The following is a 57671-nucleotide window of genomic DNA, read 5'->3' as shown; positions in this document are numbered from 1 at the left end:
TAAGTCCAGAACTATCACGATTTGTATGGGCTGATGATATTCGTTTGAAACAGGTGATAACCAATTTGCTCGGTAATGCAGCTAAATTTACTGAACGTGGTGAGATAGAATTGAAAGTAGAAATTTTAGAAGAAGAAGCTAAAAAGTGCATGTTTCGATTCAGTATTCGCGATACTGGAATTGGTATTCAGGCCGATAAGCAAGATAAAATATTCGAAGCTTTTGCTCAAGAAGATTCTTCAACCACGAAAAAATATGGCGGAACCGGATTAGGGCTAACCATATCAAACAAGTTGTTAAGGATGATGGGAAGCAGATTAGAGCTTTTAAGCGAGGCAGGAAAAGGAAGTACATTTTATTTTGATATCTGGCTTGAATGCGAAAAGGGTGATGCAATTGAGTGGAAAGAAATTGATGCAGTTAAAAACGTTCTGATTGTAGACGATAATGATAACAACAGGAATTTCCTTAGAGATATGCTCAACTTAAAAGGCATTAACACCGACTTGGCTAAAAGTGGCTTTGAGGCATTGCAGTATTTAGCCGAAGGCAGGTTGTATGATGCTGTTTTAATGGATTACCACATGCCATTTATGGATGGTTTGGAAACGATAGATAAAATCAGAAAAAGCTTCTTTGAATCGCATGAAAGCTTGCCAATACTTTTACTACACAGTTCGGCCGATGATAACACTTTAATTACATCAAGCAAAAGTTTACAAGTTAACCGCAGACTTGTTAAGCCAATTAAAATGCCTGATTTGTACGATGCCTTGTCTAAATTACACATTAAACAGGATGTTGAAACAAACGTCGCCGCAAATAAAAAAGAACCGAAAGCGGTGATAAGAACTGATACTGGAAAAGTTAAAATATTAATAGTTGAAGATAACGAAGTAAACCGATTTTTAACCAGAAGCTTAATTTCAAATATGTTGGATGGAATAGAAATTATTGAAGCAAATAATGGCAAAGATGGTTTAGAGTGTTTTATCAAACATGCGCCCAATCTTATTTTAATGGATGTGCAAATGCCACTAATGAATGGTTTACAGGCTACCAAAGCTATCCGTGAGTTGGAAAAGGGAAAACATACACCGATTATTGCGGTAACAGCTGGTAATGTTTCTGGAGAGCGTGAAAAATGTTTAGAGGCCGGTATGGATGATTTTATTACGAAACCAATCTTTCAAGGCGCTCTAGAATTGGTAATAAATAAATGGATTGGAAAACTTGCCGATGATAAACCTACAACAATCGAATCGGATGCTGAAGGCGATGAGCATTTCGATTCATCAAGACTAAGCATGTATTATGGAGAAAATAAAGAAAAGCTTGCAAAAATTGCATCGTTAACCATTATGCAATTGGAAAAGGTTGCAGAACAGCTAAAAGAATTGGCTAAAATAGGCGATATAGAAAATATCAAATTGCTTGGGCATAAAATTTATGGAACTTCCTCATCTGCCGGATTGATGCTGCTGCAAAAATATTCTTCTAAACTGGAAGCCATTACTCAAGTTGATTTCCTGATGTTGAATGAACTTACAAATGATTTTATAAACGAAGTGTCAATCCTTAAAAAAATCTTAACCGAAAAATATTTATAATCCTAGGCAACCAATTTTTTTATAATGTAAATTAACAGCTCATGTTTTTTTTATCTTACTGTGTTTGAATTTGAAAAGACTAATTTTTTGCGATTGTCAAATAGTTAAGGAAGAGGAAAGCATGTATATCTTATAACTCCAGTTTTCCAAATCCATACAGCAGCAGAATTTATCCTTTTTCTTTTGCCGTACTTAACATTAAAATCAACAGCTAAAAGAAGAATAGGGTAGGGATACCTTCGTTTTGAGAGACTAATAACATCTAATGAAATTCCTTAATCTTATTAAAAAATCTGCATTTTATTGATAATAACAAATATAGCAAGTTGCGAATTTGAGCACTGGAATTACTTTTTGCTAAATGAGAATACTAATCATAAGTAAAAATTATAGTCTATATTTTGATTTATTATGTAGGCAATAATCTACATTCGCTCATCCATACAAACTATATTAAACTTATGTCCATCCGGATCGGAAAATACACAAACATAAAAACCGTTTTCATCAATTTTAGGACCCATGTTAAGGGTTCCTCTAGACGACTTTACCAGTTCAGCCCATTGATCAACTTCTTCATTACTCTTGGCTGCCATTGAAAAGATCACTTCATTACCATCTCTGGTTGAGCTGACATTGCCATTCATACTAGAGGCAAGGCGATCTGACTTAAAAAAATTAATTACGAACTGATTATCTCCAAACTTGAAACTAGCGAGGTTTTCGACTTCATCATATCCATTGCTTTTAAATCCTAATTGCTCATAAAAAGATTTTGTTCTTTTTAGATCTTCAACAGCTAGGTTACCCCATATCATTGACGTTTGCATGGTGAATTTGTTTAAGTATGTTTATTATACAATTAATAACGTTACTATGACGCAAATCCTATACGTTATCAATAACATATGAAATCATGCGAATAATCTTATCATTTGAAAAATGATATATATCACAAGATGATCCCTGATAAGGACTTCCATTAGGTCTTTCTCCAGTAGTGGTACACTCTACAGATGCCATTTCTCCATCGATGATTATTGTTCCGAATTTGAAATACATTCTTTTGGGCATATCCTCTCCAGCATCCATGTTTTTAATCTCATCTTTACCCCTCAATGTAGTATGCCCAGTTGATGAGCTATACATTTCCCATATGATTTCGTCCGAAAGGAATTCTATAAATTCCTCCATTTTGTTTTCTTCGAAGATCTTATTGACCTTGGTTATAAGTTCTCTTGTTGTAGCCATAGAAATTAAACAAATTGAGAAAAGAAAAGTTTGTTCAATATCCTTCGCAGTAGGTCTTTAATAAAAATAACATGTTGTATTTGACTTCTCAAGACTTGCGATTTTCGCTTTCCACGCTTACAGCTATCCAGTAAATTAAAATAATAATATTATCTTGCTATCGCTACCTGTCTGGGCATCCTATTTATTATGCCCGTGAGTTGCAATGATTAATGGCGACATATGAGATTTTATATCACTATATTCTTGGTATTAGGCATTTTTGCTAACGGATTTGGGCAAAAGGTGAAGATTCTTCTTATTGGAGCTTCTCATGACTACAGAAAATCTAAGGACCAAAATTTTTCAAATATTCATCAAAGAATACGGGCATTTAAACCAAGTGCTTTTTTCGGAGAGTTTGTTAGTCCAGAAGATGAAGCAACCCTGATGGACTATTGGTGTAAAACTGATAATCTCAAAAGATTGAAAAAATTACGTTCTAACAGGCATATTCCATTAGACAAGATCACTAGGGTTATCGATAGTTTAAAAGTAATTTCAGAACGAGACAATGATAATTTCTATCTTAAATCAGATCTTGCTCATGCCTATTACCTGGCTCAGGATGCTGCCAATGGCCATTATTTATATTGGCAGGTATATGACCATTTAAATAAGTCAGCAGATAGTAAGCTGGAGAAATACGTTGACAGTCTACTTTGTCCAAAGCAAGATGTTTCCGGAAGGAGTATGAAAAGACTGGCTACTTCAGAGTATGCTTTTATAGCATTTCCTATGATGAAGGAGTTTGGGCTAACGGAAATGTTGTCGATGGATTGCCAGGATTATGATTTGAACTGGACCGCTTCTGCAATAGCTTTTCATAATAAATTCGAAGTATTTCAAAAAGATTCGCTGGCAACAGCTTATAAAGCTATAGCTGCTTTATTAGAGAAAAGAGATAAAGGTTTTAAGAAATACCAGGAAATGGAAAGGTCATCAAATGTTTTTACAGAATGGTTAAACACTGATGAGGCCGCAGATATATTAGCATCTGGTGATTTTTACTTTAATGAACTTTATAATTTTAAAAACTTTCCAAAAGAAGAGATATTATCTCAAATTCATTGGTGGAAAAAGCGGAATGAAGGAATGTGTATGAATATTGTGAATAGAGCTAATGAAATTCATGCTAAACGTGTAGTCGTCATGGTGGGAGCCAACCATAGAAAGTTTATGCAAGAAATATTCCAAAAAATACCGGATATTGAGGTACTAACACTATAATGCCTCAATGAGTAAAAAGTCATCATTTAACAAATGTAGTATCAAATGTTTCTGATTTTTATAGATAGTTTTTTCTTTGTTGAATTGGTGCTTGGGCAATTATAGGTTAAATAAAGATATTCATTATGGGATGTATACCTACGTATTATTTTATAAAAAGCAAATTTTCAAATAACTAGCCTAAGTTCCTTACGATTAACCGCAAAGCAACATTTCGCAAGGCTTCTGTATGAGTCTCAAATATTTATGTTTGCTTTGGGCATAAAGCAGGTTCAGCTTTAATTTAGCAGCTAGGAGGGTTAAACTTGGCTTGATATGGTAAATAACAAATCCCGAACAGCTATGCTGCCCGCCCAACAAAAAACAAAATATTGATATGTTAAGATAATTAGAGTTTTCCCGCTCATTATCCTGATCAAATGCATAAACTTGAGACAAACAAAAGAAAACACAAAAAAAATTGGGCTGGCGAATCACCAATCCATTATCACAAAACTAAAATTTTCAAAAAAGGCCTTCTACGCCTATAATAAATTCTGCGGCCAGTATAAGCTATGCCGATATCTTCCAACAGCGGCCATGCCCGGAACCCTTTTATGTCAATGTGGATGAGAACCTTATTGAGCCCCAGGCTTTGGCTAAACATAGCAGAACTCATCGTAAGGAACACTGATTATTTATAAATGTCTAACTGAAATAAAGATAAATTTAAATTCTTCGTTTTTTGAGAATTTATTTCTCTTTGCTAAAGCTATTTTCCTATATACAGAAATAAAGGAATCTGGTAAGTTTAGGTTGCTGAAAAGTACCGTGGTGCAGTTTTGTAGCCAGATTAAAATAGTTCATCAACCATCAAATAAATTTCTCCGAGCTGTAAATTTTGTGTAAATTTCCCAAGTCTTATTTATGGAATTCCAACACCGCTCCAGTCTTGATTACCGCCTGATTAATGGTATAGCAAAAAGCTATAGCACACTTGATTACACGCAGAAGTTACGCGGGATGCTGGATCACCTGTTCCCATGCGATAATTTTGACAAATATTGCAAATACGACCTTCATAGGAAGATTAATGAGGTTATCTTTGATGGTTATGAGGGTGAACAGGTTCTAAAGTACCGTTTGTTTGATGCTTTCCGGCAGTCAGATCTTGTTGCTGCCTATGAAATTAAAGTTAGGAACAGCAGGGTGGATTTTCTTACCATCAACGGTCATACAACCAGTTTTGAGATTAAGTCCAATCTGGATAACCTTTACAAACTCGAAAAGCAAGCCAATGACTACATGCAAGCTTTTGAGCTCAACAATGTAGTTATCCATGAACGTCACTTAGAGAAGTGTATCGGTCTGATCCCAGGGAATTTCGGCATTATTACCACTGACAAAGAAGGGCATGCTTTTTACCGCAAACCAGTATTAAATAGGAACCTTGATCCCCAGGCCCAGCTCAGCCTTTTGACTAAGCGGGAGCTGAAGAAGTATATGGCTTCGCCGGATACCACTGCTATAATGGATTCCATTTCACCTGAGGAGGTCAATTCATCCTTCAAACTGGCACTAAAGGAAAGGTATAGAAGCAGATGGGACTTTGTTGTCCGTCATTCAAAAGATATCCTGCCCATTGATCTGCAGTTTTTTTTCAATAAGAACATTATGCCCGAATATATCTATAGCTAACGGTTAAAATAACCGGCATTGAGTTTGGTCCGGATGCAATAAAGATAGTGTTCCATTGAAATGCGTTTAAGCTTAGCTTGGCTTCTCCAGGCTTCGTTTTCATCCCACATGTCATTAACCATTTTCCAGCCTCTGTTCCCTGACCCTAAGTATTCCAAATGGGAGCCGTTCATATGTGTGACGATATCAGAAATAAGCAGATCTTTCAAAATTTTATGTTTAATGTCGTCCAGATGGCGTTTCTCATCCTTCTTCCATGTTCTGCCACGGTAACCATAAAAATCATTCCCGATCGCGTCGTAGAATATAAGTCCGGGACTTATACCACCACCTTCCTCAACAAGATCCTTTTTTACGCCTGCATAATCAGCAAAGCACTGGGCATAAAACCCTTCAAAACTATCCATGAGTATATTGCTGATCCCGCTGATACGCTGTGCATGTTCCAGTTTGGAATTGCTAAGAGTATGGGCAATAGGGCTGTTAATGATGATGACGCTACAGATGTTGAAATCTTTTATCTTGCCAGTTATATAAAGCGCCTCGTCAATATCGTCAGGATCTGAAAGACAAAGCTCTCCCAAATCGATAAAAAGAAAGTCCTGTGGCTTTGCAACCGTGCGGATCTGGGCGATGTCGCTGATAATGGAATTTCCCGAAGTTCGGTAAGCAATTGAATCAAATTCTGGCCGCAGGTCAGCCTCCTGAAGTAAAATAGATTGTTTTTCCCCGTCACCAATGTGTGCATAGGTACTGATCACGGGTATGATTTTTTTGCAGCTGCTCAGGCTCAACATACGCTCGGTTCTCACCGCCCTTTTTTCAACCACACTAAGCATAAATTCTATTACCGGTTCAGGCATATTACGGCTACGTACCAGATGCACTGGAAGGTCGACGAAAATACGTTCACTGTTGATCGCCTGAAGAATAGGCAGATAGATTTGATGGAAGGGCTTCAGCGGTTTTGCGGAAGTTCTATCGCTGGCCCTAGGCACTGCTGCTTTCTGGGGCTGAGCCTTGAAAATTTCGACATATGGAAAAATATCCTTTCCGAAATCGAATGTAATCAATACGCCTTTTTCTTGCTGGCGTAATCTGAATATAGGTACGTAAACTGGTGTATTCATGAGTGTTAATTTAGATGATTGGATAAACCAGAATGGACTGACCCCATGTCACCGGAAATATAATTGTTGTTAATTTTTGATTGCCAGTATATTATTGAATTGGCGAGAATGGGTCAAGCATTTTGGTTTATCCATATCTCCCATTTTATCATTTTTTTTGTAGTTTTTTTATTTCGTCATTCGTGTGGGTGTCGAGAATTTTAGCATAACGATAAAATGTCGCTCGTGTTAATTGAAGCCCTTTATAAATTTGTTCCGGTGTTTTATCCATATCTCTATATACAGACCGCATAACCAATAGTTTAGAAATCGTATCTTTAGTAAAGCCTCTTGGTCTACCTCCGGTACGGCCTCTGGCTCTTGCTGATTCTAACCCTGCCTTTGTTCTTTCTCTTATTAATTCTCTTTCATATTCAGCTAATGAAGCCATTATATTTAAAAAAAGTCTGCCATTAATCGTTGCGGTATCTACTCCATCGGTTAACCCTTTTATTATAATTCCTTGGTCACTTAAATTTAAAACTAAATCAATAATATGTTTTAAGCTTCTTCCCAAACGGTCTAATCTCCAGACAAGTAATTCATCCCCTTTACGAAGTTGAGTAGTCATCTTATCAAGTTCGGGGCGAATCTTGGTTGCTCCGGAAATTGTTTCCTTAAATATGATTTCGCACCCCGCTTTTTCGAGTGCTTCAATTTGCAGATTTAGATTTTGTTCTTTAGTAGAAACCCTGGCGTATCCTATCTTCATTATTGTATCAATAAAACGTTCTTCTGTAAATTTAATAAACTTTGTTTTGTGATACAAGTTTTTGGGAAACTAGCCATGTTAGGTTTGAATCTGTCTCATAAAATTTCAGAATCTCATAATACCACCGTTTCTGAAAAATCTAATAATGGTTGAATAGTTGATATGATCTATTGATATTATTTTAACTGAAACATTTTTCAATGCTTTTAAATCCTTCGAATCATACAATTTGCGTCAGGGGTTTGCTGTATAACAAGCAAGTTCAGATGAAAAAAAATAATAACCAATTAAAACTTTGATATATCTTTTCAAAACAGACGCAGATTTTGGGATCTTCGCAATGTGACCATGGTTTCATCCAGACCTTTCCATTGTCACGCCTTGTAATTTCTGCTGAAAGGTAAAGCCCAAGACCGAACTTGTAATGATATTTGTATAGCTGTTGTCTATCCAGTAATAGCGCTCGAAGAGTCTCGCCTGATTCCTGGTATCTTCCCAATACCATGATCAGTTACGCCTACGGCCAAGTCCTTTTCCGTACAGTTGATTTCAATCTCTACTGCCTCACCGGATCCACTGTGCTTAATCGCATTGCTGATATAATTGGTAATGACCTGCCCGATTTCTTCCCTACCTCCGTTCTTGCTGATTCGGATTTTAGTATAGTTACGATTTAGATTAACATTTGTATACCTATTATAAACATTTGAATAATCAGTAATCTTCTGTCTTTATTATTTTTGGCCTATCAATAACCAAATATTTATTAATCGCCATGCTGCGGTTTACGATAAGCTTTATGAGAAAAATTTCTACCCTTTTAAATACGATAGTATTTTTATTTGCCCTTCCTATTATTTGTTTTTCACAGAACACTCATTATCAAAAAACCGATAATGGTATTATTGTTAAGCCAACCATAAATAATTCTATTATTGGTAAACAAATCAAATTAGAAGTAGTTACAGAAAAAATTATCCACGTTGTAGTTACCGTTGCCGATAAATTTTCTTTAGAGCCTAGTTTAATGGTTATTCCGGTAAAATCTAAACCCGAGTTTACTATTTCTGAAAGTGGCGATAATATAGAACTGAAAACCAGGGCACTTAATGTAAAGGTAAATGTTAATACAGGGCAAATTGTTTATCAAGATGTTAACAGTAAAAGCATTTTAGAAGAGAAATCCTTTTCTGCCAGAACTTTTAAAGCAGTTTCTAACGATGGCGAAGCAAGCTATCAAATTGAGCAGGTTTTTAACTCACCTGATGATGAAGCTCTATATGGATTAGGGCAGCATCAAGACGATATGATGGACTATAAAGGCAAGCAGGTTTTATTGCTTCAAAACAATACCGATGTTGCCATTCCTTTTCTGCTAAGCAATAAAAATTATGGTATCCTCTGGGATAATTATTCCATTACGAAGGTTGGCGATACCAGAGATTATCAACCGCTTTCTAGTTTTAAATTGTTTTCTAAAGATGGCGACCAAGGTTGGTTAACTGCAAGTTATGCAGATAAGAAAACGGGTGTGGTGGCAATTACCAGAGCCGAATCGGATATTGATTATTCTTTCTTAAGTGATATGAAAAAATTTCCCGATAGCTTTAAAATGGCTAACGGAAAAGTAACTTATGAAGGTAAAATATCTTCAGGATATACTGGTCTTCAACATTTTAATGTTAAGTATGCTGGTTATATAAAAATCTGGATTGATGGCAAAATGTTGGTTGATAAATGGCGTCAGGCATGGAATCCTGGTTCTGCAGTTGTAGAAACAGAAATGTTGAAAGACAAAAAATATGATATCAAAATAGAATGGATCCCTGATGGTAATGAATCCTACCTCTCGATTAAAGCACTAACACCAATACCCGAAGCTGATGAAAATCAGTATGCTTTCGCATCTGAATCGGGCGATGAAATTAATTATTATTTCGTTTCAGGAGCAAATGCCGATGATGTAATTAGCGGCTATAGAACATTAACTGGTAAAGCTGTTTTAATGCCAAAATGGGCTATGGGTTTTTGGCAAAGTCGCGAAAGATATAAAACCCAGGAAGAACTTTTGGGTGTGGTAAAAGAATTTAGAAACCGTAAAATTCCTATAGATAATATTGTACTCGATTGGCAGTACTGGAAGCCAGATAGCTGGGGGACACATGAGTTTGAAAAAAGCCGTTTTCCTGATGCTGATGGCATGATCAAAACACTTCATGATACCTATCACACCAAATTAATGATTTCTGTTTGGCCAAAATTTTACTCTGGCAATGCCAATTACAATCTGATGAATAAAAATGGCTTTTTGTATAAACGCAATATTGCTGATGGAAGAAAAGATTGGTTGGGATATCCTTCTACTTTTTACGATGCTTTTAATCCTGAAGCTCGAAACCTTTTTTGGGATTTAATGAACAAATCTTTATATAAAAAAGGAATTGACGCCTGGTGGATGGATGCAACAGAACCAGATATACATTCTAACCTGCCAATTTGGGAAAGAAAACAAAATATGACACCAACTTATCTTGGTTCGGGTACAAAATATTTTAATGCTTTTCCATTACAAAATTCAAAAGGAGTTTATGAAGGTCAACGTAAGGAAAACCCAAACAGCCGTGTATTTATTTTAACGCGTTCGGCTTATGGCGGCTTGCAAAGATATGCTGCTGCCACTTGGAGTGGTGATATTGTATCAAGATGGGAAGATATGAAATCGCAAATTTCTGCAGGAATTAATTTTTCGTTATCTGGCTTACCATATTGGACAATGGATATTGGTGGTTTCTCAGTAGAACGCAGGTATGAAGATCCAAATACCGAACCATTTATGAGACAATTTTAATCAGGGTTTAACATGTTAACTCCGTAAAATAGCCAGCAAAATGTCATTACTTTGTTGCTAATTAAACTTTTGTTTAGAATAACAGGTGATTAGGTAGCATAGATTAAAATTCCATTAGCATTAACAATTTCATTAAAAATCTCTATCAATGTTAAATCAAATATTATTAATTATAAAATAAAATGTATAAAAAAGCTATTAAAATATTTATGCTATTGAATTGCATAACTGCATTTGTTTATGCACAGGATAAAGTTTTTACACTTAAATCACCTAATGGAAACAATGAAATTTTGGTTGAAATTGGAACTGAAATTAACTGGTCTGTTAAAAACCAAGGTGATGCAGTATTGGCGCCATCATCCATATCTTTAGCATTATCTACCGGAGAAGTTTTTGGCAATAATCCAAAAGTCACAAAAACAAATAAGACATCAGTAAATACCAGTTTTGAAACACCTATTTATAAAAGAAGTTCGGTTCTGGATAAATACAATCAATTAATTATTGATTTTAAAGGCGATTATAGTCTTACTTTCAGGGCTTACAATGATGGTGTTGCTTATCGGTTTTCTACGGCTAAAAAAGGCGAAATTACGGTAAACAGCGAGGAGGCAAATTTTAATCTATCTGAAGATAAAGCTTCATTAATCCCTTATGTTAGAGACTTAAGGGGAGAGGAACAATTTATTTCCTCTTTCGAATCGTTATATACTGAAACCCGAGTATCGGCAATGTTTAATGATTCATTGGCTTTTTTACCTTTAATGTTCAACATCAATTCTGCCAAGAAAGCGGTTATTTTAGAAGCAGATTTGGAAGATTATCCGGGTATGTTTATCAGCAAAAACCCAAAAAACAGTAATTCGTTAAAAGGTTTGTTTGCGCCATATCCGCTGGCAGAAAAGGCTGGTGGTTTTAACAATATGAATTATATGGTTACCCAAAGGGCTGATTATATTGCGAAAACTAAAGGTACAAGAAGCTTTCCATGGCGGGCTGTTGTAATAAGTGAGAACGATAAAGATCTGATTGATAACGATATGGTGCAGAAGTTGGCTTCACCATCGCGAATTACTGATATGGATTGGATAAAACCCGGTAAGGTAGCCTGGGATTGGTGGAATGACTGGAACATTAGTGGTGTGGATTTCAAAGCTGGAATAAATACACAAACTTATAAGTATTACATAGATTTTGCAGCAGCAAATAAGGTTGAATATGTGATTTTAGATGAAGGGTGGAGCGATGAAACCGATATGACTAAAGTATCCGACAAGATTAACCTTCCTGAAATCATTACTTACGCAAAACAAAAAAATGTAGGAATAATTCTGTGGGCAAGTTGGTTTGCAGTTTCTAAAGTAATGGATAATGCCTTCGAACAATATTCCAGAATGGGTGTGAAGGGTTTTAAAATAGATTTTTTAGACCGTGATGATCAAAAAATGGTTTCATCAGTTTATCAAATTGCAAAAAATGCTGCTGCTCATAAACTTCTAATTGATTTTCATGGCATGTATAAACCAACTGGCTTACAACGAACTTATCCAAATGTTTTAAACTTTGAAGGCGTTAAAGGCTTAGAAAATGTAAAATGGACACCAAATGATGATGTTCCCAAATATGATGTAACTATTCCATTTATCAGAATGCTTGCCGGCCCAATGGATTACACGCCAGGAGCAATGCGCAATGCCACTAAAGCGGAATTTAAACCTAGTAACTCAAAACCAATGAGCCAAGGAACACGTTCACATCAATTGGCAACATTTATTGTGTTCGAAGCCCCGTTGCAAATGATGGCCGACAGTCCAACTGCTTATATGAAAGAGCAGGAAAGTACCGATTTTATTGCATCAATTCCTACAGTTTTTATCGAATCGGTGGCGCTGAATGCTGAAGTTGGTGCTTATGCGGCTATTGCCCGAAAACATAATAGCGATTGGTTTATTGGCGCATTAAATAATTGGAATCAAAGAGAAATAACAATAGATTTTTCTTTTTTAGGGAAAGGGAAATTCCAGGCAATTGTGTTTAAGGATGGCTTAAATGCAGATAAAGATGCAACCGACTACAAAAGAGAAATTATTGAAGTAAATTCGAATACAAAACTAAAAGTAAATATGTTTGGTGGTGGTGGCTGGGCTGCAAAAGTATATCCGATAAATTAAATTGTTAACGTTTACAGTCAAAAATACAAATATGATTATGAAGCTATTTTTTATGTGCGCAACTGTGTTTCTTACACTAAATTTAAATGCCCAGGAAACTCAATATCAATATTTATCCGGAAAAGATAAAGACCATACTGTTACCTGGGATTTCTTTGTAAATACCGGGATGAAAAGTGGAACTTGGGATAAAATACAAGTGCCATCAAATTGGGAACAACAAGGTTTTGGTACTTACAACTATTATAAAGATACCCAAAATCCTGAAGAAACTGGGCAATACAAATACAAGTTTAAGGTTGCTAAAAGTAATGCCGATAAAGAGATTTTCATCGTTTTTGAGGCAGCAATGACAGAGGCTGAAGTAAAAATTAACGGAAAGTCAGCTGGTGCGATACACCAGGGCGGGTTTTATACTTTTCAATACAACATTACACCCCTATTAAATTTTGATGGTGAAAACCTGCTGGAAGTAAAAGTAAGTAAGCAGTCTGCAGATAAATCGGTAAACAATGCAGAAAGGAAAGCAGATTTCTGGCTTTTTGGAGGCCTTTTCAGACCGGTGTATTTAAAAATTTTGCCAAAAGCACATGTAGATAGAATTGCTATCGATGCCAAAGCAAATGGTTCATTTAACCTCGATGCCTACACCGAAAATGCACCATTAGGTTCAGTTTTAAAAGCTCAGGTTCAAAAAATAAGCGGCGAAAAGGTCGGATTAGAAATATCTTCTAAAATTACATCTGTTGAAAATGCTACAAAACTTAAAGGCCAGTTTAAAGATATCAACTTATGGAACCCGGAATCACCAAATCTTTATCAGGTTGTTGTTTCTTTAAGCGATGCCAACGGCCGACTAATCCACCGGATGAAACAAAAATTTGGTTTCAGGACAGCAGAACTCCGTCCGCACGATGGTTTTTATGTAAACAATAAAAAAGTGATTTTCAAAGGTGTTAACAGGCACAGCGAATGGCCAGAATCTGGAAGGACGTTAAGCAAAACCTTAAATGTTGCCGATGTAAAATTAATTAAGGAGATGAATATGAATGCGGTTCGTATGTCCCATTACCCTCCAGATCCAAGTTTTTTAGAAGCCTGCGATTCATTAGGATTATTCGTAATAAATGAATTAACCGGCTGGCAGGCTAAATACGATACCGAAGTTGGCACAAAACTCGTAAAGGAACTCGTTGTTCGGGATGTTAACCACCCATCAATTGTAATGTGGGCAAATGGAAACGAAGGTGGCTTCAATTACGATTTAGATTACCTGTATGCAAAATACGATAACCAGAAACGTTTGGTTATTCATCCTTGGGAGCGCTTCAATGGCACCGATACCAAACACTACCCGGATTACAATTATGTAGTAAATACCACCTTGTATGGCAATGATGTTTTTTTTCCAACAGAATTTATGCATGGTTTGCATGATGGCGGGCACGGTGCTGGTTTAGATGATTTTTGGTCTATGATGATGAAGCATCCTTACGCAGCAGGTGGATTTTTATGGTCATTTGCTGATGAAGGTGTAACCCGTTTAGACAGAAATGGCCAAATGGATATCCAAGGCAATGCCGCACCAGATGGAATTTTAGGGCCACACCGTGAAAAAGAAGGAAGTTTTTATACCATTAAAGAAATTTGGTCGCCCGTTCAAATTGCTATGAAAGATTTGCCTGCTAATTTTGATGGAAAGGTTTTAGTCGAAAATCAATATAGCTTCACAAACTTAAATCAATGTAGTTTCGAGTGGAAATTATCAAACCTGCCAAATCCGGCAGCAAATAATCAGCAAAGTCTGGGAGCCTCAGGTAAAATTAAGGGCATTACTTTATCTCCTGGCGAGAAGGGTTTTTTAAGCATCCCACTTCCTGCAAACTGGAAAAGCAGTGATGTTTTATATTTAACAGCTTTTGATGCTTTTAAACAAGAACTTTTTACCTGGAGTTGGGCAATCAAAATGCCTGCTGCTCCAATAACAAATACTGCGAATTCAAAATCCAAAATAAATGTTTCAGAAACTGGTAAGGCTTTAACCCTTGTTGTTGATGGCATTTCTTATCAATTCGATAAAAAAACAGGCTACATCCAGAATGTTAAAAATATAAAATCAGAAATTTCAATTTCTGGCGGACCAGCTTTGGCGGGTGTTAAATGCGAGCTTAAAGAGTTTAAGCATTATGCCTCGGGCGATGATTACATTATTGAGCCTATTTATAATAACGAAGCGAAATTTAAAGTGAAATGGATTTTCTCATCAGGAAAGACTGTTAAACTCGATTATGAATATAGCGTAAGCGGCGAAGTTGATTTTATGGGCATAACTTTTAACTATCCTGAAGAAAACATCACCGGTATGAAATGGGAAGGAAATGGTCCTTATCGCGTTTGGAAAAATAGATTGAAAGGCACAACTTTTGGCGTTTGGAATAATGATTTTAACAACACCATAACCGGAGAAAGTTGGAAATACCCAGAGTTTAAGGGCTATTATTCAAATGTGTATTGGGTAACGGTAAAGAATAAACAATCACCATTTACAATTTACACCTCAAAAAAGGGCACATTTTTTCAAATGCTAAAACCTCAAAAAGCAGCTGGTGCGACTAATAATAATACCACTCCTGCATTCCCTGATGGCGATTTAGGTTTTTTAGATGGAATTAGTGCAATAGGAACTAAGTTTCAAGCTGCTGAAAAACTTGGTCCGCAGAGCCAAAAAAATATGCAGCTAAATTATTCCTGGAATAAAGGTAGCCTTTGGTTCGATTTTAAATAAAAGGTTTGCTACGAATATATTAACTAGCCTGACGTGTTGACAAACTAATAAAGCACAAGCTGTAATGTAAATTTGGTTAATACTTAGACCGGGTAACATGTCTCTTACAGGGAATTGTTCTGATTAAACCAAGTGTCGAATGCTGATTCTCCTATCTCATATGACTTTAGGTAATATTTTAAAATAATAATGGCCGCACTAATACTTGCCAGGTACACGCTTTTTTGATATACTATGAAAGCTGATTTGTGGATTATAATGAAACGTAAAATAAACAAAACTAAACAATTCATATCCTAAAATAGAATAGATCTATTCTCATTAATAATTAAATAAATTCCCCCTTGCCCGTTAGCGATCTAAATGCGATGATAGGTGGAAAAAAATACTCCGTTATTAATTTATAAATGCAAAATGGCATCAATTGTAAATATCAGAAGGAGTCAAATTATTTTGCATAAAACATTCAATAAGTACTTGATTATTAGATAATTGTCGAAGAGTTAACATTTGTGCTATAATGATTATCAATCCTATCGTAAACTAGCTTCAAGCTGTACTACTTTTAAATTCAATTTTGTAGGCCACTGCAAAATGTAAATAACCAAATGTATATCCTGCTTTTTTGATGGCAATCAAACCGCTGTCGAAAAGTAGCTGTCAACTAAATAATAACTAACCAAATTAACCAAACATCATGAACAATTTTACTACAGTAACCCAACTGTTTCTTTCTCATCGATTGCAGCTTTTTTATCCCAAGGAAACGCAGTCTGCTATTTGATCTCTTTTAACTAATAATTTTTTAAATAACATGAGAAAGAAAATTACAATTAAGCTTATAGGGATTTTTACGTGCTTTTTTAGCGTTGCACTAATGAAAGTTTCTGCACAAGAAAAGCCCTTAAACAACATCAATAAGAAAGATAGCGTTATTGCCTTCGGCGATTCTTTATCTTCTAAAACAAGGATTTATCTTCCTTTTAGCATCCCATTATTTGCAAACTTATCTACTGTTTCCACTCAAACGGTAGATAATTCAGATTTATTAAAGCACCCTGTTAATAGTGTTACGAATGCTTTAACAGGTAGAATAGCAGGGTTAAACACTCAGCAAAACTCTGGGCAGCCAGGTTTTGATGCCGTCAGCTTATCATTAAGGGGTAGAACGCCACTGATTTTAATTGATGGAATACCTCGTCTGATTTCAACCATCACTTTAGAAGAAATAGAGTCGGTAACAATTTTGAAAGATGCCATGTCTACCGCTTTATTGGGCGTTAGAGGAGCAAATGGTGCACTATCTATAACTACTAAACAAGGCTATAATGGTAGAGAGCGCATTTCATTTAGCATACAATCGGCATCTCAAAGGCCGCTGAAAATGCCCCAAGCATTAAACGCATTTGATTATGCAACACTAAGAAATGAAGCAATTCGTAATGAGCTTTCTGTAAATCCATTTTACAATACAGCATTACTCTACACCACAGCCGACCTTCAGGCATTTAAAGATGGCTCAGATCCATTCGGGCGTCCTGACGTAGATTATCGTAATGAGGTTTTAAAGAGCAGTGCGCCTTTAAACCGATACTCGCTTAATATGAGTGGTGGAAATAGTACAGTTACCTATTTTGCTGGTGTAGAACACCTTAAACAAGATGGGCTTTTTAAAAGCACTGATATTTATGATACCAATAACTATCTGGCAAGTTATTTACTTCGTTCAAATATTAACATTCAAATCAATCCAAAACTTTCAGGTGGTATTCATTTATTTGGAAGAATAGGCAATACAAATGAACCAGGAGCCACTACAAGTGCCATTTACAGTTCGCTGCTAACCACACCGAGTAACTCCTATCCAATATTTAATCCAAACCGAAGCCTTGCTGGTACAACAAGATTTACAAATAATATTTACGGAATGGCTGTTCAATCTGGTTATCGCCAAACCTTTAGACGTGATATCATCTCTGATTTTTATGTCAAAAGAACGCTTGATGATATTACCCCCGGCTTATACATAAAGGGTATGGTTTCATTTGCTTCTTACTTAATTGAGGAGACGAATAGAAGCAAACCCGTTGTTGCATTTCAAAGAAACGTTTCTGCTTCAGGTGTAGAAACATACTCAAACGCATTAACACAACCATCGCCTCAAACAAATGTTTCTATCATAAATACCACTAGCGGACAACCGAACGTAGGGCAGGGACGACAAACCTATCTTGAATTTTCTGCAGGTTACAACCGTACTTTTAAAGATCTTCATAATATTAATGCGGCCTTAGTCGCTAATTATGATAGTAATGTTTACGGTTCTAATATTCCTTACAGTATAAAAGGCCTCTCTGGGAATGCATCATATGTGTACAATGAAAAATATATCGGTGAATTTGCAGCATCTTATAGTGGGTCCAATTACTATCCGGGTGAGAGCCACTATAAAATGGGATTTTTTCCTGTTGCAGGATTGGGATGGATAATTTCGAAGGAGGATTTTTTAAAAGATAGTAAAGCATTGAATTTCTTAAAACTATCTGCTAATTACGGTAGAGTGGGTAATGATAATCCTGGTTATTTCTCCTACATACAACGGATATTTGGTGGTGCTGTAGCCTATTTTGGAACGGGGGCAGGAGCAGTAACTACATTAAATGAAAGTACGTTGGCTAATGCAGACATAACTTATGAATATGCAAATAAGTTAAATATAAATCTTCAAGGCAAGTTCTTTAATAATCAATTAGGCTTTTCATTAGATTATTACAATAACAAGTTTAAAGATTTATTAACGCAAAGAGGGCGGAATACTTCGCTACTAGGTAATTTTTATCCAAATGAAAATATTGGAAGGAATAAATATAATGGAGTTGAATTTCAATTATCATGGCAACAGCAAAAGGCAGGCGATTTTAACTACTACGCAGCACTAAATGTTGGTTTTCAACAATCTGTTGTTGAATTTTTCGATGAAGTTGAACAGCCTTTTCCCTGGATGCAAAGAACCGGTCAGCGGGTTGGTCAGTCTTTCGGTTACGTAGCTGATGGACTTTACCAATCTCAGGCAGATATTGCAAACTCTTCTCAAAATGGCATAGCAACATTTATAGGTTACACGCCACAGCCTGGAGATATCAAATACAAAGATTTAAATGGTGATGGCATTTTAAATCAATTCGACCAAACCGTAATAGGCAGTAAAAGCCCGTTAGCTATTTTTGGTGCCAATTTTGGATTTAGCTATAAATTCTTCGATTTTAGTGCTTTAGTTCAGGGAGTTGCTAATTACACCATTAACCTAAGCAGCAACAATTATTTTGAGTTTCAAAATGGTGGACTAGGCAATGCATTCTCTCAACATCTCGATCGGTTTACACCGGCAACTGCAGCTACTGCAAGCTATCCTCGTTTGAGTGTCGGATTCAATCAAAACAACCATACTTTCTCCAGTTACTGGCTCAGGCGGGCAGATTACATCAGGCTCAAAAATGTTGAAGTTGGCATAACCATTCCTTCACGCCTGGCAAGTATTCTAAAAATAAGCTCGATTAGGGTTTTTGCAAACGGTACAAATTTATTTACGGCAACCAAACTAAAAGGCAATCTAGATCCTGAGGTTCCTGTTGATGCGTATCCTTTGCAAAAGCTTTACAACCTGGGTGTTAACGTTAAATTCTAATCACAAAAATCATGAGAAAATCTTTTTCAATATATTTATTTTTTGTCTGCTTGATGGCTCTTCAATCTTGTAAAAAATTCGAAGACGAGCCAAAGGATTTAGATACGTATGATATCATTTTTGACCCGGCAGATTTAAATGCGGTTAGGGCGCAAGAATTTCTTAATAATATTTACACATTTTTACCAACTGGCTTTGCCCGTGTTGGAGGAGATTTTTTGGATGCAGCAACTGATGATGCGGTTTCAATTGTCCCTATTTCATCCATTACTTATTATACCAATGGAATTGTAAGTGTTGTTAATAATCCCGACCAATATTTCAGCAATGCTTATTTTGGAATAAGGCAGGCAAATATTTTTCTTGCAAATAGTGCGAAAATACCTGTGCCTGCCGGTAATCCAATCCGTACAAAACGTTTTAATGCCGAAGCCAGATTTATAAGGGCTTTCTTATATTTTCAACTTTTACAGCGTTACGGTGGTGTTCCATTAATTTCAGACAATGTATTTACTTTAAATGATAACCTTCAACTCAAAAGAAATACTTTTGAAGAATGCGTAAATTACATTGCAAGCGAATGTGATGCGATAAAACCAGATCTGTATCCGGATAACGATTCTAATGCAAATAACTTTGGCCGCATTGTCCAGGGTGCAGCCGTCGCTTTAAAATGCAGGCTTTATCTTTATGCTGCTAGTCCGCTTTTTAATGGAGGAGGAGTAGAGGCAGATTCAGAACTTAAAAAACTTACAGGATACTTAACCACGGACATTACTCGCTGGCAGAAAGTTGTTGATGCTGTAGCAGAGTTTAAAGCATTAGGGAATTATTACTCCTTACAAACAGGAGCTGCTGCATCTGGTTACAGAAATATTTTCATCAATAAAAAAAATTCGGAAGTAATTTTTGCAAAGCAAAGTGTAAATAATTTTGATATTGAGAACAACAATGCACCCGTTGGATATGTAGGATTTGCCGCTATTGCTGGTGGAGGCAGAACCAATCCAACACAAAATTTTGTTGATGCGTTTACAACCATAAACGGTAAACCAATAAGCCAGGATTTAAAATCTACAACAAATCCAAATGGATATGACCCGGCTAGTCCTTATGCAAATCGCGACCCTCGATTTTACGTAACCGTTTTCTTTTCTAATGCTAATACGCCATCAGCTGCTAATTATAATTGGCTCAACAGAGCAGTTGAAACATTTGAAGGCGGAAGAGACAAACCCAATAATAACCTGGTAACACAAACCCGAACCGGCTATTACCTTAGAAAGTTTATGGGGAACTTTGTTACCGGTACCACCTATTCTCAACAGAGCCACAATTTTATTTATTTCAGGTATGCCGAAATTCTGCTTAATAATGCAGAGGCATTAAATGAATTAGGCGGAAGAACTGAAGATGCCGTGAAAGAAATTATCGAAATACGGAAGCGTGCCGGTATAAATGCTGGTACTGATGCCCGATATGGAATTCCATCAGGCACATCTCAAGCGGCTATGAGAGATATTATCAGAAACGAAAGGAGAATTGAACTTTCTTTCGAAGAACATCGATTCTATGATGTTCGCCGTTGGAAAAATGCAAATACAGAGTTGAATAAAACCCTCACTGGTATGAAGATTACAAGAGAAGCAAATGGTTCTTACACGCATGAAATCATTCCTGTGGTAAGCATTGCTTTTCAGGATAAACTCTATCATAATCCATTTCCTTATGATGAGACGGTTAAAAATTCGGCATTGAGACAAAATTTTGGATGGTAATTAAGAATGTAAAAGATACGCAAAATGAAAAAATTTAAATTTTTTAGCATAGTATTTTTACTGCTGCTAATTACAAACTATGCAAATGCACAAAGTAAAACAATTAGTGGTGTGGTGCGTGATGTTCAGGGACCCTTGCCAGGTGCAATTGTTGAAGAAAAAGGAACTGAAAACCGAACATCAACAAACGGTAACGGAGAGTATAAATTAACACTAAGAGGCACCGGAAATACCTTAATCGTTAGATTGATAGGGTACGTTAATCGAGAAATTTCTATTAGCGGCAACAACTCAGCACAAATTGTTTTGCAGCAAGCCTCACAAGATTTATCAGAAGTGGTAGTAACTGGCTACACAACACAAAAAAAGATAACCCTCACCGGAGCTCAGAGTGCCGTTTCAGGGAATGATATCCGTCAAAATCCATCCGGTAGTTTACAGAACACTTTAGCGGGTAGGGTAACTGGATTTATATCACAACAAAGAGTTGGGCAACCGGGTAGCGATGGAGCAGCATTTTTGGTAAGGGGTGAATCATCTTTGAACAATAACGCTGTAAATGGAGTGGCCAGTACCACAAATAATCCTCTAATTATTGTTGATAATATTGAATATTCTTATGAGCAATTCTCCAGGCTTGAAGCTAATGAAGTAGAATCAATCACCATATTAAAAGATGCCTCACAAACAGCAGTATATGGAATTAAAGGAGGGAATGGAGTTGTAATTGTTACCACCAGGCGAGGAAAGATTGGAAAGCCAAGGATTTCTGTTCGCACTGATTTTGCGCTTTCAGAACCAACAATTCTACCCGATTATCTTGATTCATACAATACAGCACTTTTAAGAAATCAGGCAGAAATCAATGATAATTCCTATGCCCCAAACCCTTCATTTAGGCCAACCTGGAGTGCAGCTGATTTAGAAGCTTTTCGTACAGGTTCTGACCCGATAGGTCATCCCAATGTGAATTGGAAGGAAATGCTTTTTAAAAAATATGCTCCACAGTTAAAAACCAATTTCGACATAAGTGGCGGTACAACAAAAGCAAGGTATTTTGTATCTCTGAGCTATCTTAATCAAGGTGGTAACACGAAAGATTATTATGAAGATTCAGGTGACAACATCAATAGTGGGTTCTATAATAAAAGATTCAACTATCGCTCCAACCTTGATATTAGTGTAACAAAAAACCTGACATTACAATTAGATGCTTTCGGAAATATTGGAGAAATCAATAGACCAAATATTTTTTATCCAAGTACAAATGGAAATAAAGATGATATTTTTGCCGATTTCGGTAGCTATCTAGCATTATCGCCAATGGCGTACCCAATCAAAAATCCTGATGGAAGTTGGGGTTACAGTCAGTTTCAAGCCAATAGTGCAAATTATCTAACACCAAATATTATCGAAAGACTTACCTACGGTGGGTTTAGACGCAACAACGAAAATAATATGGTGTTATCTACCACAGCAACTGAAAAACTTGACTTCATAACCAAAGGGTTAAGTGTTCAGGGTAGAGTAGCCTACACCAATAACTACACGGTTGCGAGGAGTTTAACCAGAACGAATTTACCATCATATATTTTCAGACCTGCAGTTTTCGCGGCAGATGGTTCACTAACTAGTGCTGAACGTTACGACCCAGCTTTTGCAAACGTTTACACCATTGGTAGGTTGGGCAATGCGTATGGTACAAATGGCTCGGCTGGAAGCACGCAACGAAGACTTGCCGCACAAGCGCTGATAACGTATAGCAGGCAGTTTGCAGAAAATCATCACGTCGATTTTCTAGGTGTTTATAGTTTATCGAGCAATAATGTGCGTAGTGATGATCTGACTTACAATTTTGTGCCGGCCAGTGTGATAAGCCGTGTTGCCAAAATAGGTTACGATTATAAAAATAAATACATTGTAAATGTAACAGGTACACTAAGTGGTTCAAATAGATTTACAGGTAAAAAGAAGAACGGATTTTTCCCTGCTGCATCTGCCGCATATAACATTGCAGAAGAAGACTTTTTCAAGAAGAGAATTTCATTTATCAACCTGTTAAAATTCCGGGCATCATGGGGTATTGTTGGTAACGACCAACTGGCTCCAGGACGACAATATGCTTATCAGCAAAGTTATGCTACCTCTACAACGAATTCTTACAGAACGAGTAACAACGGGACCATTTATTCCTTCGGAGAATCAAACGGAACTTTATCGGCAAATACGGGCTATGCAGAAGGCGCTTTAGCAAACACAGATGTGACATGGGATAAGGAAAGGCAATTTGATATAGGATTGGATTTTGCGTTTTTCAATAATAAACTTACTGGTTTAGTAGATTATTTTAAATACAGAAGATACGACCAGTTGATTGCGATAAATTTGATTTCTGATCTTCAGGGTGTGTTACTACCTCCGCAGAATATTGGAGAATCTACCAGGCAAGGTTTGGAATTTGAATTAAACTATCGTTCTACAATTGGTAACGAGTTTGCATATAATTTTAGAGGTACATTTTCTAATGTTAAAAATGCAGTAGTATTTAATGGCTTTGCTGATCCACAATACCCATGGCAGTCTGCTGTAGGTAAACCAATTGGAGCAGAAGGTCTTTATCAATATTTAGGCTTTTTTAAAGATATGAATGATGTAAATAATAGTCCAACATCAACTTTTATACAAAGGCCTGGAGACTTAAAATATGCCGACCTTAACGGAGATAATGTAATTGATGATAAGGATAGGGTAGTTGCAGATTACAGCAATACCCCTCAAAATACTTTTGGGTTTCAGTTTGGGTTTAATTATAAAGGGGTTGGTTTAAGCATATTATTTCAAGGTGCTACTAAATTTTACCTCCGTGGTACCGAAGAGGCTATTCGTCCGTTTTCTGCTAATCTTCAAGCTGTTCATCAACAGGCATGGACGCCAGCACTCGGCGATAATGCTAAGTTTCCGGTATTAACCACGCTGAGATCGATAAGCGATCCAGGAATTAATTCAACTTACTGGGCTGTTCCTGGGGATTACTTACGTCTTCGCACAGCTGAATTATCTTATGATATTCCTACAAGTATTGTAAAAAAACTTGGTCTTCAAGGTATTAGATTTTTTGCAAGCGGAAATAATTTAATTACCTGGTCTAAAGCATTCAATTTATATGCTATTGATCCGGAGGCAACACCGGGCAATGATCGTCAGGCATACCCACCATCACGCATCTATAACATAGGTTTGAACGTTAACTTATAATTTACAAAAATGAAAAAGATTACCATTATTTTATTGATTTGTATAGCAGCAATTGCCTGTAAAAAATCAACTTTTTTGGATAATAAATCGAATAATGCCCTTAATGAGGAAACAGTTTTTACAGATAGCGTAAATGCTATTAGCTTTCTAACCCGGGTTTATATGGAAATAGGGTATTCTTATGATAAGGATAGGTACGAAGCTGGTAGCACAGAGCAAGCTACTGATGATTCAGAATATGTAAACCTCAATCCGGCTAGAAGACCACTAATATTATATGGTTCTACTTATACGGCTGATAATACGACCGTATTTAATGAAACCTGGGTGCTACCTTATCAAAATATTAGAAGGTTAAACCTGTTTTTATCGAAAATGCCAGTAATGCCATTTAAAGAAGTAACCAAAAAAAGGTTAATTGCAGAAGCCAAAATGTTAAGAGCATGGTATTATTATAATTTATTAATCACTTTTGGAGGTGTTCCAATTGTTGGAGAAACATTATTCCCTGGAGATGAAATTATAACAGTTCCTAGAAGTACGTTTAGTAATTGTGTTGATTATGTTGTAAAAGAATTGGATGCTGCCGCGGCAGATTTACCAATAGACCAAATGGGCAACGATTACGGCCGTGTTACCAAGGGTGCAGCGTTAGCTGTAAAAGCTAAAATATTGCTCTTTGCAGCAAGCCCACTATTTAATGGAAATACTTGGCCTAGTGTACCTGGTGGTACTAAAACGCCTGAGCGTATTGCTGTTGCGGGTTATCCTAATTTTGATGTTATGCGCTGGCAAAAAGTGTTAGATGCCGCTGAAGCTGTTATAGCGCTTGGTTATACCTTAAATGTAGAAAATGCCAATCCAAATCCTGGTTATGGTTTTTACAACATGTTTTTACAGCGTAGAAATAAGGAACATATTTTCTTTGTAAATCAACCGCCCAACCGAGATTTTGAAACGTTTTATCTGCCACAAACAAGAAGCGGAAACCGGTCTGGCAATCCTACTCAGAATGTTGTTGATGTTTTTCCAATGGTTGACGGAAAATCCATAACAGAGTCGCCACTTTATAACCCGCAAGACCCATATAAAAATCGTGATCCAAGATTTGGTTATTCTATTATATTCAATCAGGCATTATGGTTTAGTACCAGCACCAATACCAAAATTGCTGTTAATACATATGTTGGCGCACCAACGGATGGATTTTATCAAGATGCAGGAACTTCTGGTAGCTCGGGCTATTTTTGTCGAAAAACACTTGATGAAGGATTGACCGGGAACAGTGGCACCACAAATCGAAATTGGATATTAATTCGTTATGCAGAAATTCTATTAATTAAAGCCGAAGCATTAAACGAAATTGGAAGAACTGCAGATGCTTATGGTCCGATTCGGGAGCTTAGAAGTAGAGCAGGAATAAATGCCGGTACAGATGCTAATTATGGAATGAAAATAGGAATGACGCAAACAGAAATGAGGAGTTTTGTGCAGAATGAACGACGCATAGAACTTTATAATGAAGATAAGCGCTGGGATGATGTTCGAAGATGGAAACTTGCAGAAACATTTTTTAATGGTTACAATAAGTTAATGAGTCCAACCAGAGTAACCATATCTCCGCAATTTCCAACAGGTTATAAGTATGATATTGTAAACTCTTTACGATTGCATGTATTTAAAGAGCGGAATTATTTATTACCAATGCAAATAGGGGAAATGTTAAAAAATACTGCCTTAATCCAAACTCCTGGCTGGTAAGTATTATTGTTAATGCATCTCTTTTTAAAAGTCTGCTGATTATTATCAGCAGACTTTGTGGCTAAAACCGATTATAAAAAAAGCCCGATTTTTGAAATAAATGCTGAATATGTTAGCTGAACAGAAATTTATCTCTAAATTATACCTTCTAAATCCTCAGAGCATCGCCAAATAGTTATTCCTATGTTTCGAAATTTATTTACTGCTATTTTTTTGTCCGTGATTATTTTTACGAAGATATGGGCGCAAGCTGATCACTATCAGTTTTCGCAATTAACAATTTTGAATGGTCTTTCCAATAATCAGGTTTTAAGTATTCATCAAGATAAAAAAGGGTTTATGTGGTTTGGAACGTTTTCTGGCCTCAACCGGTACGATGGCCATAAATTTCGGGTCTTTAAACATGATTTTCAAGATCCCAATTCTTTAAGTGATGATTTTGTATCGGCTATTTTTGCCGGGCCGAATGACAGAATGTGGATTCAAACCAAACAAAATTATAATATTTATGATCCTTATACCGAGCGATTCGAAAGAACGCCAAAGGCTTATCTTGCATCAATTGGTCTGCCTGATGCGGAAATAAAATCAATTAAAAACGATGGTAAAGGTAATTTTTGGTTTGTTTACGCCAACTTAGGCATATATAAGTACAATGAAAAAAGTAAGCAATCAAAGCATTTTTATAATAGTAAGGGTTTAGGAAGTATTTATTCGAGTGATGTGACTTCGCTATCCTTAAATGGAAAAGGGCAGGCCTGGATTGTGTACAAAGATGGCACAATCGATTTATTGGAGCCAAAATTAAATAAGGTAGTTTACCGGTCTTCCATTCTTCGTAATGCAAACCATGGCAAATCAATATCCTATTCTATTTTTGCAGATAAAGACAATGATTTATGGTTTTTTACAACTTCGACATCTTTAGGGGTATATTATTTTAATCCCGAAAAAAACATACTTAAACACTTTGATAAAGATGGAACACAAGGTAAATTCAGATCGAATATCGTCTACAATGTTTTGCAGGATAATAAGGGCCTGATTTGGATGGGAACTGATCATGGTGGAATTACGATAGTTGATAAGAAAGATTTTAAAGTAACCTATTTGTTAAATCAGGATTACAATCAAAAATCTATAGCTCAGAATGCCATTCCATCGCTTTTTAAAGATCAAATGGGGGTCATCTGGGCTGGAACTTTTAAAAAAGGAATTAGCTACTACCATGAAAATATTATAAAGTTTCCTCAATATAAACATAACGTACTCGATAAGAATAGCCTACCCTTTGATGATGTTAACCGTTTCACCGAAGATAATTTAGGAAATCTGTGGATTGGTACAAATGGAGGAGGTTTATTATATTTTGATAGGAAACAAAATACTTATACAAAATACAAACATGATCCTCGAAATCCAAATAGCATTTCTAGTGATATAGTGGTTAGCCTTTTGGTTGATCATGATGGAAAATTATGGATTGGGACATATTGGGGTGGTTTAGATTGCTTTGACGGCAAAAAGTTCGAGCATTTTAAGCATGATGAAACTAAGCCTGGAAGCATATCCGACGACCGGGTGTGGAAGATATTCGAAGATTCTTCCAAACAATTATGGGTAGGAACTTTAGCTGGTGGTTTAAATCTTTATGATAGAGCTACCAAAACCTTTCGGCACTACGGGCCTGAAAAGAAAAATTCGATTACTTTCGGTTATGTTCCAGCTTTGTTCGAAGATTCCAATCAAAATCTCTGGGTGGGCGGTTGGGGTATCGATGTATTAAATCATAAAACCGGAAAATTCAGACACTTTACCCGAAACTTAAAAAATCCTTACAGCCTCGTTCAAAATAATGTGAGCTCAATTATCGAAGATAGTAGGAAGCTCATCTGGATAGGCACTCGCGAAGGTCTTTCTGTTTATGACCCTTCTACAGCAAAGTTTAATAATTTCAGGAAAGAAAACGGACTTCCGGATAATACAATTTTAGGCATTCTAGAAGATGATGATAATAACATTTGGCTGAGTACTGCAAATGGTATCAGTATGGTTAAAGTAAGTAGAAAAGGAAGTAAATACCTGCTGCGCTTTCAGTATTTTGACGATTCTGATGGTTTGCAGGGAAAGGAATTTAACGAAAATGCTGCATATAAAACCAAAGCAGGCGAACTTATTTTTGGAGGTGCCAACGGTTTCAATATTTTCAAACCATCAAAAATCCAGATAACTAAAAATAAAATTAATCTTGTGTTTACCGATTTCCAGGTTTTTAATAAAAGTATTAAGCCAAAAGAATCAGTAGAAGGGCATTTACTTTTACAAAAATCAATAACCGAGACCGAAAATATTGAATTGAAACACAACGAAAATGCTTTCGGAATTGAATTTGCAGCACTAAATTTTTTTAACTCAAAAAAGCTTACTTATCACTATATGATGAGGGGTTTCGACAAAAAGTGGATTGACGCTGAGAACGATATACGGAAAGCCAGTTATACAAATTTAAACCCAGGGAATTACGAGTTTTTGGTAAGGGTAATTGACCCGGATGTACCAGGTTCTTTAGAAGAAAGGACGTTGAAGATTCAAATATTACCCCCATTTTGGAAAACGAACTTAGCCTATTTATTATACTTTTTAACACTTTCCGGTTTGCTACTCTATATCCGTTACAGGGGTATTCAAAAACTAAAGAAAGAATTTGCAATAGACCAGGAACGTGCTGAAAATAAACATATTTTGGCTGCAGAAAGGCAAGATGCAGAACGCATTCATGAACTTGATTTAATGAAGATAAAGTTTTTAACTAACGTAAGCCACGAGTTTAGAACGCCCATATCATTAATCATGGCTCCGGCAGATAAAATGCTGCAAAATGCTGAATCGCTAGACCAGAAGCATCAGATACAAATTATTAAACGCAATGCATATAGATTGTTAAGTCTTGTAAATCAGCTTCTTGATTTTAGGAAACTTGAAGTTCAGGAACTTAAATTTCTTGGAACACCTGGAGATATCGTACCGTTTATAGCTGATATTGTACATTCTTTCAGTGATGTAGCAGAAGCAAAGCAGATAGGTTTTGATTTTGATAGTGAGGTTGAACATTATCATACCGTATTCGACCATGATAAGATTGAAAGAATTATTTTCAACCTGCTTTCAAACGCATTTAAATTTACACCGCCGGGCGGCCACGTTACCGTTTTGTTAAGTCTAAAATCCAATACTTCAAATATGGATTGTTCTATGTTGGAAATAAAAATTATTGATACTGGAATTGGAATTCCAGAAGATAAACTGAACAAAATTTTCGAAAGATTTTATCAAAGTAATGTGCCAAGTTCTATGCTTAACCAAGGCAGTGGCATAGGATTGTCAATCGTAAAAGAGTTCGTAAATATACATGCAGGAGAAATTTCTGTAGAAAGTGAAGTGAATCAAGGTAGTTGCTTTACAATTAATTTACCATTAAAGCTGAGTGAGCATCTTCCGAATGTATACAATAAAGCTGTAGCCGAAAACAATTTGCCGGTTGCCAAAAAGAAAATTGATTTAAGGAAACCTAAAGTTTTACTAGTAGAGGATAATGAAGATTTCAGGTTTTATTTGAAAGATAGTTTGAAGGATATTTTTAGCATACAAGATGCAGTCAATGGCAAAGATGGTTGGCAAAAAGCACTTGCCTTACATCCTGATTTAATTGTAAGTGATATTAACATGCCCGAAATGAGCGGAACCGAACTTTGTCGCAAAATTAAAAATGATATACGAACTGCTCACATTCCCTTTATATTGCTTACTGCGCTTTCAGAAGAAACTGAACAAGTTAAAGGGTTGGAAGTTGGTGCCAACGATTATCTAACAAAACCTTTTAATTTCGAGATACTGATTTCAAAAATCAAAAACTTACTAATTCTGCAAGAGAACTTTAAAAAAACCTATACCAAACACTTGCAGGTAAACCTTCCCGAAATTGAAAGCCAATCACACGATGAGAAGTTTATTGCTAATGTTTTAAAATATGTTGAAAATAATATTGTTAATCCAAATTTATCGGTAGAAGAATTAAGTAAGCAAATGAATATGAGCAGGGTTTCACTTTATAAAAAGATTTTACTGCTTACCGGTAAATCTCCTGTAGAATTTATCAGGTCTTATCGCTTGCAAAAAGCTGCGCAACTATTTGAAAAAAGTCAGCTAAATGTCGTAGAGGTTTCGTATGAGGTAGGATTTAATACCCCAAACTACTTTTCAAAATCTTTTAAAACCGAATTTAAAATGCTACCATCAGAATATATTGCGCTACTAAGAAAAAAGGATTTAAACTAAATTTTAAGATTGCGTTTAATGTAAATGTTATGATATAATCATTCGTTAAGTAACTTGTTATTAGTTGCTTATATTCTAGTTAACATTTATATCATTTATATTAACATTCATGCGCCTGCCGATATTACCACATCTATAATTTTATCATCCAGAGTGATTTTAATGTCTAATACAGGTATATGCAGCATACACAATCTGACAATACATTAGTATAATGCTGGTCCTTAAAATTTTGGACATCAAAACCATCTCGGTATAAATTACTAGCCAAATGATATCAAAACTTAAATACTTTTTCACTTTACTATTTCTTTTATCAACCCTTAAGCTAATTGCGCAGATTACTGAAGTAAAATATTTATCGGGGGAAGATAATGTTAATACAGTTGATTGGGATTTTCAATGCACTGCAGGACGAAATAGTGGAAGATGGACGAAGATTGCTGTTCCTTCTAATTGGGAATTGCAGGGATTCGGAAATTACACTTATGGTTCGGAAAAAGAGGATAGGGGTGAAGCAGGACTTTATAAATACGCATTTACAGTTCCATCACACTGGAAAAATAAAACCGTTTATTTGGTTTTTGATGGCGCTATGACCGATACTGAAGTTAAAATAAATGGGAAGCTTGCAGGCCCGATACACCAAGGTGCATTTTATCAGTTTAAATACAACATTAAAGCCTTGCTAAATAATAACGGAACTAATATACTGGAGGTAAAGGTTAATAAAGTTTCTTCAAACCAAACCATTAACGAAGCAGAGCGATCAGCCGATTTTTGGGTTTTTGGCGGTATTTTCCGTCCAGTCTTTCTTGAGGCATTTCCTCACCAACATATACAACGGGTCGCAATTGATGCAAAGGCTGATGGTTCTTTAAAAGTTAATGCCTACGTTGCAAATCTTCAATCGATAACAGCCATTACCGCTCAGGTTAAAACTTTAAATGGAAAACCATTTGGAAAGCCTTTTTCTGTAAATCTAACCCCAGGAACTACGGTAGCTCAGCTTAACACTAAATTAATTAATCCGGAGTTATGGTCTTCCGAATTTCCTAATCGATATAAAATAGATATTACGATTAAAAATGGAACCACAAAATTGCATACTGTAACCGAAACTATTGGATTTCGTACGGTAGAGCTTAGGCAACATGATGGTTTTTATGTTAATGGACAAAAGATAAAATTTAAAGGCGTAAATCATGGTAGTTTCTGGCCAACTTCTGGCAGAACAACTAGTCGAAAGATTTCTATTTTAGATGCGGAGTTAATTAAAGAAATGAATATGAATGCGGTTAGAATGTCGCATTACCCACCTGATAAACACTTTTTAGAAGTTTGTGATTCAATCGGTCTTTATGTAATTGATGAGCTTACCGGCTGGCAATATCCGCCTTATGATACCCAGGTTGGACAAAAACTTGTTAAAGAAATGATTGTCCGCGATGTCAATCATCCTAGCATAATTATGTGGGCGAATGGCAATGAAGGTGGTTTTAATTTTGATTTGTTGCCAGATTATCCAAAGCATGATATTCAGAATCGCCCTGTTATTCAACCATGGATGAATATTAACGGAATGAATACCAAACATTACATTCCATGGAACTATGGCAACCGTACATTTTTTCAAGGAAACGATGTGTTTTTTCCAACTGAATTTTTGCATGGTCTCTACGATGGTGGACATGGAGCAGGGCTTGATGATTTTTGGAATTTGATGCAATCCAACCCATTATCTGCAGGTGGTTTTTTGTGGGATTTTTGCGACCAGGGTGTGATGCGAACCGATATGGGTGGAAGATTAGATACCAAAGGCAATGCTGCCTCAGATGGTATTTTGGGGCCATACCGTGAGAAAGAAGCAAGCTTTTTTACGATTAAAGAGATCTGGTCACCAGTTTATTTTCCTCAAAAATTTATCTCTAAATTATTTAATGGAAAATTGATATCGAAAACCGATACAACTTTACCAATTTAAATAAATGCAGTTTTAGTTGGAAACTAAAAAAAATAACTGGCTTCGATAAGTCAGAAGGGAATGAATTAACAGGTAAAATAACATCACCAGATATCAAACCCCAATCATCAGGGATTTTAAATTTAGCATTGCCAGCACAATGGGCAAAATACGATGTGTTATACATTACTGCCCGAGATTTATATGGCAAAGAACTTTATACATGGTCTTGGCCAATAACTTCACCACAGCAATTTGCAGATAGAATGATTGAGAATGGCAAAGATAAGATAAATGTAACTGAAGATAATGAATCGTTAAGGCTATCCTGTTCGGGTGTTGAAGTAAAATTAAGCAAGGAAACAGGGTTAATGGTTGCCATTAGAAATAAAAAAGGGGAAATATCTTTTTCAAACGGACCTGTTCTAATTAATGGCGAAGCAAATTTTAAATCTTTTAAACACTCCCGTGATTCTTTAGGACGCTATGTGGTAGTTGCAACCTATGAAGGCAAACAAAACTTCAAAGTTACCTGGACCATGATGCCTTCTGGTTGGTTAGGGTTAAAATATCAATATCGTGCTAATATTGGCCAGGAAATTTTAGGGGTCAGTTTCAATTATCCGGAGGAGAAAATTAACGGTATGCAACTCATTGGAAATGGGCCATACCGGGTGTATAAAAACAGATTAAAAGGGGGCACCTTAAACCTGTGGGATAAGAAATATAATAATGCGGTTACCGGCGAAACATGGGATTATCCTGAATTTAAAGGCTATTACAGTAATTTTTATGGTGCCCGGATATCAACAGCTGAAGGAAATTTTGTAGTGCTGTCTTCAACAGATAATTTATTTATGCATATGTTAAATCCGGCAATACCTAAAGGTCTGGGCAAAGCAAATTCCTTTGCTGGTTACCCAACAAATGGAATTTCTTTTTTGCATGGAATACCGGCTATAGGTACTAAAAGCCAAAAGAAAGAAGATTTAGGCCCTCAAAGCCAGCCTAACTTAACATTTGCTAACGGTGGTCTGGATACTCAATCGGCCGTTTTATATTTTGATTTTCGATAATATAAACTGCAGATATAATGAATTTATACTTGAAAAATCTTCACAAAATGCTTTTTATTTAAAGTTAACTAATAAAACAAAAAAACTCAATATGGTTAAAACCAGATATGGCAAAGTTTGTATTGGCCTATTCGTGATGATATCAATTAATATATCGCCCCTTATGGCGCAGATTGTTTCAACATCATTTTTTAATGTTAGAAACTTCGGTGCTGTTGGCGATGGCAAACATCTAGATCATGTAGCTATTAATAAGGCAATAACCAAATGTGCTGAAAGAGGTGGAGGGACCGTGATTGTACCATCGGGAAATTATTTGTGCGGAAGCATCAGGCTAAAGAGTAACATTAATTTATACCTCGATGCCGGAGCGGTTATTCTAGGTGCCCAACCAGAAATGAATGCCTATGATCCACCTGAAGAATTTCCTGATACGGCATATCAGGATGGTGGACATACTTATTTCCATAATTCTTTGATATGGGGAGAAAACCTAAAGAACATCTCCATTACTGGTAGGGGAATGATAAACGGTGGAGGCTTAACCAGCAAAGACAAAGAGCACCTGGGCGACCCAACCGGAGGTTCCATCGGTACTGGTGATAAAGCTATTGCATTAAAACTTTGTACAAATGTTCTAATTAGAGACATCTCTATATTTCATGGAGGTCATTTTGCTATTTTGGCAACTGGTTGCGATCTGATAACAATGGATAACCTAACGATTGACACCAACCGGGATGGGATTGATATTGACTGTTGTACAAATGCAGTGATTTCAAACTCACGAGTAAACTGTCCAAATGATGATGCGATTTGCCCGAAAAGTTCTTATGCTTTGAACAGAAAACAGATTACTGAAAATCTTTTAATTACAAATTGTATTGTTTCAGGTTTTAAAGAGGGAACACTACTTAATGGTACGAGGATACCTGCTAAGGCGGGTTGGTCTAATGGTAGAATCAAGTTCGGTACCGAATCTAACGGAGGGTTTCGGAACTGCGTGGTTTCTAACTGTGTGTTCAAGAACAGTAATGGTCTTGCACTTGAGCAAGTAGATGGTGGCATAATGGATAACATAATTATCTCAAATGTTATCATGACCGACGTTTCGCATTATCCAATCTACATTACTTTAGGAAAACGAAATCGTGGGCCAAAAAACACTACAGGTATGGGTATCGTTAAAAATATCCTTATTAGCAACATACGTGTAGATAATGCCGATTCACTTAGCGGCATTCAAATTACTGGGGTGCCAGGATATTATGTAGAAAATATTCAGCTTCGTGATGTATACATCAATTATAAAGGCGGGGGTAATAAAAATGATGCAAAACGTATTTTTCCAGAACTCGATGGACGTTACCCGGAGCCCTTTCTTTTGGGTGTTAACCCTGCTTATGGCCTTTTTGTAAGGCATGTAAAGAATCTTGAGTTAACTAACATAAGATTTCAAACCTTAAAGCCCGATTTAAGGCCGGCAATAATTTGTGAAGATGTTGATGGTTTGGAACTAAATTATGTAAAAGTTTCCAAGGCATCAGGAATGGATTCTTATGTAATGAAGAATGTAAAGAATCTAAATATAAAAAATTCCAATCTTCAAAATTATTAGAAGAATAAATTTTGAGATGTTAAAAGTAAATAGGGTAGTATTCATTTATCATCATCGACAGTAAACTATGCTAACTATTCAAAAGGTCTCAGCTATTAAAAAAAATAACAATTAAATAATTGTATGATTATGAAAACGAAAAATCTCATCTGTATTTTAACCCTTTTGGTGTTAATGATTTCTATACCTTTTGGAGGGATGTGCCGGCAGAAACAACTTTCAAATAAAGACGCTTCAAAAGAAGCAAATGCACTTTATGCATACCTTAATGATATGTACGGAAAAAAAATTCTTTCCGGCCAAATGAGTTCCAGTTGGGGTGTGGATGAAATAAATTATATAAAAACCGCTACTGGTAAACTGCCGGCAATAAATGGTTTTGATTTTATTACCACAACAGATAATCAAAATGAAGTAAATCAGGCTATTCAATGGTGGAAATCTGGAGGAATTCCAACCATTATGTGGCACATGGGGGCTCCAGGAAAAGGAGAGGGGTATGAAAGTAGTAAAAAGGCAATAGATATCGATAATTGTTTTATAAAAGGTACTCCTGAGTATGAAGTATTTTGGGCAGAGCTTAAAGAAAAAGGCGATTTACTACTTCAACTAAAAAAAGCAAATGTCCCTGTGCTTTGGCGGCCATTCCACGAACTTAATGGGAATTGGTTCTGGTGGGGGAAACAAGGTCCGGATAAATTCAAAAAGCTTTGGATTACCATGTATGATTATTACACAAAAACCCTAAAACTTGATAACTTAATATGGGTATTATGTTATACCGGTAATCCTGATGGAACCTGGTATCCTGGTGGTAAATATGTAGATATTACAGGAGCAGATACTTATGATAAAGATATGGGCGCCCATAAGGCTATGTATGATGGTGTTAACAAAATAGCAAGCAATCAGTTTCCAATTGCTTTTCACGAATGTGGAACACCGCCCGATCCCGAAAAATGTTTACAGGAAAATGCGATGTGGTCTTGGTGGATGGTGTGGCACACCAGCCACTTAACAAAATTAGATAAAGGCTATCTCACTAAACTTTACAACCACGACTTGGTTATCACCAAAGACGAGATCCCAGATATTGTTATGCGGTATGGAAGAAAAAAAACGAAATAGATTTGCCAACATTTGGAGTTAATTTGACGAATGCTTTAAGGTAAATAAATATACTTAATAAGCACATTTCGTAAAGTTATTCTGATGATATACTTTAAGTCAAAAAAATAGAAAAGTAATGATATGAATAAGTTTAGGATAAATTATGAGGCATTTGAAGGGTGTGATGACTCAAGTGCAGAGCTTATTTATCAACTTGTAAGGTCAGGTGCAAAGGTCAAAATTCAGAAACGTAAATCATTTGCATTGTTGAAAGTTGTAAATACCTTTAAAGATGTTATCCCTCGCAACACCAAGCATTATCAATATAAAACGGATGCATTGCGTCAAACGGTTCATAACGATCAAATCCTTTGCTTTGGAATAGCTAATCCTGGAGCTATTTGGCTTGATAAATCAGAAATGATTAAATTACAGTTGGAGAATAATTGCGCATCAGTAAGTTTACTGCTTTATAGTGAAAATATACTCGCAGACACTGCCACTGCCTCTAAAATTATGGATATTGATAGAATAGAAGATGGGTATCTAATATCTGGCCCTATCTGTTACGATGGGTCAGTACTACATCAAATAAGAAATATTAATGATTTAACTATTCATCTGATTTTGTAGAATCGAAGGCACTTGCTGAATTTATCAAACTTGCTTTTGACTATTAGATAAAAAATATCATAATAGAATAAATGACCAGAAAGGATTGAAATACAGCACACCTCGCGATGCTTCTCAATTATTGAAGTTCATCACGAAAGACCCAGAAATATTAATGCAATGCTTGCAATTTGTAAATATAATGATACAATATTTGGTATCATTTTGATAATGTGGTTGTTATAATCTGTGTTAACATTTATTCCTTTAATATTAACGATACGACACTAAATAACATTATACCAGTTTTAACTTGTGCAAACTTAAGAATTGCTATTTATTAGTTCAGGGTTACAATGTCGCTAACAATTTAATTATAAATGCATAATGAACCGTTGATTGAAAATATCTTTAACCAAATAATTAATATGAAAATCGGCTTCCCAAAAATCTGCATACCTGTGTATCTGTTCTTATTTAGTTATGTTTCACATGCTCAAAATAAACAAATATCCGATATCAGGCTTAACCAGATTGGTTTTTATCCTAATGCACCTAAAATTGCAATAATTACCGATAACAGTTCCATATCTTTTAACGTAGTAAGAAGTACCGATAATAGTAAAGTGTTTCATGGGGAGTTGAAGAAGATTCGAGCTATAACGACATCACAAAAAGAAACTCTTATTGCTGATTTTTCAGCTTTTAATAAAGTGGGACGTTATAAAATAGAATCAGATAAAGGCATCTACTCATCAACCTTTGATATCAAACCTGCTGTCCACCATACATTGGCGATAGCTGCAGTTAAAGCATATTATTACCAAAGAGCTTCTACTGCACTACCGGAAAAGTATGCCGGAAAATGGAATCGTCTGGCAGGACATCCGGATGATCAGGTCTTAATTCACCCATCCGCCGCAACTGAACAACGCCCGGTGGGTACTTTAATTTCAGCCCCCGGAGGTTGGTATGATGCCGGAGATTATAATAAGTATATTGTGAATAGTGGAGTAACAATGGGTACAATGCTTTCCCTATACGAAGATTTTCCTGACTATGTAAAGATGGTCAACACAAATATTCCAGAAAGCAGAAATGCGGTTCCGGATTTAATTGATGAACTAATTTGGAACCTAAGATGGATGTTAAAAATGCAGGATCCAAATGATGGTGGTGTCTATAATAAATTGACCAATGCCAGCTTTGATGGTATGGTTATGCCTAATATTACTCGTCTTCCGCGTTATGTCGTGCAAAAAGGCACCGCTGCAACGCTTGATTTTGCAGCGGTAACTGCGCAGGCCGGTAGGCTTTTAAAACGATATGAGAAAGATTTACCAGGTCTGGCAGACTCATGCCTGGCGTCTTCTAAAAGAGCCTGGGCATGGGCAATTAAAAATCCTGGCATGGAATACGACCAGCATATGATAAATGAAAAATTCAGACCGAAGGTTACAACAGGAGGCTATGGAGACAAAAACTTTTATGATGAATTTATATGGGCTGCAGTTGAATTGTATATAACCACTGGGGATGTTAGTTTTTATAGAGCAGTAAACATCCTGCCCGATGAAAGAATGCCTTTACCATCCTGGGGAAATGTGAGGTTATTGGGTTATTATTCTTTACTCAGGAACGAAACTAAACTGATTGATAAACCGAATAATGATATAGAGATATTGAAGGAAAGACTCATCAAAACAGCAGACCGTTTGCTTGTTGGAGTTAGCCATACGCCTTATTTTGCCGTTATGGGACAAGACCAGAAGGATTTTGGCTGGGGTAGCAACTCACTTGCAGCAAATCAAGGAATAGCATTAATTCAGGCTTACAAAATTTCTGAAGATAAAAAATACCTGGACGCTGCTTTAAGCAATCTGGATTATTTACTGGGACGAAATGCTACAGGTTATTCATTTGTAACCGGCATTGGAGTTAATACTCCTATGCATCCGCATCATCGTCCTTCAGTTGCTGATAAAATAGTTGATCCAATTCCTGGTTTATTGGTTGGAGGGCCAAATCCAGGCAAACAGGATGGCATTGCACTTCCAAGTAGTATTCCTGATGAGGCTTATGTTGATAATCAGGGGTCATTTGCTACCAATGAAATTGCCATTAATTGGAATGCTCCTCTCGTTTACTTGGTTTATGGTATTGAAGCGCTTCAATTCAAAACAGGTTATGTTAAACGCTGATATTTTCATGAAAATATCAGCTTTAAGAATGGACATTTTACATTTAAATATTGAATTTCTTATCATATTATAATGATTTTAATCTTCTTGTAAAAAGAAATTGAAAGTATTGTATTAAATACTATAATGACTAATATTACGTCCCAAATCCGGATAGCGATCTTACTGCATAGGCGGCAGCATAAGTACTGAAGCATTTCATATCACTGTAATCGCCACTAAAAGGTTGTAAAAATTTAGCTAGTGGAAAGGAGATTAATTTTTTCCAGAGAGGTTGCCATCGTAAAAGCAAATAAGTCAGTTAGCGATAACCTGATATATTTTTGACCGGTAATTTTTTCAAACAGCTTAAAAGCTGAAAAAACATAATTTTATTCTCGTAGAAAACCAATCCATTTGACCCCTTGCTGCTAAAATACTAACACAAAGACAAGCAAGAATTTACATTAAATTTATTTCTGTTGGGACAGAGTCAATTTACTTTGTTTTATCCACTATGATCTCGCAAATTGAATTAATGTGTCATAATTTCCCTTATCTGCCTCCCGTAATGCACTTAGGTATTTTGCTCTGAATTCTCCTGTGGATAATAAATTGTTACCACCCCATGTAAAAACCTCACCCCCTAAAATCTTTTCGATTATAATATCTGCAATCAGCCTAGAGTGACGTCCATTGCCATTAGCAAAGCAGTGGATAGATACAATTCTGTGCTTAAAACGGACTGCAATTTCATCAGGGCTAAACGTATTATTCTCCAGCCAATAGTTACAATCACCTAATAGCATACGTAATTCAGTCGCAACCTGATATTTATCGACACCTATATTCTTATTAGAATCACGAAATGCCCCTGCCCACTGCCAGACACCTGCTAACATTCTTTTATGCAATTCACAAATAAATGGCTCTGTTAATATTTCAGAAGCGGTGAATTTCTTACGTCGCTCTATTGTCCAACGGATAGCTTCCTCAATGTTACGTTGTTCTATTTCGTCAAGTTCTCCTCGGGTAGTAATAGCGGGAATTAACAGTCCGTCCTTTTCATCTTCGTCAAGGGGAGTCTGGCCATCCTCATAATGTATAATTAATCCCATAGACTTTTCGGCACTTCTCTTTTGATATCGTTGGTTAATTCTAATAATGCTTCTTCAAGCCTTGATTGTGAATTTTCCTGATCTTCTAATTTCATTGTTACAGAAGTTCTTTTAATAATTTCGATAGCCTGTTCTCTTGCCTTTTGTTCAATCATGGCTTCTAAAGTTCCATCTTTAGGTACAAACCCATACACCAGTTTCAGGTTAAGGGCTTCTCCCGCTTCTTTAAGGGATTTGAGAGTGATGGCTCCCTCTGCTTCACGACGTTCCAGATCTATGATTGCTGGTGCAGTTATTCCAAGACGCTTGGCTAACTGTACCTGTGACATATTCAAACCAGTTCTAATCTGGTTGATCCATCCTTTAGGGGATGACTTAATACTAATCAACGATTTGAAGGATACTATCTTGCTATCAAGCTGTCTAATTAAAATAAGTCGGCCATTTGCTAATTTCATAAGCTATACTTTAATTTACAATAGTCAAATATAAAGTTAAAACTGAATATTATCAATATAAAAATAAGTTATAGCTTAATAAAATTGCATACTTTATTAAGCTATAACTTAATAAAGTGTTAAAAACTGATTAATTAATCTAAAGTCTCATACGAATCTTTGTGAACGATGTTAGCTTGATAGCCTATTGTGTGGAAATTTCGGAGACGGTGATCAAGCGATGTAGCGAATTAACCTACTTATAACAATCGAATATAAACCTATAAAACCATAGTAATTAGTATGATGACATGATCAATTTTGACCGAAACACGCTTGGCCTAGATTCCAAAATGACATAATCACACCAAGCGAAATCTTCAGAATGAGCGCTACCGAACATTGAATATAAAATATAATTGGATAATTACTATCTACGAAGTCCCTCGAAATCTCTAGTTTTTGCTTCAAATATATGTCTCTATTTATGTAGAAAGTTAGGCTTGTATAATATCATTTGTAAACAAAAATGAGAAAATATTGAGTATCTATTTTTTTAAATCGATTTAATAGAATCAAATCATAATAAGATTTCATCTTATAAATAACAACTACAGTATAAACTGAGATTTCCTCAGTTTATACTGTCGCTTACTGATCTGTTAAAAATAACTCTGCATATTTCAGAGTCAACTTTGAGCGGAATCTGATTGCCTCCTTCGATTTTGGGCATTATCCTAAAAATTCCATTTCCTCCTTCGAAAGAGAAATTCCGGCTCCTTTGATGTTTTCTGCTAAATGCTGAATAGATGTAGTACCTGGTATGGGCAGAATCCAGTCGGATTTATGGAGCAGCCAGGCAATATTCAGCTGGGCGGCAGTTACACCTTGTTTTGGTGCCAGTGCCTGTATTTTGGTGGGCCCAGACGGCAATGAGGTTTGCAATGAAAAGAAAGGAATAAAAGGAATTTGGTGTTCTTCACAAAAAGGTAGTAATTCGCCACCCTGAAATCCAAAAGGACTGTCCGGATCTGTAATGCGCTGTGTATAACTATACATATTTTCAACACTGGCAATTTTAGCGGTTTTAGTAGCTGTACCAAATTGTTCTACGGATGCGTTGCTCAAACCAAGATGAAGAATTTTTCCCTCTTGCTGAAGCGCGATCATAGTTGCCAAACCTTCCTAGTAATCACCTGGACTTTGACTAGCCTTACCATAATGTACAAGGGAAAGTTGCTCAACTTTCAGTTCTCTGAGGTTATTTTCAACGCTTATTCTAAGCTCTTCAGGTTTTCCATACGGTACCCAGCTTTTATCGGCGCCACGAGAAGTTCCGACTTTTGTCGCAATGATAATGTAGCCGCATAAGGATATAGTGCTTCACACGGAAGCTTATTGGTTACGCCCGGCCCATAAAAATCAGCCGTGTCGAAAAAATTTACACCCAGGTGTGCTGCTTCTTTTAATAGTGCTATAGCTCCCTTTCGGTCTTTAGGTTCTCCGTAAAAATCTTCACCCGTAAGACGCATTGTGCCGTATCCAGGTTTTCGAACGGTTAACGGATTTTTCGTGCCCGCTCCGATTATGATTGTATGACTATTCATTTTTATAAAGATTAATCTTCATCCTGTTTTAGGCATATCCGGATTGATTACTAAATGCCGCTGGCTAATGACTTTCTGAATGAAGATGGTGTGGTTCCTGTGAATTTTTTGAAGAATTTTGTAAAATTTGAAACATCGTAATCAAGCATACGAGCGATTACGCCTATGGGCGAGGTTGTATCAGCCAGAAGTTTCTTTGCTTCCAACAGGATGCGCTCCTCATAAAAATAGCAGGCATGATGACCAGTTTCTGACTTAATTACTTTACTCAGATGGCCAGAATGAATTCCTATAATATCTGCAATCTCTTTTATTTCGTACATTTTGTCTATTCTCCCTGCCACCATATCGTCGAGATGATTGTTAAGAATTAGCTTAAACTGATTTACGATCTGAGCATTTCTAGACACATCTACATCTAACAGTTCAGTTTTCATTGTCTTCATTTTATTATACAGGCAATATTACAACAAAGGATCAATATAAAATGGTGAAGAATCGAGATAAGCTTTTAATGATAAAGAATGATTAGACAGTTATGGCAGGAGAAATAGTTTGCCTAATTTTAACCACACGAAGAGCATTCAGTTTTTCTGATTGACTTTACAACATATCGCTTCATCATGTAGAAGGATTTATACTAAGTCCTTTGATTCCAAAAAGATCTTGTTGAGCTTCCTAAAGCTTAACGAATAGCCAGCAACTCCTAAGTGTCAATTACCTTAAAATAGATAAAGAGGTTGGAATTTAATATCAAAAAAAATGGCGGACTCATGATAATGATTTTAGCCTGATATCAACCTAAATGGAAGCATACCGCTAAAGGAAAAAGGCATTACAGATAACTGGATTATGATAATTTGTATCCTAGGAAAATGTATTTTCAACGTTCCAAAATCTATTTATTAAATCTGATTTTTCTTAAAAATTTAAATAAAAAATAGCTATATTTATGATAATAGCATTTGCAGCTAAAACGAATTAATTAAAGGTGAGTCATTCGGTGAGTCAAAATTAAAAAAAGCGCTAAAACATTGATTTTGAGGCTTTTTTAAGCTTGAGTTCGAACCCCTGAGGGGTCACCACCGCATGTAACATAAGTAATAGCTTAATTTATTGCGAATTCTGAATTTTATAGGTTATTTGCAAAAACATTTCTGATAAGCAATGTTTGTTAAAACTAGCCAAAATGAAAAAATCCCTGTTGCTCATTGCTTTACTTTATTTCTGTACACTTGCTGTATCGGCGCAAACCAAACCACCATTTTGGGATGATGTACAAACGATTAAAAAGTACGACCAGATGTTTAAGCCACCTGTTAATCCGGTGCTTTTTGTGGGCAGTTCTTCTATACGTAAATGGGACGATTTAACACAGGTTTTCTCGAAGTATAATGTTTTAAACCGAGGTATTGGTGGTGCCGTAATTAACGATATAACCTATTACCTTAATGATGTTGTTTTTCCATATCAGCCACGACAAATTGTTTTGTACGTTGGCGAAAACGACATTGTAAATGATAATGTAACTGCAGATACGGTTTTAAATAGAACCAAAGCATTGTTTAAAGCCATCAGGACGAAATTGCCAAATACGCCAGTAGCCTACATTTCCATTAAGCCAAGCCCAAGCCGCGATAAATTTAGAGCCAAAGCCGTAGCATCCAACGAGCTTATTAAGCAATTTTTATCAGGCGAAGCAAATACATCATACATAGATATTTTCCCTAAAATGCTAACTAAAGAAGGTAGGTCTCGCAACGAATTATTTGTAGGCGATATGCTGCACATGAATGCTGAAGGTTATGCAATTTGGCAAAAGGCGGTTAAACCTTACCTAATTAAACCGTAAAACGTTTTTACGAGGTTAGAGATTTAAATTTATATAGCTATTTTTGTATAAATCCTCCTTTTCTAACCATGAGAAAATTTCTGCTCGTTTTAGTTTTTTTTATTGCCTCATTTTCATCCTACGCACAAGATTTACTTGGCATACCTCAAGTTGTTAATTATAACAATGAGCAATACAATGGTGGTGTACAGAATTGGGATGTTCAGCAAGATAAAAACGGAATACTTTATTTTGGCAACAATGAGGGATTGCTAACTTTCAATGGGCGTTTTTGGAATTTATACCGTTTGCCAAATTTTACTTCTGTCCGTTCACTAGGCATTGATTCTAAAAATAGAATTTATGTTGGTGCTCAAGATGAAATCGGTTATTTTTTTCCCGATGATAATGGCATTTTAAAATATCATTCATTGCTGGGTTTGGTGCCAGAAAATTTGCGCAAGATTGCCGATATCTGGGATATTTCAATCATTAACGATGAAGTTTTTTTCCGTTCTGTAAACCTTGTTCTGCATTATAAGGATGATGTAATCAAAGCTTACAAGCCTACAGAATCGTGGTCGTTTTTAGGGAAAGCAAATAATAAAATTTATGCTCAATCTAAAAATTCTGGCTTACTGGTTTACGACAAAGAACTTTGGAAACCTGTATGCACCGATGAAGTTTTAAAGCAATCATCCATCACATCTATTTCTACTTACAGTGGCGACACATTATTGGTATCTACATTAAAAAAGGGTTTTTTTCTCCTGCACAATAATCAGCTTTTGCCTTTAGTTACCAAGCTCGATAATATTTTTTTTAACGACAGAATCTTTTTCGCCAACCAGATTAATAAAAATCTTTACGCCGTGGGTACCACATCTGGCGGAGTTTATCTTATGAATAAACATGGCGAATTGGTGCAAAAATACAATTATAGAGAGGGTTTGCAGAACAATAACGTTAGAGGAATTTTGCTGGATTATGATAAAAACATGTGGCTTGCGCTTGATGATGGAATTGCTTATGTAGCCATAAATAGTGCTATTAAAAGCATATCTCCCGATAGAAATAAGCAAATTACCAGTTATGCTTTTAGAAAAGTTAATCAGAATATTTATGTTGCCACCTCCAACGGCCTTTACACTTCAAAACTAAATACGAATAGTCTCGATTTAAGTTTATCTCCAGTAAATTTCGAAGAGGTAAAAAATACCAAGGGCCAGGTTTGGGGTTTAGATGAAATCAACAACCAGCTTATCATGGCTCATGAAGATGGCTCATCGATGATAAACAACAATGTAGCAACACCAATTTATTCATTGCCAGGAACCTGGATGTTTCAACCTTTAGAGAATGTTTTTCCTGCAAAAAATGTTCTTGCCGGTACTTATTTGGGCTTGCAAAAAATAAACTATACCAATGGGGTATTTAAAAACGGCGGCGAAATTAAAGGCATTTCAGAGACGCTGCGGTTTATTGTTGTGGATAATGATGACAACATCTGGGCTTCACATCCTTATCATGGTGTTTACAAAATCCAATTATCGGATGATAAGAGTAAAGTAATTAAAACCACACTTTTTTCCGACAAGAATGGCTTGCCTTTTAAGTTGTACAACTATGTTTATCGAATCAAAAATAGGGTTGTAATTGCAACAATTGATGGCATTTATGAATACGACCAAAAGCTGAATCGTTTTTTGAGGTTTAAAATGTTTGGCAATGCTTTAAACAAAATTGCTATTCAGTATTTAAAAGAAGATAACGAAGGCAATGTGTGGTTTGTCAGCAACAAGAAAGTTGGTATAATCGATTTTCATAAACCGTCGGGTTCAAGCGCATTTAGCATATTTTATTTGCCCGAGTTAGACGGAAAAGTTGTTGGTGGCTTTGAAAATATTTATACGCTTGATAATGAAAACGTTTTTATCGGTGCAAATAAAGGAGCATACCACATTAATTACGATAAATACTTAGAAAATATTGCCAAGCCCAAAGTGGTGATTGGTAGTGTTAAATTGCTGGCTCAAAAAGATAGCACTGTGTTTGGTGGCTACTTTTTAAAAAATGGTACGCTGTCTGCCAAGCAAGATTTAGCTAAAATACAAGAATATAAAAATGCTTTAAACTCTCTACATTTCGAATTTGCTTCAACACTTTTTGAGCACGAAAAGAATACAAAATTTAGCTATCAGTTGGTTGGTTTTGATGATGAATGGTCGGCATGGAGCAATAAAAGCGAAAAAGATTACACGAATTTACCTGCGGGGAAATACACCTTTAACGTAAAGGGTAGAACCGATGTTGGCAACGAATCGGAAGTGGTGAGTTATACGTTCACCATTTTGCCTGCCTGGTACAATACCATTTGGATGAAAATTCTTTACCTGATCATTTTTGTACTGCTGATAAGGCTATTAATTATTTGGCAGAGGAAAAAGCATATTAAGGAACAAGATAGAATGAGTTACCTGCATCAATTGGAAATTGATAGATCGGAAAAGGAAATTGTTAGGCTGCAAAATGAAAAATTAGAAGCCGATGTAAACTACAAAAACAAAGAGCTCTCTACCATGACCATGCATTTGGTACAACGTGGCAAAGTGCTGGCTAAAATAAAAGAAGTTATTTCTTCGGTAATTAAAAACAATGATGATGCGATTACCGAAAATTCTCCAAGCTTTAGGCATTTGATTCGTTTGATAAAAGATGTAGAAAAGAAAGATCAGGAATTGGAACATTTAAGCGTCCATTTCAATCATGTAAATACCGAATTCTTTAACAAACTGAAAGACCTGTATCCCGACTTAAGCCAAAACGATTTAAAATTTTGTGCATACCTGTGCATGAATTTATCATCAAAAGAGATGGCGCAATTAATGAATATTACCATAAAAGCAGTAGAAGTTGGTCGATATAGGTTAAGAAAGAAACTGCAGTTAAAGCCTGAAATCAATCTTTATGAGTTTTTAGTTGACATTTCCCGTCAAAAAACGGCCTAATCTAGGCTTGTTTTGTCGTTTGCTTTAATTTCCATAGGTAAATTTTAAGTGTCTGATTATCAGCAGTAAAATTTTGGTTTGTAGTGTGTATGTAGTGCCAAAAGTAGGGTTAAATCATTCGATTTTGCGCTTTGTAGGGTTTGTGTAGCATGTCGAAATTGCATCAAACAAAATCACATACATAGATTTGAATTGAGTTATGGAACCAAACCATACTCTAGCTAACCAAATATTAACTTAAAATTATTTTCTATGAGAAGAAGATTTACATTCGTATTCTTCATTTACTGTATCATGGCATTTCCGATGGCATTATTTGCCCAGGATATTACAGTTACAGGAAAGGTAACAGACCAGAAAGATGGCACTCCGCTTCCCGGTGTTACTGTTAAAGTTGAGGGCACAACTCGTGCTGCATCTACAGATCCTAACGGGTTATTTACCATTCAGGCGCCCATAGGCGGAAAATTATCCATTAGCCAGATTGGTATGGTATCGCAAACCATTACAATTCCTGCAAGTGGAAAAATTAACATTTCATTACTAACCGATTCTAAAGATTTAAGTGAGGTTGTAGTTGTTGGTTACGGAACACAAAAGAAAAGTTTGGTAACAGGCGCCATCTCAAGCGTTAAAGCTGCCGACTTAGAAAACCAACCTACTACTACACGTTTAGAACAAGCTTTACAAGGTAGAACATCGGGTTTAACCATTGCCGCACAATCTGGTCAGCCAGGTTCTGCATCTACAGTAAGATTACGTGGTTTCACATCATTTGGCGGTAAAAACGATCCACTTTGGGTAATTGATGGTGTTGTGGTAGATAATGGTGGTATCGGCTATTTAAACCAGTCCGATATCGAATCTATCGAAGTATTAAAAGATGGTGCTTCGGCAGCAATTTATGGTACACGTGCAGCATCAGGTGTAATTTTAGTAACAACCAAAAAAGGTAAAGCCGGAAGTTTAAATTTAACGTACAACGGTTATTATGGTGTTGCTCGTGCGGCTAAAAAATTAGAATTATTAAACGCTACGCAGTATGCAACATTAAGAAACGAATCTTATTTGAATGATTTTACTGGTACAACGCCAACCTTACCTTATCCAAATGCAGCGTCTTTAGGTGAAGGAACAGATTGGCAATCGTTAATTTTTAACAATAGTGCTGCTCGTCAAAACCATGAAGTAAGCATTAGTGGTGGTAGCGAGAAATCTACTTTCTTCTTATCCTTCGGATATTTCAAAGTTGATGGTATCGTTTCTACTGATGTTTCAAAATACAATCGTGCAAACATTCGTATTAACTCTACCCACAAATTGTACAAATGGTTAACCATCGGCGAAAACTTAGGTTATAGCCACTCTATTACAAATGGTATCGGAAACACAAACAGCGAATTTGGTGGTCCATTAAGTTCGGCTATTAATTTAGATCCGCTTACGCCTGCAATTGTAACAGATCCCGCGGTATTTAATGCTCCTCCATATAGCAATCAACCGGTTTTTAGAGATCCAAATGGTTTCCCTTATGGAATTTCGACACGTGTTGCACAAGAAATAAGCAATCCCTTAGCTAGCATTAAACGCCAGATTGGAAATTATAATTGGGACCACAACATTGTTGGTAATGCATTTTTAGAAGCTGAGCCAATTAAAGGTTTACGTTTCCGTTCTACTTTAGGTTCTAAGCTAGCTTTTTATGGTGGTGATGGTTTTAACCCGATTTATTATTTAAACTCTTCAACATCAAACACCAGAACGCAATTTTCAAGAAACATTAATTATGTAATTACTTACAATCTTGAGAACACATTATCTTACACAAAATCATTGGGTAACCATAATTTAAGTTTATTGGTTGGTCAGGGTTCATACAGTGATGGATTTAGCCGCAGTGTAAGTACAACATTTTTTGATGTACCTGCAACCGATTTTTATTCGGCTTCGATGAGGTTTAAACCTGTAGCTGCAAACAGAACATCTGATGGTAGTGAAGGTACAGACCACAAAATCTTCTCCTTATTTTCTCGTTTAACGTATGATTATAATGAAAAATATTTGTTCTCAGCATTAATCAGACGAGATGGTTCATCAAGGTTTGGTGCGAATAATAAATATGGTTATTTCCCATCTGGTCAAATTGGCTGGGTGCCAACTAAAGAAGATTTCTTTCCTCAAAATGATTATGTAAACTTCTTAAAAATTAGAGCGAGTTATGGTGTTACCGGTAACGATGGTATTGGCGACTTTGCCTACGTACCAACCGTTGGTAGTGGTAGAAACTATACTTTTGGTAACGCTAACGTAGTTAACATTGGTTACAGTCCAAATGCATCTGCAAACCCTGATTTGAAATGGGAAGAAACCAGATCTACAAATATTGGTATCGACGCAACCATCTTCAAAGATTTCTCGTTAACGGCAGATATCTATAAAAAGAAAACGGTTGGTATTCTTCAAAACCCACCAGTTCCTGGTTATATTGGTAGTGGTAGCCCTGCTGCAAACATTGCAGATATGTCTAACAAAGGTTTAGAGTTCGAACTTTCTTACCGTAAACAAGTTGGTCAGTTTGGTTTAAACATTAGTGGTAATGGTTCATTCATTAAAAACACGATTGAAAAATTAAGTCCGGGTATTAATTTTATTGATGATAGCCAGGCAACTTTCCAAACTTTAGGAAACATCACACGTACACAAATCGGCCATTCGTATAATGAGTTTTATGGCTACGTAAATCAGGGGATTTTTCAATCACAAGCAGAAATTAATGCTTACACTGGTCCAAACGGGCAACCTTTGCAGCCTTTGGCAAAACCAGGTGATGTTAAATTTGCTAACTTAAATGGTGATAATCTTATTAATGAAAGCGATAGAGATTTTATTGGAAACGGTTTACCAAACTTTACATACGGTTTAACCATAAACTTAACCTATAAAAACTGGGATTTAATTGCCTTTGGTAGTGGTGTTGCAGGAAATATGATTTTCCAAGGAATTAGAAGATTAGATATTCCGAATGCAAATTATTCTACTGCCAGATTGGATAGATGGACGCCTACAAATCCATCAACTACTCAGCCGAGATTAACAGATGCAGATCCAAACAAAAACTTAACTAAATTCTCTTCATTGTATTTAGAAAAAGGAGATTATTTCAGATTAAGAACATTCCAGATTGGTTATACCATTCCTAAAATGCTAACCGATAAACTCGGATTGAAAAAGTTTAGAGTATATGTATTATCTGAAAATTTATTTACAATAACAGGTTACAGTGGTTACGATCCAGAATTGGGGTCAAACAATAGCGGTAACGCATTTAGTATAGACCGTGGGGTATATCCACAAGCTCGTTCGTTCGTATTTGGTTTAAATGCTAATTTTTAAAAAAATTAAAATGAAAAGAAAAATTACTTATGTAGTTGTAATCCTGGCTGGATTGCAACTATTTGCAGGCTGTAAAAAATACTTGGAAATTAGTCCTCAAGAGCGAGTTCTTTTGGATAATTACTACAAAACACCGGCTGATGCTTTTGCAGCATTGGTTTCTATCTACGATAGATTTGGCGCTCAGGCTGGTGGATTATACGATAAGGTTGCGATTATGTCTGCAGCATCTGATGATCAGGTTGCAGGCGGTGGTGGTCCATCAGATATCAATGATTTGCAAGTTGTAAATACTTTCACCCTAAACCCAACTACTGGCCCACAAGGTTATTTGTGGAATAAAGGTTATGCAGGTATTTTCCGTGCCAACGTATTTTTATCAAAAATTGGTGGTATAACTATGGATGCCACGCTTAAAGCTCGTTACACTGGCGAAGCCAAAGCACTTAGAGCAATCTTTTATTTCGATTTGGTACGTTTCTTTAAAAACATTCCATTGCTAACTTCGGAGGTTGATCCAAAACAAATTTATGAGGTGACGCAAGTAGCGCCAGCGGATGTTTATGCTTTAATCGAGAAAGATTTAACTGAAGCAATCCCAGCTTTACCAAATACAATAACCGGAGCATCAGAAGGTGGAAGATTAACAAAAGGTGCTGCACAAGCAATGCTTGGTAAGGTTTATTTACAGCAAGCAAAATATGCACAAGCTGCAGAACAATTTGCAATTGTAAATGGCTCTACTCCTGGGCAGGCAAATGCTACTTACGGTTATAAATTACTAACCAACTTTGGCGATTTATTTAAAGTGAACAACAAGTTCAATACAGAATCTATATTAGAAATTGTACACTCTAATGCATCAAACGGTGGTTGGGGCGATGCAGGAGCATCTGAAGGTAACTTGTTAAACATCATTGTTGGTCCACGTGGTTACAAACCAGTATTGGCTTCAGCGCCTGATTATTATTCGGGCTACAGCTTTTTAGTATTTACAAAAGAGTTTTTTGATTTCATCCACTTCGATCCTAGAAATAAAGCTACTGTTGCAAATTTAGATAGTTTGGAAAAAAATGGCATTGCTACTTACGAAAAAGGTTACCAAAACAGTGGTTACTTTTTAGAAAAAACCATTGGTCGCGTTGCTGATAAAGCACCTACAGGACAAACAGAGTTGAATTTTCCTCAAGATTCGTACGAAATTCGTTTGGCCGATACTTACATGTTAGAAGCAGAAGCTATCTTGCAAAGTGGTGGTGCAGTAGGTGCAGGAAGTCGTGCTTATCAATTGTTTAATGCAGTAAGAGCTCGTGTAGGTTTAAACCCGGTTGCAGTTACCATGGATAACATTATGAGAGAAAGAAGAGCCGAGTTGGCAGGCGAAGGTCATCGTTTTCTTGATTTGGTTCGTTGGGGTAAAGCCGCAACAGTATTGGCTTATAAAGGTTTCACAGCCAATAAAAATGAAATTTTCCCTATTCCTCAGGCAGAATTAAACAACACCAAAATCCAACAAAACAAAGAGTACGGAGGTACTAAATAATTTTTTAAAAAGGCTGTATCATAAATCAAATAAGAAAATTAGTTTCTTAGGAAAACTAAAACTTAGATTTTTTGATACAGCTTTTCTCTTAATGAAGAACTTTTTACGCTCAAAAATAAACCCTAAATTGTTAATTTAATCCACTTGCCAATATGAAATTTAAGGCGATAAGCTATTGTTTTGCTGTTATGTGTAGCATTTCAACGCTACAATCAACTGCACAAAATAATGTAAGTTCATGGCTTACCAAGGCAGATAGATCAGTATTGTTTACCAAACAAACTGCGGTGCTAAAATTTTCATCTGAGCAGAATAAAAACCCAACCATCATTGTAAATGATAAAGAAACTTACCAACCAATTGATGGATTTGGTTATACATTAACGGGTGGAAGTGCGCAACACATCATTAAAATGTCGGCACTTGCCAGAGCCGCTTTGCTTAAAGAACTTTTCGCAACGGATGGAAACAATATTGGTGTCAGTTATATCCGTCTAAGTATTGGTGCTTCAGATTTGAATGAAAAAGTATTTTCTTATAATGATTTGCCCGAAGGAGAAACAGATTTACAGCAGGCAAAATTCGATTTAGGTTTAGATAAAGCTGATGTTATTCCGGTGATGAAGGAAATCCTTGCGATAAATCCAAAGATAAAAATCTTGGGCTCGCCATGGTCTCCTCCCTTATGGATGAAAACAGCATACGACGCTCGTGGAGGAATGTTAAAGCCCGAATTTTATGAAGTTTATGCCAAATACTTAGTGAAATATGTGCAAGAAATGAAAAAAGAAGGCATTACGATTGATGCCATTACCGTTCAAAATGAGCCACTGCATCCAGGTAATAATCCAAGTTTATTAATGGTTGCTCCAGATCAAGCTATTTTTGTAAAGAAAAATCTTGGACCTGCTTTCGAAAAAGCCGGATTAAAAACTAAAATTATTATTTACGATCATAATGCCGATAGACCTGATTATCCAATTTCAATTTTGGATGATCCTGAAGCTAAAAAATATATCGATGGCTCTGCATTTCATTTATATGGTGGAAAAATTGAAGCATTAACCGATGTACACAATGCCCATCCTGATAAGAACATTTACTTTTCTGAACAAATGGTTGTAGAGGAACCTGGTTCATCAACCATAAATATTATCAACCCGGTTAAAAGATTAATAATTGGCGCAACACGTAATTGGAGCAGAAATGTTTTAGAGTGGAATTTAGCCGCCGATTTGGAAAATAAACCGTTTACAGATAGAGGCGGTTGCCCAACTTGCCAAGGTGCGGTAACTATCGATAAAGATAAAGTAAGCAGAAACTTAGCTTATTATTCTGTTGCACATGCATCTAAATTTGTTCGTCCGGGTTCTGTTCGCATCGCATCAAATGAACCTTCGGGTTTATCAAATGTCGCATTTAAAACACCCGATGGAAAGAAGATTTTAATCGTTGCCAATACCGGTAGTACAAATACAACTTTCAACATCAGTTATAATGGAAAAATAGTTTCTACAACTTTAGAAAAAGGTTCCGTTTCAACCTACATCTGGTAAAATAACCCACAATAATTCTACTATGTATTCAAAATATATAATGCTCCAATTTCAAAAGCGTATTCAGCTTGTGTGCTTTCTTGGCTTAACGCTGTTATCATTTCAGTCTGTTGCCCAAGGCTTTTTAAAGGCCGATGGAAAGAAAATTGTTAATGCCAAAGGCGAGAATATTTTACTTCGTGGCTTCGGTTTAGGTGGATGGATGTTGCAGGAAGGCTACATGCTAAAAATAAATAAAGACGGGCAACAACATAAAATTAGAGAAAATCTCGAAGATTTAATGGGCGCTAGACAAACCCAAGAGTTTTACGATGCCTGGTTAAATAACCATACCCGAAAAATTGATATCGATTCTTTAAAAGCTTGGGGATTTAACTCTGTTCGTTTACCCATGCATTATAACTTGTATACTTTACCCGTAGAAAAGGAACCTGTGGCTGGCAAAAATACCTGGTTGGATAGGGGTTTTGCTTTAACAGATAGTTTGCTTGCCTGGTGTAAAGCCAATAAAATGTACCTGATTTTGGATTTGCATGCAACACCCGGCGGACAAGGAAATGATACCAATATCGCAGATAGAGACGATTCAAAACCGATGCTTTGGGAAAGCGAAGCCAATCAGCAAAAAACAATTGCACTTTGGGCAAAGCTAGCCGAGCGATATAAAAATGAAGAATGGATTGGAGCTTACGACATCATTAATGAGCCTAATTATGGTTTTTCAAATCCTGCTGATGATAAAAATGGAACCAAAGAAAAGGTAAATGCTCCGCTAAGAAAACTAATGGTAGATATTACCAAAGCAATACGTACTGTTGATGATAAGCACATCATAATTATAGAAGGTAACGGTTGGGGAAACAACTACAATGGTATTTTTCCTTTGTGGGATAAAAATATGGTGCTTAGCTTTCATAAATATTGGAATTATAACGACCAGGCTTCCATATCAAATATGATAAAAGCCAGAGATGAGCAAAACGTGCCAGTATGGCTAGGCGAAACTGGTGAGAATTCCAATACCTGGTTTACGGATGCTATCAGCCTTTTAGAACGAAATAATATTGGTTGGGCTTGGTGGCCATTAAAAAAAGTTGGCTTTAATAATCCGATGGAAATTCGCTCCAACCCAAATTACAATAGTGTAGTAAATTACATAAATAATGGTGGCGACAAACCAAAAGAAAGCAATGTTTATAGTGGTTTAATGGAATTAGCGATTTATACTAAATTAGAAAATACAATCATCCATAAAGATGTTATCGATGCCATGATTCGCCAGCCGCATTCAAATGAAACTAAATCTTTTAAAGCAAACAATATAAAAAACGGCGCTATAATTTATGCAGTTGATTACGATTTAGGAAAAAACAACTTTGCCTATTTCGATTTGGATACAGCAGATTACCATACCGTAACCAATAAAAGAACAGCAGGTAATCGTGGCCGAATATATAGAAACGATGGAGTTGACATTTCGAAAGATTCTGTTTTGTATGAGAAGTATTTTGTTAATAGCATTGAAAAAGGAGAGTGGTTGCAATACTCCGTAAATGTAGCATCAAAAGGAAATTACACTTTGAAATTAAATACCGCATCTGCCAATGTTGATGGCAAACTAAGCATATCCATCAACGGAAAAACTGTTGCTTCAGGCATTCAGGTTCCAAAAACCGGTGGAGCAAAAAAGTTCGCAACCTTCGATTTGCCAAATATTCCTATTGCTGCTGGTAAACAGGTTATAAGGGTTATTTCAGATACAGGTGGTTATAATTTTAGCTATATTCAATTTGTAAAATAAGCAGAAAGCACTTGTGTTAAAAGGTAACAAACGCGTAATTTTTATTTTAGGTGTCATGATGCTGGTCATCCTGGCACTTTCGCGTTGTATGACTGAGGCTGATAAAATACCACCCGATGCTAGGGGAGAAAATTATGCCGGTGCTGCAAGCTGCGTTAAATGCCATGCTGATGTTTCCAAATCATTTGTGCATAATGCACATGGATTAAGTTCTGGTAGTGTAGATAACAAAAAACTTGCAAAGTTGGTTACTGCTGATGATAATACTTTTGCCTTTAACGAACGGCTGAAAATTAAAGTAGAACGAAGAGATAGCGGGTTTTACCAGGTTGGCTACATCGATGGCAAGCAAGTTAGAGTAGAACGATTTGATATTGCTTTTGGTTCGGGAGAGAAAGCATTTACCTACGCCTATTGGAAGGGTAATAAATTATTTCAGTTGCCATTATCACACTTCTCGGAAATTAATACCTGGGCCAATAGTCCAGGTTTTCCTGCAAATGCGATGTATTTCGATAGACCAATTACAAAACGTTGTTTGCAATGCCACAGCTCATTTATTAAAACAGAAGCCAAAGAAACTACTTCGCTAGCTATAGAAGAAGACTTGCAAAAAGGAACTTTAATTAGCGGAATAGACTGCGAACGTTGCCATGGTCCGGCTAAAGAACATGTAGTTTTTCACTTAGAAAATCCCGAAGAAAAGAAACCTAAATTTATTGCCATTTACAAAACCTTAAGTAGAAAACAAAAAATGGATGCTTGTGGCGTTTGCCATTCGGGCAATACGCTAACAAGTATTCAAGATGTTTTTAATTTTAAGCCGGGAGATAATCTTGACAACTTTTATGCACAAGATTTTGTTTCTTTTAGTGGCGACAATCCCGATGTTCATGGGAACCAAACTGCCATGTTAAAAGGCAGTATCTGTTACCAAAAAAGTGAAATGACTTGCCAATCTTGCCACAACACGCATGAAAATGTAAAAGGTAACATGCTGGTATATGCTCAAAAATGCATGAGTTGCCATCAAACACAAAAACACAGCGCAAAAACTTTAGCGAAAGGTACTTTAAAAGCAAACTGTATTAACTGCCACATGCCAATGCAAGCATCAAAATTAATATCTTTCCAAACGGCTGGAAATAAAAATATAAATCCTTATTTGCTACGTTCGCACCATATTGGCATCTATCCTGATCAGTAATAATTTGTTTATACTGGTATAAATTTATCCGTTAATTTAGAGAACTGTAATTTGTACATTTGCATTTCAATTGTAATTACATTTTCTCTTTATGCCGATAAAACATTACCTGCCATTTTTTTTACTTTTATTTTTTTACAATTTCGCGGCGGCACAAAATAAATATAACCTAAGCGGCACAATTCGCGATGCTGGTACAGGAGAAACGTTAATCGGCGCCACAGTTAAATTGGTTGGAAAAACATCAACCGGTACGTTAACAAATGCTTATGGCTATTATGCATTAACGCAACCCGAAGGCGAATACACCGTGGTAGTTAGTTATACGGGTTATGTTTCCATCACTAGAACCATCACTTTAAATAGAGATATTAAGTTAAACGAAGAGCTTAAATCGGCTAATGATTTAGATGAGGTTACCGTAAGTGCAGCAAATCGAAAAAATGAAAATGTTCGTAGCGCACAAATGGGTTTAGAGCGGGTTGATATGAAATCTCTAAATTCCATTCCTGTTTTGCTGGGTGAAAAAGATATTTTAAAAACGATACAATTGTTACCCGGTGTAAAATCAGGCGGCGAAGGTAATACGGGTTTTTACGTTCGTGGCGGTGCTGCGGATCAGAATTTAATTATCCTCGATGAAGCCGTAGTTTACAATTCATCGCATTTGTTAGGCTTCTTTTCAACCTTTAATGCCGATGCAATTAAAGATGTTAGTCTTTACAAAGGTGGAATGCCTGCACAATATGGTGGTAGGTTGTCATCTGTTTTAGATGTTAAGATGGATGACGGTAACAATAAAGAATTTAAGTTTCAGGGTGGTATTGGTTTAATCGCATCGAGGTTTAAAGCCGAAGGACCGATTGTAAAAGACAAAGGCTCTTTTATGGTGAGTTTTCGAAGAACTTATATCGATTTGTTTTTAAGGCTATCGCCCGATTCGGCAATTAATGGAAGTACCCTTAATTTTTATGACATCAACGCCAAAGCCAATTACAAAATAGACGATAAAAACACCATTTATTTGTCTGGCTATTTTGGTAAGGATAATATTGGCGTAAAAGATTTGTTTGAAAACAATTGGGGTAACGTTACTACAACCCTGCGTTTAAACCATATTTTTAGCGATAGGCTTTTCTCAAATACATCATTAATTTACAACAACTACAACTATACGGTTAGACTGTTAAACGACGTTACTAATTTTAAAGCAACATCGCTAGTTCGCGATTTTAATTTCAAACAGGATTTTCAATATTTTAGCAACAAACACACCATTCGTTTTGGTTTAAACGCCACCCA

General features: G+C 36.2%; 35 protein-coding genes and 1 pseudogene (2 of these 36 cut by a window edge). 26 read left to right on the top strand and 10 right to left on the bottom strand.

Going from position 1 to position 57671, the window contains the following annotated elements:
- Nucleotides 1-1610, top strand: the final stretch of a protein-coding gene (locus D7004_RS06475; protein ID WP_123205054.1) for a PAS domain S-box protein. The gene continues 2680 nt to the left of window position 1, outside the view; only the last 1610 of its 4290 coding nucleotides appear in the window; its start codon lies off the left edge, out of view; the stop codon is at nt 1608-1610.
- 425 nt (nt 1611-2035) lie between these two features.
- On the opposite strand, the gene D7004_RS06470 is transcribed toward D7004_RS06475, so the two are convergent.
- Complete coding sequence (locus D7004_RS06470) at nt 2036-2440, bottom strand: VOC family protein (protein WP_123205053.1); 405 nt, start codon at nt 2438-2440, stop codon at nt 2036-2038.
- Nucleotides 2441-2498: 58 nt separating this feature from the next.
- Nucleotides 2499-2861: a nuclear transport factor 2 family protein gene (locus D7004_RS06465; protein WP_123205052.1), complete on the bottom strand. Its 363-nt coding sequence runs from the start codon at nt 2859-2861 to the stop codon at nt 2499-2501.
- Between the two features lie 246 nt (nt 2862-3107).
- On the opposite strand from D7004_RS06465, the gene D7004_RS06460 reads away from it, so the two are divergent.
- Nucleotides 3108-4130, top strand: a complete 1023-nt coding sequence (locus D7004_RS06460) for a DUF5694 domain-containing protein (RefSeq protein WP_167459425.1) — start codon at nt 3108-3110, stop codon at nt 4128-4130.
- A 906-nt stretch (nt 4131-5036) separates the two neighbouring features.
- The gene (locus tag D7004_RS06455) at nt 5037-5807 is read left to right on the top strand and encodes a sce7726 family protein (protein ID WP_123205050.1); all 771 of its coding nucleotides are present in this window, start codon (nt 5037-5039) and stop codon (nt 5805-5807) included.
- On the opposite strand, the gene D7004_RS06450 is transcribed toward D7004_RS06455, so the two are convergent.
- From D7004_RS06450 to D7004_RS21230, 3 genes are all read right to left on the bottom strand, one after another.
- Nucleotides 5804-6937: a beta family protein gene (locus D7004_RS06450; RefSeq protein ID WP_123205049.1), complete on the bottom strand. Its 1134-nt coding sequence runs from the start codon at nt 6935-6937 to the stop codon at nt 5804-5806. The two genes, D7004_RS06455 and D7004_RS06450, sit on opposite strands and share 4 nt — an antisense overlap.
- A 148-nt stretch (nt 6938-7085) precedes the next feature.
- Nucleotides 7086-7745, bottom strand: coding sequence for a recombinase family protein (locus D7004_RS06445; RefSeq protein ID WP_244214262.1), 660 nt, complete (start codon nt 7743-7745; stop codon nt 7086-7088).
- Between the two features lie 389 nt (nt 7746-8134).
- The gene (locus D7004_RS21230; protein WP_407946534.1) at nt 8135-8311 is read right to left on the bottom strand and encodes an ATP-binding protein; all 177 of its coding nucleotides are present in this window, start codon (nt 8309-8311) and stop codon (nt 8135-8137) included.
- 176 nt (nt 8312-8487) lie between these two features.
- On the opposite strand from D7004_RS21230, the gene D7004_RS06435 reads away from it, so the two are divergent.
- The 15 genes and pseudogenes from D7004_RS06435 to D7004_RS06375 all read left to right on the top strand — a co-directional run bounded on the left by D7004_RS06435 (nt 8488) and on the right by D7004_RS06375 (nt 38889).
- The gene (locus D7004_RS06435; protein WP_123205046.1) at nt 8488-10536 is read left to right on the top strand and encodes a TIM-barrel domain-containing protein; all 2049 of its coding nucleotides are present in this window, start codon (nt 8488-8490) and stop codon (nt 10534-10536) included.
- Nucleotides 10537-10718: 182 nt separating this feature from the next.
- A complete protein-coding gene (locus tag D7004_RS06430; protein WP_123205045.1) occupies nt 10719-12710 on the top strand; it encodes a glycoside hydrolase family 97 protein in 1992 nt (663 codons plus the stop codon).
- 37 nt (nt 12711-12747) lie between these two features.
- Entirely contained in the window at nt 12748-15495 is a 2748-nt protein-coding gene (locus D7004_RS06425) for a glycoside hydrolase family 2 protein (protein WP_208646803.1), read from the top strand.
- Between the two features lie 814 nt (nt 15496-16309).
- Nucleotides 16310-19180 (top strand): SusC/RagA family TonB-linked outer membrane protein, encoded by a 2871-nt coding sequence (locus tag D7004_RS06420; protein WP_123205043.1) that lies wholly within the window; start codon nt 16310-16312, stop codon nt 19178-19180.
- A gap of 11 nt (nt 19181-19191) precedes the next feature.
- A complete protein-coding gene (locus tag D7004_RS06415; RefSeq protein WP_123205042.1) occupies nt 19192-20958 on the top strand; it encodes a RagB/SusD family nutrient uptake outer membrane protein in 1767 nt (588 codons plus the stop codon).
- Nucleotides 20959-20982: 24 nt separating this feature from the next.
- The gene (locus D7004_RS06410; protein ID WP_123205041.1) at nt 20983-24213 is read left to right on the top strand and encodes a SusC/RagA family TonB-linked outer membrane protein; all 3231 of its coding nucleotides are present in this window, start codon (nt 20983-20985) and stop codon (nt 24211-24213) included.
- Nucleotides 24214-24222: 9 nt separating this feature from the next.
- Nucleotides 24223-25974 (top strand): RagB/SusD family nutrient uptake outer membrane protein, encoded by a 1752-nt coding sequence (locus tag D7004_RS06405; RefSeq protein ID WP_123205040.1) that lies wholly within the window; start codon nt 24223-24225, stop codon nt 25972-25974.
- Nucleotides 25975-26157: 183 nt separating this feature from the next.
- A complete protein-coding gene (locus D7004_RS06400) occupies nt 26158-30309 on the top strand; it encodes a hybrid sensor histidine kinase/response regulator transcription factor (RefSeq protein ID WP_123205039.1) in 4152 nt (1383 codons plus the stop codon).
- 271 nt (nt 30310-30580) lie between these two features.
- A complete protein-coding gene (locus D7004_RS20810; protein WP_208646802.1) occupies nt 30581-32293 on the top strand; it encodes a glycoside hydrolase family 2 protein in 1713 nt (570 codons plus the stop codon).
- A pseudogene (locus D7004_RS21225) lies at nt 32257-32373 on the top strand (hypothetical protein); the annotation flags it as partial. The gene D7004_RS20810 and the pseudogene D7004_RS21225, both read left to right, overlap by 37 nt.
- A 48-nt stretch (nt 32374-32421) precedes the next feature.
- On the top strand, nt 32422-33348 hold the full coding sequence (locus D7004_RS20805; RefSeq protein WP_208646801.1) for a hypothetical protein: 927 nt from the start codon (nt 32422-32424) through the stop codon (nt 33346-33348).
- 163 nt (nt 33349-33511) lie between these two features.
- On the top strand, nt 33512-34966 hold the full coding sequence (locus D7004_RS06390) for a rhamnogalacturonidase (RefSeq protein WP_244214261.1): 1455 nt from the start codon (nt 33512-33514) through the stop codon (nt 34964-34966).
- 129 nt (nt 34967-35095) lie between these two features.
- Nucleotides 35096-36094: a glycosyl hydrolase gene (locus D7004_RS06385; RefSeq protein ID WP_167459424.1), complete on the top strand. Its 999-nt coding sequence runs from the start codon at nt 35096-35098 to the stop codon at nt 36092-36094.
- 123 nt (nt 36095-36217) lie between these two features.
- Nucleotides 36218-36709 carry a hypothetical protein gene (locus D7004_RS06380; protein WP_123205037.1) on the top strand — a complete coding sequence of 164 codons (492 nt, stop codon included), beginning with the start codon at nt 36218-36220 and terminating at the stop codon, nt 36707-36709.
- Between the two features lie 407 nt (nt 36710-37116).
- Complete coding sequence (locus D7004_RS06375; RefSeq protein WP_123205065.1) at nt 37117-38889, top strand: glycoside hydrolase family 9 protein; 1773 nt, start codon at nt 37117-37119, stop codon at nt 38887-38889.
- Nucleotides 38890-39383: 494 nt separating this feature from the next.
- Here the strand turns inward: D7004_RS06375 and D7004_RS06370 are convergent, their stop codons facing one another.
- The 5 genes from D7004_RS06370 to D7004_RS06355 all read right to left on the bottom strand — a co-directional run bounded on the left by D7004_RS06370 (nt 39384) and on the right by D7004_RS06355 (nt 42467).
- Nucleotides 39384-39986, bottom strand: coding sequence for a mobile mystery protein B (locus D7004_RS06370; RefSeq protein WP_123205036.1), 603 nt, complete (start codon nt 39984-39986; stop codon nt 39384-39386).
- The gene (locus tag D7004_RS06365; protein ID WP_123205035.1) at nt 39977-40444 is read right to left on the bottom strand and encodes a mobile mystery protein A; all 468 of its coding nucleotides are present in this window, start codon (nt 40442-40444) and stop codon (nt 39977-39979) included. Before D7004_RS06365 ends, D7004_RS06370 begins: the two co-directional genes overlap by 10 nt.
- 711 nt (nt 40445-41155) lie before the next feature.
- Nucleotides 41156-41593, bottom strand: coding sequence for an aldo/keto reductase (locus D7004_RS20800; protein ID WP_208646800.1), 438 nt, complete (start codon nt 41591-41593; stop codon nt 41156-41158).
- A 104-nt stretch (nt 41594-41697) separates the two neighbouring features.
- The gene (locus D7004_RS20795; RefSeq protein ID WP_208646799.1) at nt 41698-42030 is read right to left on the bottom strand and encodes an aldo/keto reductase; all 333 of its coding nucleotides are present in this window, start codon (nt 42028-42030) and stop codon (nt 41698-41700) included.
- 50 nt (nt 42031-42080) lie between these two features.
- Nucleotides 42081-42467, bottom strand: coding sequence for a helix-turn-helix domain-containing protein (locus D7004_RS06355; protein WP_123205064.1), 387 nt, complete (start codon nt 42465-42467; stop codon nt 42081-42083).
- A gap of 752 nt (nt 42468-43219) precedes the next feature.
- Here D7004_RS06355 and D7004_RS06350 point away from each other — a divergent pair.
- The 8 genes from D7004_RS06350 to D7004_RS06315 all read left to right on the top strand — a co-directional run.
- Nucleotides 43220-43882: a GDSL-type esterase/lipase family protein gene (locus tag D7004_RS06350; RefSeq protein ID WP_123205063.1), complete on the top strand. Its 663-nt coding sequence runs from the start codon at nt 43220-43222 to the stop codon at nt 43880-43882.
- A gap of 68 nt (nt 43883-43950) precedes the next feature.
- Nucleotides 43951-46869, top strand: a complete 2919-nt coding sequence (locus D7004_RS06345) for a ligand-binding sensor domain-containing protein (RefSeq protein ID WP_123205034.1) — start codon at nt 43951-43953, stop codon at nt 46867-46869.
- A 252-nt stretch (nt 46870-47121) separates the two neighbouring features.
- Complete coding sequence (locus D7004_RS06340) at nt 47122-50262, top strand: SusC/RagA family TonB-linked outer membrane protein (protein WP_123205033.1); 3141 nt, start codon at nt 47122-47124, stop codon at nt 50260-50262.
- Nucleotides 50263-50272: 10 nt separating this feature from the next.
- Nucleotides 50273-51805 carry a RagB/SusD family nutrient uptake outer membrane protein gene (locus tag D7004_RS06335; protein WP_123205062.1) on the top strand — a complete coding sequence of 511 codons (1533 nt, stop codon included), beginning with the start codon at nt 50273-50275 and terminating at the stop codon, nt 51803-51805.
- A 188-nt stretch (nt 51806-51993) separates the two neighbouring features.
- On the top strand, nt 51994-53361 hold the full coding sequence (locus tag D7004_RS06330) for a glycoside hydrolase family 30 protein (RefSeq protein ID WP_244214260.1): 1368 nt from the start codon (nt 51994-51996) through the stop codon (nt 53359-53361).
- A 40-nt stretch (nt 53362-53401) separates the two neighbouring features.
- Nucleotides 53402-55162 (top strand): cellulase family glycosylhydrolase, encoded by a 1761-nt coding sequence (locus tag D7004_RS06325; RefSeq protein WP_123205031.1) that lies wholly within the window; start codon nt 53402-53404, stop codon nt 55160-55162.
- A 13-nt stretch (nt 55163-55175) separates the two neighbouring features.
- Nucleotides 55176-56369 (top strand): multiheme c-type cytochrome, encoded by a 1194-nt coding sequence (locus D7004_RS06320; RefSeq protein ID WP_123205030.1) that lies wholly within the window; start codon nt 55176-55178, stop codon nt 56367-56369.
- Between the two features lie 91 nt (nt 56370-56460).
- Nucleotides 56461-57671, top strand: partial view of a TonB-dependent receptor gene (locus D7004_RS06315; protein WP_123205029.1) — the 5' portion only. 1114 nt of this gene lie beyond the right edge of the window; the window shows 1211 of its 2325 coding nt (coding positions 1-1211); it begins with the start codon at nt 56461-56463; its stop codon lies beyond the right edge, outside the window.

It is taken from the genome of Pedobacter jejuensis (assembly GCF_003725795.1).
GTDB lineage: Bacteria > Bacteroidota > Bacteroidia > Sphingobacteriales > Sphingobacteriaceae > Pedobacter > Pedobacter jejuensis.
This window is presented reverse-complemented; position numbering and strand designations above follow the sequence as displayed.

What these genes read in the sequence shown, in the direction of transcription:
- D7004_RS06375 (WP_123205065.1), top strand. Translation starts at nt 37,117, where the DNA reads ATGAAAATCGGCTTCCCAAAAATCTGCATACCTGTGTATCTGTTCTTA.
- D7004_RS06370 (WP_123205036.1), bottom strand. Translation starts at nt 39,986, where the DNA reads ATGGGATTAATTATACATTATGAGGATGGCCAGACTCCCCTTGACGAA.
- D7004_RS06435 (WP_123205046.1), top strand. Translation starts at nt 8,488, where the DNA reads ATGAGAAAAATTTCTACCCTTTTAAATACGATAGTATTTTTATTTGCC.
- D7004_RS06455 (WP_123205050.1), top strand. Translation starts at nt 5,037, where the DNA reads ATGGAATTCCAACACCGCTCCAGTCTTGATTACCGCCTGATTAATGGT.
- D7004_RS06325 (WP_123205031.1), top strand. Translation starts at nt 53,402, where the DNA reads ATGCTCCAATTTCAAAAGCGTATTCAGCTTGTGTGCTTTCTTGGCTTA.
- D7004_RS06420 (WP_123205043.1), top strand. Translation starts at nt 16,310, where the DNA reads ATGAGAAAGAAAATTACAATTAAGCTTATAGGGATTTTTACGTGCTTT.
- D7004_RS06415 (WP_123205042.1), top strand. Translation starts at nt 19,192, where the DNA reads ATGAGAAAATCTTTTTCAATATATTTATTTTTTGTCTGCTTGATGGCT.
- D7004_RS06390 (WP_244214261.1), top strand. Translation starts at nt 33,512, where the DNA reads ATGGCGCAGATTGTTTCAACATCATTTTTTAATGTTAGAAACTTCGGT.
- D7004_RS20800 (WP_208646800.1), bottom strand. Translation starts at nt 41,593, where the DNA reads ATGATCGCGCTTCAGCAAGAGGGAAAAATTCTTCATCTTGGTTTGAGC.
- D7004_RS06350 (WP_123205063.1), top strand. Translation starts at nt 43,220, where the DNA reads ATGAAAAAATCCCTGTTGCTCATTGCTTTACTTTATTTCTGTACACTT.
- D7004_RS06365 (WP_123205035.1), bottom strand. Translation starts at nt 40,444, where the DNA reads ATGAAATTAGCAAATGGCCGACTTATTTTAATTAGACAGCTTGATAGC.
- D7004_RS20810 (WP_208646802.1), top strand. Translation starts at nt 30,581, where the DNA reads ATGATATCAAAACTTAAATACTTTTTCACTTTACTATTTCTTTTATCA.
- D7004_RS06400 (WP_123205039.1), top strand. Translation starts at nt 26,158, where the DNA reads ATGTTTCGAAATTTATTTACTGCTATTTTTTTGTCCGTGATTATTTTT.
- D7004_RS06340 (WP_123205033.1), top strand. Translation starts at nt 47,122, where the DNA reads ATGAGAAGAAGATTTACATTCGTATTCTTCATTTACTGTATCATGGCA.
- D7004_RS06385 (WP_167459424.1), top strand. Translation starts at nt 35,096, where the DNA reads ATGAAAACGAAAAATCTCATCTGTATTTTAACCCTTTTGGTGTTAATG.
- D7004_RS20795 (WP_208646799.1), bottom strand. Translation starts at nt 42,030, where the DNA reads ATGAATAGTCATACAATCATAATCGGAGCGGGCACGAAAAATCCGTTA.
- D7004_RS06345 (WP_123205034.1), top strand. Translation starts at nt 43,951, where the DNA reads ATGAGAAAATTTCTGCTCGTTTTAGTTTTTTTTATTGCCTCATTTTCA.
- D7004_RS06425 (WP_208646803.1), top strand. Translation starts at nt 12,748, where the DNA reads ATGAAGCTATTTTTTATGTGCGCAACTGTGTTTCTTACACTAAATTTA.
- D7004_RS06430 (WP_123205045.1), top strand. Translation starts at nt 10,719, where the DNA reads ATGTATAAAAAAGCTATTAAAATATTTATGCTATTGAATTGCATAACT.
- D7004_RS06330 (WP_244214260.1), top strand. Translation starts at nt 51,994, where the DNA reads ATGTGTAGCATTTCAACGCTACAATCAACTGCACAAAATAATGTAAGT.
- D7004_RS06380 (WP_123205037.1), top strand. Translation starts at nt 36,218, where the DNA reads ATGAATAAGTTTAGGATAAATTATGAGGCATTTGAAGGGTGTGATGAC.
- D7004_RS06410 (WP_123205041.1), top strand. Translation starts at nt 20,983, where the DNA reads ATGAAAAAATTTAAATTTTTTAGCATAGTATTTTTACTGCTGCTAATT.
- D7004_RS06470 (WP_123205053.1), bottom strand. Translation starts at nt 2,440, where the DNA reads ATGCAAACGTCAATGATATGGGGTAACCTAGCTGTTGAAGATCTAAAA.
- D7004_RS06450 (WP_123205049.1), bottom strand. Translation starts at nt 6,937, where the DNA reads ATGAATACACCAGTTTACGTACCTATATTCAGATTACGCCAGCAAGAA.
- D7004_RS06355 (WP_123205064.1), bottom strand. Translation starts at nt 42,467, where the DNA reads ATGAAAACTGAACTGTTAGATGTAGATGTGTCTAGAAATGCTCAGATC.
- D7004_RS06405 (WP_123205040.1), top strand. Translation starts at nt 24,223, where the DNA reads ATGAAAAAGATTACCATTATTTTATTGATTTGTATAGCAGCAATTGCC.
- D7004_RS06465 (WP_123205052.1), bottom strand. Translation starts at nt 2,861, where the DNA reads ATGGCTACAACAAGAGAACTTATAACCAAGGTCAATAAGATCTTCGAA.
- D7004_RS06335 (WP_123205062.1), top strand. Translation starts at nt 50,273, where the DNA reads ATGAAAAGAAAAATTACTTATGTAGTTGTAATCCTGGCTGGATTGCAA.